Origin of the sequence: Amycolatopsis sp. cmx-11-12 (assembly GCF_046269425.1) — a bacterium.
In the GTDB taxonomy this organism is placed as follows: domain Bacteria; phylum Actinomycetota; class Actinomycetes; order Mycobacteriales; family Pseudonocardiaceae; genus Amycolatopsis.
In genome coordinates this window covers 1-57,671 of sequence record NZ_JADNQM010000039.1, presented here as the reverse complement: position 1 = coordinate 57,671, position 57,671 = coordinate 1, and the positions used below count along the sequence as shown (strand labels likewise).

49 protein-coding genes and 1 tRNA gene (1 of these 50 running past the window's edge) are annotated in these 57,671 nt (G+C 64.0%); 22 read left to right on the top strand and 28 right to left on the bottom strand.

Annotation, left to right across the window (positions count from 1 at the left end):
• The 3 genes in view from ACLARN_RS36400 to ACLARN_RS36390 are tightly spaced (at most 9 nt apart) and all read left to right on the top strand, a layout consistent with a single transcriptional unit that may run on beyond the window.
• A protein-coding gene (locus ACLARN_RS36400; protein ID WP_181770455.1) for a hypothetical protein crosses the window boundary here: on the top strand, positions 1 to 42 show its 3' portion. It extends 105 nt beyond the left edge of the window; the window shows 42 of its 147 coding nt (coding positions 106-147); its start codon lies beyond the left edge, outside the window; its stop codon occupies positions 40 to 42.
• Positions 39 to 1,418, top strand: a complete 1,380-nt coding sequence (locus ACLARN_RS36395; RefSeq protein WP_409496021.1) for an MFS transporter — start codon at positions 39 to 41, stop codon at positions 1,416 to 1,418. Before ACLARN_RS36400 ends, ACLARN_RS36395 begins: the two co-directional genes overlap by 4 nt.
• A 9-nt stretch (positions 1,419 to 1,427) precedes the next feature.
• Positions 1,428 to 2,687 (top strand): nucleotide sugar dehydrogenase, encoded by a 1,260-nt coding sequence (locus ACLARN_RS36390; protein WP_409496020.1) that lies wholly within the window; start codon positions 1,428 to 1,430, stop codon positions 2,685 to 2,687.
• A gap of 17 nt (positions 2,688 to 2,704) precedes the next feature.
• On the opposite strand, the gene asnB is transcribed toward ACLARN_RS36390, so the two are convergent.
• Positions 2,705 to 4,462, bottom strand: a complete 1,758-nt coding sequence (gene asnB, locus ACLARN_RS36385; protein ID WP_409496019.1) for an asparagine synthase (glutamine-hydrolyzing) — start codon at positions 4,460 to 4,462, stop codon at positions 2,705 to 2,707.
• Between the two features lie 120 nt (positions 4,463 to 4,582).
• Between asnB and ACLARN_RS36380 the strand changes: the two genes are divergently transcribed.
• On the top strand, positions 4,583 to 4,990 hold the full coding sequence (locus ACLARN_RS36380) for a VOC family protein (protein WP_409496018.1): 408 nt from the start codon (positions 4,583 to 4,585) through the stop codon (positions 4,988 to 4,990).
• A 1-nt stretch (position 4,991) separates the two neighbouring features.
• Here the strand turns inward: ACLARN_RS36380 and ACLARN_RS36375 are convergent, their stop codons facing one another.
• Positions 4,992 to 5,549, bottom strand: coding sequence for a helix-turn-helix domain-containing protein (locus ACLARN_RS36375; protein WP_409496017.1), 558 nt, complete (start codon positions 5,547 to 5,549; stop codon positions 4,992 to 4,994).
• A gap of 77 nt (positions 5,550 to 5,626) precedes the next feature.
• On the opposite strand from ACLARN_RS36375, the gene ACLARN_RS36370 reads away from it, so the two are divergent.
• From ACLARN_RS36370 to ACLARN_RS36355, 4 genes are read left to right on the top strand one after another with little or no spacing between them, the layout of a single operon-like run.
• Positions 5,627 to 6,787, top strand: a complete 1,161-nt coding sequence (locus ACLARN_RS36370; protein WP_409496016.1) for an MFS transporter — start codon at positions 5,627 to 5,629, stop codon at positions 6,785 to 6,787.
• Between the two features lie 9 nt (positions 6,788 to 6,796).
• Entirely contained in the window at positions 6,797 to 6,958 is a 162-nt protein-coding gene (locus ACLARN_RS36365; protein ID WP_409496015.1) for a CopG family transcriptional regulator, read from the top strand.
• A complete protein-coding gene (locus ACLARN_RS36360) occupies positions 6,955 to 7,302 on the top strand; it encodes a VOC family protein (RefSeq protein ID WP_409496014.1) in 348 nt (115 codons plus the stop codon). Before ACLARN_RS36365 ends, ACLARN_RS36360 begins: the two co-directional genes overlap by 4 nt.
• Positions 7,299 to 8,603 carry an MFS transporter gene (locus ACLARN_RS36355; RefSeq protein WP_409496013.1) on the top strand — a complete coding sequence of 435 codons (1,305 nt, stop codon included), beginning with the start codon at positions 7,299 to 7,301 and terminating at the stop codon, positions 8,601 to 8,603. The genes ACLARN_RS36360 and ACLARN_RS36355 overlap by 4 nt, the downstream gene beginning before the upstream one ends.
• A 159-nt stretch (positions 8,604 to 8,762) precedes the next feature.
• Here ACLARN_RS36355 and ACLARN_RS36350 read toward each other — a convergent pair whose 3' ends face one another.
• Positions 8,763 to 9,062: a hypothetical protein gene (locus tag ACLARN_RS36350; RefSeq protein ID WP_409496012.1), complete on the bottom strand. Its 300-nt coding sequence runs from the start codon at positions 9,060 to 9,062 to the stop codon at positions 8,763 to 8,765.
• 1,264 nt (positions 9,063 to 10,326) lie between these two features.
• Positions 10,327 to 10,554: a hypothetical protein gene (locus tag ACLARN_RS36345; protein WP_409496011.1), complete on the bottom strand. Its 228-nt coding sequence runs from the start codon at positions 10,552 to 10,554 to the stop codon at positions 10,327 to 10,329.
• A gap of 302 nt (positions 10,555 to 10,856) precedes the next feature.
• On the opposite strand from ACLARN_RS36345, the gene ACLARN_RS36340 reads away from it, so the two are divergent.
• From ACLARN_RS36340 to ACLARN_RS36325, 4 genes are all read left to right on the top strand, one after another.
• Positions 10,857 to 11,618 carry a hypothetical protein gene (locus tag ACLARN_RS36340; RefSeq protein WP_409496010.1) on the top strand — a complete coding sequence of 254 codons (762 nt, stop codon included), beginning with the start codon at positions 10,857 to 10,859 and terminating at the stop codon, positions 11,616 to 11,618.
• Positions 11,615 to 12,433 carry a hypothetical protein gene (locus ACLARN_RS36335; RefSeq protein WP_409496009.1) on the top strand — a complete coding sequence of 273 codons (819 nt, stop codon included), beginning with the start codon at positions 11,615 to 11,617 and terminating at the stop codon, positions 12,431 to 12,433. The genes ACLARN_RS36340 and ACLARN_RS36335 overlap by 4 nt, the downstream gene beginning before the upstream one ends.
• Positions 12,434 to 12,551: 118 nt before the next feature.
• Positions 12,552 to 13,616, top strand: a complete 1,065-nt coding sequence (locus tag ACLARN_RS36330) for a hypothetical protein (RefSeq protein ID WP_409496008.1) — start codon at positions 12,552 to 12,554, stop codon at positions 13,614 to 13,616.
• Between the two features lie 94 nt (positions 13,617 to 13,710).
• Positions 13,711 to 15,102 carry a hypothetical protein gene (locus tag ACLARN_RS36325; RefSeq protein ID WP_409496007.1) on the top strand — a complete coding sequence of 464 codons (1,392 nt, stop codon included), beginning with the start codon at positions 13,711 to 13,713 and terminating at the stop codon, positions 15,100 to 15,102.
• 52 nt (positions 15,103 to 15,154) lie between these two features.
• Here the strand turns inward: ACLARN_RS36325 and ACLARN_RS36320 are convergent, their stop codons facing one another.
• Positions 15,155 to 16,543: a hypothetical protein gene (locus tag ACLARN_RS36320; protein WP_409496006.1), complete on the bottom strand. Its 1,389-nt coding sequence runs from the start codon at positions 16,541 to 16,543 to the stop codon at positions 15,155 to 15,157.
• A gap of 26 nt (positions 16,544 to 16,569) precedes the next feature.
• Here ACLARN_RS36320 and ACLARN_RS36315 point away from each other — a divergent pair, with 26 nt between their 5' ends.
• Positions 16,570 to 16,833: a hypothetical protein gene (locus ACLARN_RS36315; RefSeq protein WP_409496005.1), complete on the top strand. Its 264-nt coding sequence runs from the start codon at positions 16,570 to 16,572 to the stop codon at positions 16,831 to 16,833.
• A gap of 55 nt (positions 16,834 to 16,888) precedes the next feature.
• Here ACLARN_RS36315 and ACLARN_RS36310 read toward each other — a convergent pair whose 3' ends face one another.
• The 4 genes from ACLARN_RS36310 to ACLARN_RS36295 form a co-directional block, all read right to left on the bottom strand.
• On the bottom strand, positions 16,889 to 20,404 hold the full coding sequence (locus ACLARN_RS36310) for a DEAD/DEAH box helicase (RefSeq protein WP_409496004.1): 3,516 nt from the start codon (positions 20,402 to 20,404) through the stop codon (positions 16,889 to 16,891).
• Positions 20,389 to 21,312 (bottom strand): hypothetical protein, encoded by a 924-nt coding sequence (locus ACLARN_RS36305; protein WP_409496003.1) that lies wholly within the window; start codon positions 21,310 to 21,312, stop codon positions 20,389 to 20,391. Before ACLARN_RS36305 ends, ACLARN_RS36310 begins: the two co-directional genes overlap by 16 nt.
• Before the next feature lie 401 nt (positions 21,313 to 21,713).
• The gene (locus ACLARN_RS36300) at positions 21,714 to 22,946 is read right to left on the bottom strand and encodes a hypothetical protein (RefSeq protein WP_409496002.1); all 1,233 of its coding nucleotides are present in this window, start codon (positions 22,944 to 22,946) and stop codon (positions 21,714 to 21,716) included.
• 159 nt (positions 22,947 to 23,105) lie between these two features.
• Positions 23,106 to 24,215, bottom strand: a complete 1,110-nt coding sequence (locus ACLARN_RS36295) for a hypothetical protein (RefSeq protein ID WP_409496001.1) — start codon at positions 24,213 to 24,215, stop codon at positions 23,106 to 23,108.
• On the opposite strand from ACLARN_RS36295, the gene ACLARN_RS36290 reads away from it, so the two are divergent.
• Both ACLARN_RS36290 and ACLARN_RS36285 read left to right on the top strand, forming a co-directional pair.
• Positions 24,205 to 24,384 (top strand): hypothetical protein, encoded by a 180-nt coding sequence (locus ACLARN_RS36290; protein ID WP_409496000.1) that lies wholly within the window; start codon positions 24,205 to 24,207, stop codon positions 24,382 to 24,384. The genes ACLARN_RS36295 and ACLARN_RS36290 overlap by 11 nt on opposite strands.
• A gap of 270 nt (positions 24,385 to 24,654) precedes the next feature.
• A complete protein-coding gene (locus ACLARN_RS36285; RefSeq protein ID WP_409495999.1) occupies positions 24,655 to 26,214 on the top strand; it encodes a helix-turn-helix domain-containing protein in 1,560 nt (519 codons plus the stop codon).
• A 50-nt stretch (positions 26,215 to 26,264) separates the two neighbouring features.
• On the opposite strand, the gene ACLARN_RS36280 is transcribed toward ACLARN_RS36285, so the two are convergent.
• On the bottom strand, positions 26,265 to 26,975 hold the full coding sequence (locus ACLARN_RS36280) for a hypothetical protein (RefSeq protein WP_409495998.1): 711 nt from the start codon (positions 26,973 to 26,975) through the stop codon (positions 26,265 to 26,267).
• Between the two features lie 221 nt (positions 26,976 to 27,196).
• Complete coding sequence (locus ACLARN_RS36275; protein ID WP_409495997.1) at positions 27,197 to 27,643, bottom strand: hypothetical protein; 447 nt, start codon at positions 27,641 to 27,643, stop codon at positions 27,197 to 27,199.
• A gap of 487 nt (positions 27,644 to 28,130) precedes the next feature.
• On the opposite strand from ACLARN_RS36275, the gene ACLARN_RS36270 reads away from it, so the two are divergent.
• Complete coding sequence (locus ACLARN_RS36270) at positions 28,131 to 28,844, top strand: NUDIX domain-containing protein (protein ID WP_409495996.1); 714 nt, start codon at positions 28,131 to 28,133, stop codon at positions 28,842 to 28,844.
• Between the two features lie 46 nt (positions 28,845 to 28,890).
• Entirely contained in the window at positions 28,891 to 33,045 is a 4,155-nt protein-coding gene (locus ACLARN_RS36265) for a tetratricopeptide repeat protein (RefSeq protein WP_409495995.1), read from the top strand.
• A 561-nt stretch (positions 33,046 to 33,606) separates the two neighbouring features.
• On the opposite strand, the gene ACLARN_RS36260 is transcribed toward ACLARN_RS36265, so the two are convergent.
• Positions 33,607 to 34,095: a hypothetical protein gene (locus ACLARN_RS36260; RefSeq protein ID WP_409495994.1), complete on the bottom strand. Its 489-nt coding sequence runs from the start codon at positions 34,093 to 34,095 to the stop codon at positions 33,607 to 33,609.
• Between the two features lie 25 nt (positions 34,096 to 34,120).
• On the opposite strand from ACLARN_RS36260, the gene ACLARN_RS36255 reads away from it, so the two are divergent.
• Positions 34,121 to 35,797 carry a helix-turn-helix domain-containing protein gene (locus ACLARN_RS36255; RefSeq protein WP_409495993.1) on the top strand — a complete coding sequence of 559 codons (1,677 nt, stop codon included), beginning with the start codon at positions 34,121 to 34,123 and terminating at the stop codon, positions 35,795 to 35,797.
• 427 nt (positions 35,798 to 36,224) lie between these two features.
• On the opposite strand, the gene ACLARN_RS36250 is transcribed toward ACLARN_RS36255, so the two are convergent.
• The 11 genes from ACLARN_RS36250 to ACLARN_RS36200 all read right to left on the bottom strand — a co-directional run bounded on the left by ACLARN_RS36250 (position 36,225) and on the right by ACLARN_RS36200 (position 49,789).
• Positions 36,225 to 37,172 (bottom strand): hypothetical protein, encoded by a 948-nt coding sequence (locus ACLARN_RS36250; protein WP_409495992.1) that lies wholly within the window; start codon positions 37,170 to 37,172, stop codon positions 36,225 to 36,227.
• 79 nt (positions 37,173 to 37,251) lie between these two features.
• Positions 37,252 to 37,327, bottom strand: a tRNA-Arg gene (locus ACLARN_RS36245).
• A gap of 23 nt (positions 37,328 to 37,350) precedes the next feature.
• Entirely contained in the window at positions 37,351 to 37,899 is a 549-nt protein-coding gene (locus tag ACLARN_RS36240; RefSeq protein ID WP_409495991.1) for a hypothetical protein, read from the bottom strand.
• Between the two features lie 572 nt (positions 37,900 to 38,471).
• Positions 38,472 to 38,672, bottom strand: coding sequence for a hypothetical protein (locus ACLARN_RS36235; protein WP_409495990.1), 201 nt, complete (start codon positions 38,670 to 38,672; stop codon positions 38,472 to 38,474).
• Positions 38,673 to 38,904: 232 nt separating this feature from the next.
• Positions 38,905 to 39,840 carry an aminoglycoside phosphotransferase family protein gene (locus tag ACLARN_RS36230; RefSeq protein ID WP_409495989.1) on the bottom strand — a complete coding sequence of 312 codons (936 nt, stop codon included), beginning with the start codon at positions 39,838 to 39,840 and terminating at the stop codon, positions 38,905 to 38,907.
• Between the two features lie 152 nt (positions 39,841 to 39,992).
• Positions 39,993 to 42,170, bottom strand: a complete 2,178-nt coding sequence (locus ACLARN_RS36225) for a thiopeptide-type bacteriocin biosynthesis protein (protein WP_409495988.1) — start codon at positions 42,168 to 42,170, stop codon at positions 39,993 to 39,995.
• Between the two features lie 32 nt (positions 42,171 to 42,202).
• The gene (locus tag ACLARN_RS36220) at positions 42,203 to 43,444 is read right to left on the bottom strand and encodes a lanthionine synthetase C family protein (RefSeq protein ID WP_409495987.1); all 1,242 of its coding nucleotides are present in this window, start codon (positions 43,442 to 43,444) and stop codon (positions 42,203 to 42,205) included.
• A gap of 1 nt (position 43,445) precedes the next feature.
• Positions 43,446 to 46,457, bottom strand: a complete 3,012-nt coding sequence (locus ACLARN_RS36215) for a lantibiotic dehydratase (RefSeq protein WP_409495986.1) — start codon at positions 46,455 to 46,457, stop codon at positions 43,446 to 43,448.
• Positions 46,458 to 46,607: 150 nt separating this feature from the next.
• Positions 46,608 to 46,808, bottom strand: a complete 201-nt coding sequence (locus ACLARN_RS36210; protein ID WP_409495985.1) for an FxLD family lanthipeptide — start codon at positions 46,806 to 46,808, stop codon at positions 46,608 to 46,610.
• A 14-nt stretch (positions 46,809 to 46,822) separates the two neighbouring features.
• On the bottom strand, positions 46,823 to 48,112 hold the full coding sequence (gene fxlM / locus ACLARN_RS36205; RefSeq protein ID WP_409496049.1) for a methyltransferase, FxLD system: 1,290 nt from the start codon (positions 48,110 to 48,112) through the stop codon (positions 46,823 to 46,825).
• 474 nt (positions 48,113 to 48,586) lie between these two features.
• Positions 48,587 to 49,789: an inositol monophosphatase family protein gene (locus ACLARN_RS36200; protein WP_409495984.1), complete on the bottom strand. Its 1,203-nt coding sequence runs from the start codon at positions 49,787 to 49,789 to the stop codon at positions 48,587 to 48,589.
• Between the two features lie 305 nt (positions 49,790 to 50,094).
• On the opposite strand from ACLARN_RS36200, the gene ACLARN_RS36195 reads away from it, so the two are divergent.
• Positions 50,095 to 50,757 carry an HAD family hydrolase gene (locus ACLARN_RS36195; protein ID WP_409495983.1) on the top strand — a complete coding sequence of 221 codons (663 nt, stop codon included), beginning with the start codon at positions 50,095 to 50,097 and terminating at the stop codon, positions 50,755 to 50,757.
• 1 nt (position 50,758) lies between these two features.
• Here the strand turns inward: ACLARN_RS36195 and ACLARN_RS36190 are convergent, their stop codons facing one another.
• The 3 genes from ACLARN_RS36190 to ACLARN_RS36180 form a co-directional block, all read right to left on the bottom strand.
• Positions 50,759 to 52,114, bottom strand: a complete 1,356-nt coding sequence (locus tag ACLARN_RS36190; RefSeq protein WP_409495982.1) for a hypothetical protein — start codon at positions 52,112 to 52,114, stop codon at positions 50,759 to 50,761.
• Positions 52,115 to 52,408: 294 nt separating this feature from the next.
• Entirely contained in the window at positions 52,409 to 52,648 is a 240-nt protein-coding gene (locus ACLARN_RS36185; RefSeq protein WP_409495981.1) for a DUF397 domain-containing protein, read from the bottom strand.
• Positions 52,649 to 52,688: 40 nt separating this feature from the next.
• Positions 52,689 to 53,552, bottom strand: coding sequence for a helix-turn-helix domain-containing protein (locus ACLARN_RS36180; RefSeq protein ID WP_409495980.1), 864 nt, complete (start codon positions 53,550 to 53,552; stop codon positions 52,689 to 52,691).
• 535 nt (positions 53,553 to 54,087) lie between these two features.
• Between ACLARN_RS36180 and ACLARN_RS36175 the strand changes: the two genes are divergently transcribed.
• Positions 54,088 to 54,570 carry a hypothetical protein gene (locus ACLARN_RS36175; protein WP_409495979.1) on the top strand — a complete coding sequence of 161 codons (483 nt, stop codon included), beginning with the start codon at positions 54,088 to 54,090 and terminating at the stop codon, positions 54,568 to 54,570.
• Between the two features lie 1,042 nt (positions 54,571 to 55,612).
• The gene (locus tag ACLARN_RS36170) at positions 55,613 to 56,479 is read left to right on the top strand and encodes an RNA polymerase sigma factor (RefSeq protein ID WP_409495978.1); all 867 of its coding nucleotides are present in this window, start codon (positions 55,613 to 55,615) and stop codon (positions 56,477 to 56,479) included.
• Between the two features lie 29 nt (positions 56,480 to 56,508).
• On the opposite strand, the gene ACLARN_RS36165 is transcribed toward ACLARN_RS36170, so the two are convergent.
• Positions 56,509 to 56,805 carry a hypothetical protein gene (locus ACLARN_RS36165; protein ID WP_409495977.1) on the bottom strand — a complete coding sequence of 99 codons (297 nt, stop codon included), beginning with the start codon at positions 56,803 to 56,805 and terminating at the stop codon, positions 56,509 to 56,511.
• Positions 56,806 to 56,984: 179 nt separating this feature from the next.
• Between ACLARN_RS36165 and ACLARN_RS36160 the strand changes: the two genes are divergently transcribed.
• Entirely contained in the window at positions 56,985 to 57,164 is a 180-nt protein-coding gene (locus ACLARN_RS36160; protein ID WP_409495976.1) for a hypothetical protein, read from the top strand.
• 61 nt (positions 57,165 to 57,225) lie between these two features.
• Here ACLARN_RS36160 and ACLARN_RS36155 read toward each other — a convergent pair whose 3' ends face one another.
• Entirely contained in the window at positions 57,226 to 57,441 is a 216-nt protein-coding gene (locus ACLARN_RS36155; protein ID WP_409495975.1) for a hypothetical protein, read from the bottom strand.
• Positions 57,442 to 57,671: the final 230 nt, after the last annotated feature.

Below are 57,671 nucleotides of genomic sequence, written 5' to 3'. Positions count from 1 at the left end.
CTGGAGTCCCTGACCATGACGATCATGACCTCGATCGAATGACCGCCGCGCCGCTGACGGAAGAGGGTGTCACCCCGGCGAAGGCGAGCATCTTCGACAAGGAGTACCGGGCGAGCACGATCGGCTTCGCCTGCGTGATGTTCCTCGAAGGGTTCGCCGCGCTGGCGCTGGTCACCACCCTCCCGGTCGCGGTCGGCCAACTCGACGGCCTCACCGTGTACGCGCTGGCGCTGGGCGGGTTCGTCACGATGAGCCTGTTCGGCAGTGTGCTCGCGGGCGAGATCGCCGACAAACGGGGGCCACGGCTGCTGCTGATCCTCGGGCTGGGCCTGTTCCTGGCCGGACTGCTGCTGGCGGGGACCGCGACGACGGTGTGGCAACTGATCGCCGGACGCTGTGTGCAGGGTTTCGCGAGCAGTGTCGTGGTGGTCGGTCTCAACGTAACCATCGCGCAGTCGTACCCGTCGAAGCTGCGGCCGAAGGCGCTCTCGCTGATGAGCACCTGCTGGATCGTGCCGTCGATGATCGGCCCGGCGATCGCCGGAACCGTCACGGAACTGTTTTCGTGGCGGTGGGTGTTCTTCGGACTCGCGATCCTGGTTTCGGTCGCGGCGCTGATCCCGCTCGGGTTCCTGCGACGCCTCAGCCCGGTGGCCGACGGCGAGCGATCGACGCCACCCGGGCTCGTGCGGGCCGCGGCCATCGTCGCGGTGGCGGCGGGGATCCTGCACTTCGGCGCGTCGGGCCTGGACCCGCTGCATCTCGCCTTCGCCGGGGTCGGCGTGATCGCGCTGGTGATCAGCGTCCCGCGGCTGCTGCCCGAGGGGACGCTGCGCGCGGTCCGCGGCATTCCCGCCGCGATCCTGTTGCGGGGCCTGGCTTCGGGTATTTATTTCGCGCTCGAGTCCTACATCCCGTTGATGCTCATCAACCAGCGGCAGATCTCGGTCACCGCCGCCGGTATCTCCTTCACCGGTGCGACGTTGCTGTGGGCGGGCGCGGCGTGGCTCCAGGGTCATCCCTGGGCCGAGGTGCCCCGGCACAAGCTGGTGCTGCTCGGTTCCGTGGTGATCGCCGGATCCAGCGTGATCGCGGTGTTCGGCGTGCTCGGCATCGCGCCGCCGATGACCGCGAGCGCCGCGCTGATCGTCGCCGGCTTCGGCATGGGGCTGGTGCTGCCGAGTCTCACGGTGCTCGCTTTCGACCATTGCCCGCCCGAGGACCAGGGCCGTTACTCGGCCGCCATGCAGGTCTCCCAAGGGCTCGGCAGCGTCGTGATGATCGGCGCGGCGGGCGCGCTCTTCAACATCGGTACCACAGTCGGTTATCCCGGCGCCCTCGTCTACGGGGCGGTCTTCGCCTTCGTGACTCTCGTCGCGCTCCCGGCGTGCCTTTTGGCGCTGAGGACCCGCATATAGGAGGAACTCATGCAGAAGGATCTCGCGGTCATCGGCCTGGGGTATGTGGGGCTGCCGTTGGCCAGGGAAGCCATCCGGGCCGGGCTCACCGTCGCCGGGCTGGACCAGGACGAGCGTGTCGTCGCCGGGCTCAACTCCGGACTGTCGCATGTGGACGACATCCCGGACGCCGATGTGGCGACGATGACCGAAGCGGGGTTCACCGCCACCACCGACGAAGGCGTGCTGGCCTCGGCCGACGTCATCGTGATCTGTGTGCCGACCCCGCTGGGCTCCGATGGCGGCCCGGACCTCGGCGCGGTCAAGGCCGCGGCCGAGGCGGTCAGCCGCCAGCTGAAACCGGGGACGCTGGTGGTGCTCGAATCGACCACCTATCCCGGGACCACCGAAGAGGTCGTCTCGCCGATCCTGGAGTGGTCTGGCCTCCGCGCGGGTGAAGACTTCTGCCTGGCGTTCTCACCGGAACGCGTAGATCCCGGTAACGCGATCTACGGCATCCGCAACACCCCGAAGGTCGTCGGCGGGATGACGCCGTCGTGCGCCGAGGCGGTGGCGAGGTTCTACGGCCGGTTCGTCGACGACGTCGTGCCGGCCAAGGGAACCCGTGAGGCCGAGATGGCCAAGCTGCTGGAGAACACCTATCGGCACGTGAACATCGCGCTGGTCAACGAGATGGCGGTGTTCTGTCACGAACTCGGCATCGACCTGTGGGACGTCATCTCCTGCGCGGCCACGAAACCGTTCGGTTTCGAGTCGTTCAAACCGGGGCCCGGCGTCGGCGGGCACTGCATCCCGATCGACCCGAACTACCTGTCCTACAAGGTGCGCACACTCGGCTACCCGTTCCGGTTCGTCGAACTGGCGCAGGAGATCAACACACGCATGCCGCGCTACGTCGTCGAGCGGGCGCAGGACATGCTGAACGGATCCGGGAAGGCGCTGCGCGGTTCGCGGGTGCTCCTGCTCGGCGTGACCTACAAACCCGACATCGCCGACCAACGCGAGTCACCCGCCTTGCCGGTCGCGGCACGGCTGCTTTCGCTGGGGGCCGACGTCGTCTACCACGACCCGCATGTCGCCGCCTGGCGCGTGCACGGCGATGCGGTCCCGCGGGCGACGGACCTGACGGCGGAACTCGAGTCGGCCGATCTGACGATCCTGCTGCAGCAGCATTCCGCCTACGACATGGACGGACTCGCCGCCCGCGCGCGGCTGCTGCTGGACACCAGGGGAGCCGTGCCGCACGAGGCGCACGTCGTGGCGCTGTAGGGCGCGCCGCGTCCGGCTCAGAGTACGAGCCGGACGCGGTAGGCCTTGAGCCAGTCGTTGAGCTGCAACGTGGTTTCGAGCGCCGGCCGCGTGAGCCGTCCCTCGGGGAACTCGTCGGTCAGCAACGGCGAAAGCGGTTCGTCCTTCGCCAGGATCAGTTTTCGCAGCCGCTCGCGCAGGATCCGGTCGTATGAATCATCCTCAATGGACGGATACGGCGTCTTGGCCCGGCTCAGCACCTCGGCGGGGAGCAGATCCTTGCCCGCCGCACGCAGCAGGCTCTTCTCCCGGCCGTCGAAGTTCTTCATCGACCACGGGACGTTAAAGGTGTACTCGACCAGCCTGTGGTCGGTGAACGGCACGCGCACCTCGAGGCCGGACGCCATGCTCATCCGATCCTTCCGGTCGAAGAGCACCTGTGCGTGCCGGGTCAGCCCGAGGTAGGTCACCTCGCGCATCCGGGTCTCCAGCTGATCCTCACCGGCCACTGTGGACAGCCCGGAGACCGCGGAGTCGTGACTGTCGCGCTCGTAATCCCGCAGCCCGAGCTTCGTCATCAGGTCCGGCGCGAACAGCAGGTCGAGCCCCTCGTGGCGACTTCGTCCCGAATGGACCCACGGGAAGGTGCCCGACCCTACGGCGTCGGGATTCCGGTACCAGCGGTAGCCACCGAAGACCTCGTCGCCGCATTCACCGGACAGCGCCACCGTCGACCGTTCCCGGACCAGCCTGAACAACTCGTGCAGCGACGCGTGTTCGTCACCCTTGGCGATGGGAAGGTCGTACGCCGCCAGCACGGCGGATTTCACCGAAGGCGCGAGGAGATCGACGGTGGTGTGCAGAATCTCCTCGTACCTGACGCCGACGTGGTCGGCGACCAGCCGGGCGTGCACGTGATCGAGGTTGTCGCCCGGCTGATCGGTCACCTTCACCGAATAGGACCGGACGTCGGCCGTCCGCGCCGCGAGCGCGGTCAGCGTGCTGGAATCCAGCCCGCCGGAAAGGAGCGTGCACAACGGCACGTCCGCCACCAGCTGGCGGGCGACGGTGTCTTCGAGCAGCTCCCGGACCGTGCCGATCGTGGTGCCGAGATCGTCGGTGTGCTCCCGGACCTGGAGAGACCAGTACTCGCGGAGCCGGAGACCGTCGCGACCGACCCGCAGGGTGTGTCCCGGCGGCAGCTCACGCATCCCGCGGAAGACGGCGTGCCCCGGGTTCTTCGCCACCGAAAGCAGATCGCGCAGGCCGTCGGCGTCGAGGACGCGTTCGGCGAACGGGTTGGCGAGGATCGCCTTGGGCTCCGAGCCGAACAGGACGCCGTCGGGGGTGGGGTAGTAGAAGAGCGGCTTCACGCCCATCCGGTCACGGACGAGCAGCAGTTCGTCCCGGTCGCGATCCCAGATGGCGAACGCGTACATGCCGTTGAGCCGGTCGACGAACGAGTCACCCCATTCGAGGTAGGCGCGCAGGACGACCTCTGTGTCGCTGCGGGTGCCGAACCGGTGACCTCGCCCGGTCAGCTCCTCGCGCAGTTCCCGGAAGTTGTAGACCTCGCCGCTGTAGGTGAGGACGGCCGTGCCGCCCGCCATCGGCTGGCGTCCGCCGTCGAGGTCGATGATCGACAGCCGCCGGTGCCCGAGCGCCGCATGCGGTGACAGCCAGACGCCTTCCGCGTCGGGCCCCCTGTTCCGCATGGTGTCGGTCATGGCCTGGACCGTGTCCCGTTCGCGTGTCAGATCCCGCGTGAATGCCACCCAACCGGCGATGCCGCACATGCTTCCAGCGTCGCACCGGGGCCGCGATGCCGAGAACTCCCGGCGTGCGGATGAGCCCGGTGACCGGACCGATCAGGAATCGAGAAGCGCCGGACGCCGACCTCACCTAGCGTCACCGGCATGGACATCAGCATTCACGGAAGCTTCCTCCCGCAGACCGACCCCGAAGCCGCCTTGGCGTTCTATCGCGATCTCCTGGGCTTCGAGGTACGCAACGACGTCGGTTACGACGGGATGCGCTGGCTCACCGTCGGCCCGCCGGGGCAGCCCGTGTCGATCGTGCTGCACCCGCCCGCCGTCGACCCCGGCATCACCGACGACGAGCGCCGCGTCATCAGCGAGATGATGGCCAAGGGCACCTACGCGGGCATTCTGTTTTCCTCGGACGATCTCGACGGCCTCTTCAAGCACCTCGCCGAAGGGGGCGCCGAGATCATCCAGGAGCCGACCGACCAGCCGTACGGCCTGCGCGACGGCGCCGTCCGCGACCCGTCCGGGAACCTGATCCGTATCCAGCAGCGCGTCTGAATCATCGGGTGCGGGCGCGGACGTGGATCCGTTCGCCCTGCCTGCCGAAGAGACTGAGCACCTCGACGCGCCCGCGGCCGGTGGCGCCGAACCAGTGCGGCGTCCGGCAGTCGAACTCGGCCGCCTCGCCGGGGCCGAGCACGACGTCCTGGTCTCCGAGTACCAGCCGGAGCCTGCCGCGCAACACATAGAGCCACTCGCGGCCGGTGTGCGTCCGCGTCCGGGGTTCGTCGTCGCCGGGCGGGATCGTCATCTTGTAGGCACGGGGCCCGTCCTCGTGCCGGGTGAGCGGGATGAGGACCCGGCCGTCCGCGGGCGGTTCGAGCACCCTCGGTGAGGGCACGATCTCGTCGACGCGCAGGCCCAGCGCGGCGATGACCGGCAGCAGCAGTTCGAGGCTCGGCTTGCGCTGCCCGGATTCGAGCCGGGACAGGGTGCTGGTGGAGATGCCGGTGGCGCGGCTGAGCTCCACCAGCGTCGTCCCCTTCTTCTCGCGGGCGCGGCGCAGCCGGGGCGCGATCAGCTCGATGGCCGCGGTGACGGCGGGTTGGTTCTCCATCCCGCCAGCACAGCAGTTCGTCCCGATTCCGGCAAAGTTCTTTGCCGAAACAGCCAGACGCTTCGGATGCTGGTGCCATGACCGAGTCCCCGCGGCTTCCCGCCGGCGTCTACCTCCTCGCTTTCAGCCTGTTCGCGATGGGGAGCGCCGAATTCCTGATGGCCGGGGTCCTGCCCTCGGTCGCCACCGACCTCGGCGTCTCCCTGTCGTCCGCGGGCGCGCTCATCACCGCGTTCGCGCTCGGCGTCGTCCTCGGCGGACCGCCGTTCGCCGTGCTCAGCCTGAAGTGGCCACGGCGAACGGCGCTGATGACCACGCAACTGGTGTTCGCCACCGCGATCGCGGCCGGCCTGCTCGCCGACGACTACTGGATCCTGCTGGCCACCCGCTTCGTCGCCGGCCTCGCCTACGCAGGCTTCTTCGCCGTCGCCGCCGTGACCGCGATCAGTCTCGTGACCCCCGACCGCAACGCCCGCGCCTCGGGCGTCGTCGTCGCCGGACTCAGCGTCGCCATGGTGGCCGGGGGACCGGCGGGCACCCTGCTCAGCAATTTCACGGACTGGACCGGCGGCTTCTGGGGCGTCGTGGCGCTCACCGTCCTGGGCGTGGTCGCCTGCGCCGTCGGCCTGCCCGCCACCGCGTCCGCCGCTCCGAGCCTTTCCGGCGAACTGCGCGCGATGCGTTCTTGGCGCCTATGGGGCGTCTACGCCGTCACGATCCTGAGCACCGCCTCGTACATGGTGTCCTTCAACTACCTGTCGGCGATGTTGGCGGACGTCCTTCCCGCCGTCTGGATCCCCGCCGTCCTCGCCCTGTTCGGGATCGGCGCCTTCGCCGGCCTGTCCCTCGGCGGCCGGATCGCCGACCGGCGCCCGCACCACGCACTTCTGGGCGGCGTCCTCGGCATCGCGGTGTTCTCCGCGCTGCTCGCTCTCTTCGCTGCTTCCGCCTGGATTGTCGTGCCTTTGGTGTTCCTGCTGGGTATCGCGGCTTTCGTGGTCAACCCGGCGCTCTACGGGCGGGTATTCGCCATCGCCGGTTCCGCCCCGACCCTCGCCGGTGCCACCACCGTGTCGGCCTTCCAGCTGGGCATCAGCCTCACCCCGGCCTTCGCCGCAGGGGCGCTGAACCTGGGCGCTTCGCTGACCGCCATCCCGTGGATCGGCGCGGCCCTGGCGCTGCTGGCGGTCCCACTCGTGCTCCTCGATCGCTCGCATGACCGCTTGCTCATTTGCTAGCATGCGAGCATGACCCCGGTCGCCAAGCGGCAATTCAACGTCTATTTGCCGAACGACCTCATCAAGCGGGTGAAGCACGCGTCCGTCGACGCCGACGAGTCGCTCTCGTCGTTCGTCGAGCGGGTGCTGGAGGACTACCTGCTGCGCACCAGTGAGGAACGCGAGCGATGAAAGTAATGCCGATCCGCTACAGCTCGGATGTCGCGGCCATGACGCGGTTCTATGAGGCACTCGGCCTGCGGGTCGGGTCGAAGTCACGCCCCGGCGGATGGGTCGAACTGCCGGCCGAGGGCGGCATACTGGCCATCCACCAGTCCTCCGGCGAGGACGTGGGCCGCTGCGAACTGGCCTTCGAGGTCGGCGAACCGCTGGAGGACGTCGCGGCGCGCCTGCGGGTGGCCGGTTTCGAGCCGGAACCGCCGATGGACGAAGGCTTCGGTCATTCGTTGCGCGTTCAGGATCCCGACGGCGTGTGGGTGCAGCTCAACCTGTACGACCGAGACCTCTACACGTGACAGGAGTCCGGCTGGCGGCCGGCATCGTCGCGCTCGAATTCGCGGCGGCGGTGACCGGTTTCGTCGCCTCCACCCTGCTGCCCGTCGTCGCCGACGACCTGGACGCTCGGAGCAACCTCGGACTCCTGATCGCTGGCTCGTCCTTGGGCCTGTTCGTCGCTCTTCCCTTGGCGAGCCGGGTTCTCGCCCGTCTGGGCCCGCGGGGCACCCTCGCCATCGGGATGATCGCGTACCTCGGCGGGCTCCTCCTGGCCGCCATGTCCCGCACGGCGTGGATGTTCGCCCTCGGCCAGTTCTCCGCCGGTCTCGCCAGCGGTCTCCTGGCGGTTTTCGGTATCAGTTCGGCGATCCGGCACCTCGACGAACGACTTCGGCTGAAGGTGGTCGCGGCGTCCTCGGCGATGTGGATCGTTCCCGCCCTGATCGGCCCGGCCGCGACCCTCGGCCTGGAACACCTCGTCGGTTGGCGCTGGACCCTGCTGCTGCCGGTGCCGTTCGTCCTTTTCGGACGGTTGCTCGTGGTCCGCGCCGCCCGCGGCGGGGTGGATTCCACTGAGGTACCGCGCCCACTGCTGCGGACTTTGACAGTGCCGCTGGGCGCTGCGTGCGTCGTGTTCAGCATGGGATTCTGGCCCCTCGCACTCGCCGGAGCGGCGATCACCGTCGTCGGGATGATCGCGATCCTTCCTCCGGGCACCGCACGCCTACGCCCCGGCACCCCCGCCGCACTCGGCGCGATGGTGCTGTTCGCGATCGGCTATTTCGGCGCGGACAGCCTGATCACCGTGCTCCTGACGAGTGAATTCCAGGCGAGCCTCGGCCAAGCCGCGATCGTCCTGAGCGCCGCTCCACTGGGCTGGGCCGTGACCAGCCTGGTCGCGACCCGATTCACCTCGGCGCACTTCCCCGTGGTGGGCTTGAGCCTGACGGCCCTCGGCACCGCCGCCGTCGCTTTCGGTGGTTCGTTCCCCGTGGCCCTCGCCGCCTGGACCGTCGCCGGGATCGGCGTCGGACTCGCTTATCCGGGGCTGTACATCAGAGCCACGACCGCGGGTTCCAGCGGTTTCTCCGCCGCGGAACTGGCTACTGCCGTCATCACCGCGGAATGCGTCGGGCAGCTTCTGGGCCGGGCCGTCGGTGGTGCCTTGAGTACCTCCAGCACTGGCTTGTTCGCTTCGTACGCGCTGTTCGCCGTTGCCCTGGCAGCTGCCGCGATCGCCGCTCGGTCCGGTAGCCCGGAAGGTGTACAGGGGGCCGCCTCAAGTCGACAGCGCGCAGTCACTCCTGAGGCAACCGAGTGAATGCGACGTCATCTTGAACCGGCTGCATCAGAGCCGCGTGTGGAACCTGTCCCACAAGCGGCGACGGCGGCAGCGCGAATTTGCCGCCTGAGCCGGGTATGCCGTGCCGCTGGCATCAACAGCGGCACGGCATATCCCCTTTGGTTCAGTCGATCGAGGCTACGCCTGCCGCGCTGGGGGCGTGTTGCGCCTGCTCAGCCACAGCAACGCGCCGAATCCCAAAGCCGAAAGCGCCGCGGCTCGCAGCAGTACGGAGCCGGCCAGCAACACACCAGAGGTGACGATGCCGACCACGGCGACCAGCACCGCGGCCTGCCAGGTGTGCTTCCACTCGCCGGAGGTGACGCGATCCGCCATACCCAGCCAGCTGCGGGACTGCGCCCGGCAGGGCGGCTGAAGCACCAGCGTGGCATCCAGTAGCTCGTCGAAGGTGATGTACTCCGGCGCGCCGAAGGACACGCTTGCCCCACTTTCGGGCAGGCGTGTGACCGGATCGGGCGATGGTTTCTCTGGCGGTTCCCCAGTAGCAACCGGTACGGTCTTCATGTTCTCGTGTCTCCTGATCTCTATCCGGGATCCTGGTATCGCGACGAACACTCACGCGGCTCCCTGTTCCAGCAGGGGGCCGCGTCCTTACTTGATTTTTGAGTGCGGGAGAGCGACATACGCGCTGGCTGCACGACTCGCCCTCCCAGACCGTCGCTGAGGCCAGCTTGCAGAAGATCGGAGTCGAGGGCGAGCCCCGGGCATGATTAATCGCCGACCGGTCTCTAAACGAGGTTGAACGGTCGGGCGGTCGTGGCCGCTCCGATGTAGAGCGGCTATTCAGATTCTCTGATTTCCTAGCATACACTCGAAAGTGTGTATTGACAGTACTTCGCGTGTGAGCTCTGCGAGGGGATCGAAGTGTTACTTTTCAGTAAGGCACAGCGGTTTGGTATCTAAAGGGTGGTAACGGCAATATTGCCCACGGGCAAGCTGCTTGCGCGCACGCAACTTGCCGTGCAACCGCACGTGCAGTGCTGTTTGCCGCGAAAGATCGACCACTCGTCGTAGAAGTCGTCGATTCCTGTATCTGAGCCATCATTCTGTCGGGCCATCACGCTATTGGCGTAGTCGCCGCGAATTCTGCCAGGTGGGCGAACTTATGCCGTCGGGTAACGGAATCCGCAGTTGGCAGCCTTGCCTGGCCTGGAGAGCGTGGCCCTGTTCGAGTATCCCTGCTGATATATCTCCCGGCAGGGAAAACTTGCCTCGCCGCCAGGTGGCTACACACTTTTCGTACGATTTCAAGCCAGTACCGAACAAAGCTCGGCTATCGAGCCTCATGTGGTGGGGCGGGATAGCCGACACCGGAAGGGGCGAGGCAGGTTCGTGATGGTGACGGTGGCGATAGGATCGGATTCGGTGGCGCTGTACCGCGAAAAAAGCGGAATTCGTGCGCCGATGAACCGTGAGCTAGCGAATTTCGAAAAATGTCATTGCCCGCCGGTTTGGTGGCAGAAGCGATGGCCATCGCATCGCGCCTGCGCGGAATGGACACGGAAGACGAGGGTGCCGTTTACCTCGACGCGCAAAAACTGGACCGCGAGAGAAACGGGTGCTCAAACAAGCGATCGGGTCTCGGCACAAATTTTCCGGACTGGGGAAGTGGTGAACGTGGTGACCGACGCTACGTCGGAGCCGACCGACTCCGGTTCATTCGCAGCCGAATCGGCGCGACCTATGACGCGACAGTGACCGACGAAGGGCGGATCCGGCTTGAGTCGGACGGCGAGGAGTTCCGCTCCCCGTCCCGGGCCGCCATGGTGGCGGCGGGAATGCCTGGCAGGTGGTCGATCAACGGCGGATGCTGGACGCCGTTCGCCAGGAACTGCTCGACCGGGCGATTTCCACGGCGGCGGCCGCGGTCAACCGGCAGAACGAGGACGTGGAGCGTAAGCGTATCCATGCGCGCTTGCGAGAGGCGCGGAGTCATACCGATGAGCGCAACCCCGAGCGCTTCTCCGTCCGTGAACTTCTGGCGTTTGGGGAGTCAAGGACCGCGGCGACCCAGGTCAGTCGGACGAACCCGCGACGGTGGGAGAGCCAAAACAGACAACCTGCCGGTCCCCGAAGACGATGAGGGCGGGGACGATCTGAATGTCCGCCTGACGGTAGGGAACCTGTCACCTCCTGACGGAGTCGAGTCGATCAGTCCCCTCGTAATCTGCGCGGTGCAGTGGCCTGGCGATCGATCCTCAGGTGGAGGTCGTGCCCTATGACCGCGACCTCTTCGAAGTGCTTCCCACACTGCAGCAGCGCGATTTCGTCTCCGTCCTGCCATCGGTGATTACCTGCGTGTGCTGGAACAACGATGCCTGGGTCAAGGTGGGCTGGCCGTTGGATCACTCCGCCTTCGTCGCCCGGCTGGACTTCCATCCCGACCCGGTACCGGAGGACGCGGTCGAAAAGCTACGGCGATTCAACAGGCTGTTGCACCAGTACCGCGATCTGGTCCAGCGGAGGTCAAAACGTAAAAAACCCACACCCTTGGTGGGTATGGGTCTTTCGGTTGTGGAGGTTAGGGGACCTTACTCGAACACAAAAGACCAGGTCAGGGCCCTGGAAGAACTCCGCGAGAAGCTCCCCAGTCTCGATACGCCCGAGCCGACGTCGATCAAGCGCGACCGCCCCCGTCGCGCCCGGCAACTCGGCACCGAGCAGGTCGAGCAGCTGATCGCCGACTACCGGTCCGGCGCGACGGTGTACGAACTCGGTGACCGGTTCGGCATCGAACGGCGAACGGTCAGCAGCATCCTCCACCGGCACGGCGTGCCGATGCGCCGCCGCGGCCTCTCTCCCGAGCAGGTCGACGACGCCATCCACCTCTACAACCTCGGCTGGTCCCTGGCACGAGTCGGCGACCACCTGGGCGTCAACCACACCACCGTGCTGAACAAACTGCGCGAACGCGGCATCCCCACCCGAGACACCCACGGACGTCCCCGCGTCGAAGCCGCTGGTGCCCGATGACCAGGCCCGCAGCTATGTCAACTCGATCAGGTTCGGACGAGGCCACCGTCGTCAAGGCCGTCACCATGATCATGGGCGTGGTCGTCGGCCTGACTTTCCTCTTCGGCTTCGGCAACGTCCTCAACCTCGCGCTCCGGCTCGACGTGCCCGTTTGGGTCGCTCCACTCGTCGCACCTGCCGTCGACCTCTCGATCCTCGGGCTCCTCCTCGGCACTCGGCACCTGGCGCTCAAGGGTGCCTCCGCGGACTTGCTGCGTCCGGCCCGCCGGCTGCTGATCTTCGCGAGCGTGGTCACGTTGGCGTTGAACGTGGCCGACCCAGTTGTTGCAGGCGAGTACGGCAAGGCGGCGTTTGATGCGGTTGGACCGCTCCTCTTGATCGGCTGGGCTGAAGTCGGCCCAGGCTTCCTGCAAGCAATCGGCGAAACCAGTCAATCAGCCGATGCCGAGGTCGACGCCAGGGTCGACCAAGCCAGCATGCTGGCTTCCGAAAGGTCGGACGAAGACAGTTCGGCGCCTCGACAGGTCGAGCAGCGGGAACTCAGCACGCGGGAACTCGGTCGACAAGCGCCTCACAAACGCGCACCGGAGGCACTCTTGGACCAGGCCCGGCGGGAAGACGCTACTCATCGCGTGGCTCATCAGAAGCCGATATCGGCCGATACGCTGCGTATTCGTCTAGGCATCGGTGCTACTCAAGCACGACGCCTTGTCAAGATCATCCGGGCGGAGTTTCAGGCGCAGACCTCCGGAGATCCGGCCAGAGGAGATGCTGGACACGACGCGCTCGGCTCCGCCGTGACCTTGGCGGCTTGAGGTGAGCGCCACTGCCGCGCGTCAGAGCATCGGCCGGGCTTCATCATGGGAGAATCGCTGGTCAGACGCGGGCGTGGTTGGACGCCTGCCCGGTCCAGCGAGTGGGTGGGTGAGCGGGGTGACCGGCGGTGACGAGAAGCCAGATCCGTACCGAGCGTTTCAGCGGGGTCGCCTTGCAGTCGACGACTACATGTCGAAGGCGTTGCAGGCCGAGGGCAAGCTTGCTGAGGTGGCGGCCACGGGCCGTCTGCTCACCGAAGCCTTTCCTGATGTGCGGTACTACCCGTTCACACAGCACCAGGAGAAGTCCGTGGGCGCCGACTGGTTGTGGTGGTGGATCGACACCACCGGCACCAGCTTTGGATTGTTAACTCAGGCCAAGGTTCTCAAGCGCCAAGGGTCTGGGTGGCACATCGACTTCGGCTACCGGGGTAAGAAAACCGAACCCGCGCAGATCGACAAGCTCCTCGCCTCGTCCAGCACGTTCGACGTCCCGGCCGCTCATGTCCTGTACTGCGGTACACCCGCCTACCGCCTCGGTCTCGACTGCGGACTGGCCCACCCCGATGGGGCGAATTGCCGCGATCGCGAACGGGCGGGGGTGTCGATCGTGCTGAGCATCGTCGCGCACGAACTCATGCCGTCGGCTGGCCGGAACGTAGCGGCCGAAGCGTTCCACTGGGCTTCGCCGCTGGAGGACATCGCTGATCCCGACCGGCCGCAGCCGGCGCTGCAACCATTGGCCACGGTCCACCCGGACATCGCCGAGTTCATGCGGAACCCGCAAGTGGGTGCCCGGCGTGTCGCCAAGACCATGCTGGACGTGGTGCACGACATCCGCATCGGGCAGTTCTCCGCCGCGCTCTCGGATGAAGCAGACACCATCGAGGACGCAGTATTCGGCCACCTCCCGACTGACCGGGGCCACTTCAGCGTGCCCTACCTTGCGCACGTCCTCGGCGGACTGCGTCACCGACCCCCTGACTACGTCCGAGACCTACTCGCCGACAGAGCACCACCCCGCTGGGTCACTGAAGCGGTCGCCGGGGTCGTCGTCATCCGCGATCCGGAACCGATCGCTCGGGACATCGTCGTGCCCGTCGAGCTGAACAATGCCACGACCAACCGCCGGCTGGCGCTCCTTCATTCGAAGGATGACGGGCGGTCTGAGGCGGCGTGTTGATAATCGCTACGGAAGCTCCAGAAGAGTCTCCGCGTCGGAGCCGCCAGCATTCGAGTAAATGACGTAGGCAGAGCTTATTTGGAGGGTTCGCAAAGTGGTCGGCTTCCTTCTACTCTCTGCCGAAGAAAGAGAGATCGTCCTTGGTGGCGGCATCGAGGAGCCTGGATACCGTCCGTTTCCCGGCAGTCGTCGAGAGCGCGAAGAGGAAGGCTACTCCGATGAAAGTGATGAGGAGCAACCAGGCGATACACCCGTCGTGCGTCACGCGTTCCTCGAACGAATAGTCGCCGCTAAACACTGGCGACGGAGCTCATCTAGCGTGCTCTTGCTGGCCGCTCGTGGCTTGACTGTTGAGGGTCGCGAACCGGAGTCGGATAGCGATAGCTTTGCCGTCGTGGGCTTAGCGAGCGTGAACGGAGGTCCGCGGGCAAGTGCTCCCGGCACGCGCCGCATGACCATAGGACCCTGGGCAACTGTTGCACCATTTCCTGTCTTGGATCTTTTGAGCGGTATGCAAGGCGCTCAACATCGAATTACGCTAGAGATGGTAGGTGGCCCAGTCCGGGAACTGCCGAAGGCTGCCGGTCAGAAAGTGACTGAGCGACTGAAGGAAGTTCTTCCAGATTACGGTCGACTGTGTTCCAGCTTGCTGATTGATGTCGACGCTCGCAGATTCCGCAGCTCACGCGAATTGCAGCGCAGGGATGCTGTTGCAACCGCTTTGAGGATCTTCCGACAAAGATGGCGTTCTGTGGAGCCTGTTCCGGTCGCCGAACCGACCAGCTTTGCTGAAGAAATCGACCGAGCTGTTCGAGGCGTCGAGAATGATTATATTCAAGACGACGCCGCAGTCTTTCCGGGATGGGAAAGGTCTGCACGCAGTCGATCAGGCTGGTGGGAGTTTCGAAGCAGGGATCGCCGCCTGCTGATCAAGAACATTAATGTTTCTCCTGCTGAAACACGCACTGGGGCCGACTTGATCTATGTGCGACGTGCTCCCGATTCTGTTGTCCTAGTGCAATACAAGGTCTTGCAGAAGCTGAAGAAGACTGGCGAGCTCATTTTCCGGCCAGATGGAAGACTGGACAGCCAAGTCGAACGCATGCTGGCGTTTCGTGCGATGCAGGACGACATCGTCGACGTTGATCCCCATGAGTATCGTATCGGCCGCGGGTTTACGTTTGTAAAATTTCTCCACGACGGCGGATCGACTGGGTTGGCGGACGACGAGCTAACGTCGGGCTACTATATCCCATCGGAGATTGTCAGGTCTATGCTAAGCAGGCCGAGCAAGGGGCCAAGCGGCGGCGATGTGCACTACGTCGAACAATATCGTCACATCGACGGAACAACATTTGTTAAGCTGGTCCAAGATAGTTGGATTGGCTCAACTGGAAGAGCAACAGATCTACTCCGGCAGACTGTCGGATTGCTGCAATCCAGTCTGCGAGATGATGCGACCATTGCTGTTGATGAGCCGATTTAGAGCTTCCGAAGAGAAGGCGAACTCGAACTCGAACTGGTCTTTGGTGCTCAGTTCATGCCCTATGCAGGAGTCGGTCGAAGAACTCCGAGACGGTGCTGGCGGCGCGATCTTCGCTGAGCTCGTAGCCACTGAAGCGGTAGACCTCGTATCCGGTCAGGCGAAGGTCGCGATCGCCGCGAGTGGTATCGCTGTAGATACGGGGGCTCGGCTGGTGAGAGGAGGTCGCGTAATGCTGTTCCCCATCGACCTCAAGCACGACTCGTCTGAGCCCAGGCAACAGCATCAGGAAGTCCATACGTTGATTAAGGAAGGCGTCCTCTCCTCTCTGTCTCCGCGAGACTGGGTCCCAATGCAGCCACACCTCCGGCAACAGCGCGAACAGCGGGTCATGGTCCTTCGCGTAGTCGTAGTACGCAACGAGGAGAGCGTGCTGAGCTGGTGACACATCGGCACAAATTGTCACCAGACGTCGCCAAAGCTCAAGCTTGGCCTGGTCTGCGGGGATGCCCTTGCGGTGCGACCACCACGACTCGACGTCTCGCCAGGTCAGGCCGCGGTCGCTGACCGGGACGTCGTATGCAAGCACGGTGTCATCCCCAGTCAATACCTCAATGCTCTGATCTAGCACGTCGCGTAGCCGCAGCGCGGGCTTGCCGTGCCGGCTGGCAAAGAGGATGAGTTGGGCTGGGCGCGGTCGGGTTCCCGCGGCGACGATCGTGAAGGCGGGGTAGCCGTCGGTCGAGCCAGACTCCGTGATCTTCAGACCTGCACGGGCAAGGATCGGGGAGAGGGCCGCAGCCATCTCCCGCTGTCGCGCCTCCCTTGGGTTCACCGCGCCGGAAAGCAGCCCCTCCAGGAACAGCACGAACCGGCGATCTCCACCGTCGAGAGCGCCGATCTCTCTGAAGAACTCCACCGTCGTCCAGTCACCGGGGAAGCGGAACATGTGCCGCACGACCGGCTCGTACGGGTCCTTGGGCTCGAACGACCACTCGGTCGAGAGCAGCACCCAGTGCCGCTTGACCAGGTTGAGAAGCCCGTCGGCCTCCAACCAGATCGCATCGAACGCGTCCAGCGCCTCGGCGACTTCACGGCGTGTCCGGACGGTGATCTGCGGCCAGTTCTCCCGTGACCAGAGCAGATCCTCGACTCGGTGACTTAGCTCGATCGTCAGATCGCCGTGTTGGAGAAAGCCAGCACACACGGCCTCGTAATCACTCGGTGCGATGGCGTCGAACGCCAGGTCGAGTCGCTGCCGTTTGGACAACGGCTTCACCTCGTCGGCCTGCGACGGGTCCGGATGCTCCGGCGGTATGACCAGCCTCAACGCCGTACCCACCGTGTTCAGGTCGACGTGTCGGAGGTGGTGCAGGCTCGACACGAGCTCTCTGACCAGGTCGCGGGCGTCGATATCTACCTCAGTCGGGTCGGCGGCTGCCATCTCAGGCCCCAGCACCGCACCAGTGAGTGGATACGGCATCGAGCCCGGATGGTCGTATCAATACAGTCAGTTTCGCCTGGCTCGGCAAGTACGCCGTTTTCTCCATGACCTCATCGTGCACCGTGGCAAGCGTCGAGCGTGAGCCGACCTCGGTGGAAGATGCAGACTCCCGCCGACCGGACAGGCACACGGAGGAGCTCGCCGTGCCCAATGCCATGGACTTCGACACCGTATTGACCGTCGACCTGCAGTCGTCGTCGCCACGGCTGGCGGCTTTCGGTGGCCCGTAGGAACCAGTTGGTCTTCGCCGCGTTCTTCAGGGTCAACGAGCGACCTCCTCCCGCACTAGTCGGGTGCGACGATTTCAGGAGCCATGAAGTTTAGGTCGTGGCCTTGCATGCTTATGACGATGTCAAGCCCGCTTGCCAGGACAGCATCGACATCTGCGTGTAGATCGACATCGACAACTGCGACCGCTAGGCCAGAGTCGCTGACGACCTGCAGTTCGGAGGGTGCGTCTGTCGTTGTCGAAATATGGACGATCTCCGGCGTCTGATAGGCAATTATAAGCTCACTGCGAAGCGTCACTTGGGCGTTTCCTGTCTCAAGCAGAGATCGCAGCACATTGTTTCGGCGAGCCCGGATGAACTGCAAGAGATCGAGCACTTCGCGTGCCGCCGCGTCAAATGTGCCCCGCCAGCCTCGGATATGCATACTCGCGAGCCAGGGCCGGACGTCTTCAATCTCGACACCTTGGCGCTGCGCCTCACGCCCGATGACATGTGCCAATCGACGAGAACGTACTGCTTCATTGAGCAACGCCAGGGCGTGCGGCGTGTTGACACCGTGTCGGATGCACCATGCAGTGTCGGGCCGAAGGCGGCTTACAAGGCCGGCCTCCTCAAGGCCGGCGTTGGCTTGCTCGACGAGGACAGCGACAGTCCAAGCCAAGTAGTGTTCGAACGTTGAACTGATGGCGTCAACAGTCTGTTCCAACTGCCACTCGACGGCCAGACCGGGAAGAAGTCGTTCGGCAAGAGCCGGAACATCAAGGCCGTCTATCCATCCGGTCAATCCGTCCACAATGGACACATTGACTAGGTTCTTGTCTCCCTTGGCTCTCGTCGACCAAAACTTCCAGCAGTTGCCAGCTTCCGGTTGTGCCAGTAGTTGTGTGAGTACTTTTTGTTCCGAAAACAGGAGGATGGTGTCGTTGAGTGGCCAATACCAGGTGTCATCGGGGATAGCAAAACCTAGTTGGCGAAGCTCACGTTCCCGCGTGGCAACAGCACCAACTACCTGACCGGCTATCACATCTAGCCGCGCTGCGGTACCGAGCGAGGTTCCGGCAGCTGTCCAACGCCGTCGCTGTGCCGGGCTTGTACGTTCAAAGGTGGCTCGAACCTGTTCGGCCAGCCGCAGCCAACGTTGCCGAAGCGCTGGGTCCATCTGCTGAAATGCCAGGAGTCTATTGAGGACGATGTCCATCTGGACGGGATCGTCGAAGACCGTCCACAGTGGCTGCAGCGTCGTCAGGACAAACCACGTGTACGACACAAAGTCAGACGCGACCGTATCCGGTGCAAGCTGGAAAACCGCGTCAGCCGTGGTGGCGATGAGCTCCTCGGCATCAGCAAGGGCTGACAGTGACTCCTCTGCCAAAAGAGTGGAGCGGGCTTCGAGCGCCTCGTCATTCGGGCGGAGCTCGTCGAAATCCTTGAGCTCGGACTGCTTCTGCAACGCAAGGACGATCCAGCCTTCAGACTCACGGCCGGCTCGTCCAGCTCGCCCGATGGCATTCATGAGCCGTGCGGCGCCAAGTTGAGCCCCAGGGTGCTGACCCTCGAAACGAGTTTCGGCGATCACGACTGTCCGAACTGGTAGGTTCACACCGTCGGTCAGCGTGCTCGTAGAAACGATCGCCAACACAATCTCGGTCCGGACCGCTTCCTCGATCGCGTCGAGCACGTCTACAGGTAGGCCGGCATGGTGGTACGCGACGCCGTGCTCGGCACAGGCAATAAGCGGATGCTGGTCACCTAGCCGCTCACGAAGGAACTCGACAAGCTCACGCGTGGGTTCACGCGGCGGTAGGTAGCCTGCCAAGGCTCTGGCGGCATCACGGGCCATAGTTCGCGACGAAACGATCATCAGCAGACTGCCTGCGTGCGTCAGTATTGATGCTGCTGCGGCGAAAATCTTGTACCCCGGTGTGCCGCCGCTGTCCTTGGCGAGCTTGCCGCCAGGGGCTTCCTTGAGGACCAAATTTCCTAGTGGCTCCTCAGAGCGCGTCGTCAGTTTTGTAACCGGCCCCGCCTCGGCGGGACGTAGTCGAAACTGTGCTACTTGCGGCAGAGTAACGCGTGTGGGCCACTGGGCCGACTTACGAGGACTCCGTACTGCGGCTTCCCACACCGGCTCAGCGTTGAGTAGCGCATGGAGACGGCGGGGCCCTCGCCAATCAGACGTGAACAGTACTTCTGGGCGCTCTGCGTCAAGCCAAGACGCTAGCGAAGCAGCATTTCCGAGTACTCCCGAGAGAAGCACGATCCGCGGGTTCTCGTCCGCCGCCATGAGGTAAGCGAGCAGCCCCTCGACGGTGAACCCCCGCCCGGGTTGCGCCAAAAGGTGCGCTTCGTCGATGACGAACAATGAGAAGCGCTGCATGACGGCGTCGGCGTCATGACGCAGCAAGTGCATTAGTCGCTCAGGTGTCGTGACCTCGACATCAGTGGTGTCTTGCGAGAAGGACAAGATGTCGAACAAGTCGCTGTCCTCACTCAACTCGCGGTTGAGTACCCGTAGTCGCCCGGAAAGCGCCTTTCGCATCTCTCGTCCAAGGCTGCGCAACGGAGTCACGTAACAAACTCCACCAGGCTGCGTCGCGACGTGAGTGCAGATGATCAGCTGCGCGAGCAACGTCTTCCCGGCGCTGGTGGGTACTGACAAGAGCAGCCGCCGTGTGGCCGGATCCAGAGGGTTCATTCCTGGCCGCTCAAGCAGTTCTCTTTGAGGCGGCCATAGAGTCAGGACCGGCGGGTCGGCAAGGCAGAATGCCTGTGCCACGGCGTTCGGCGTTCCGGAAGGAAGGATCGAGTAGAGGCTGCCGGTTTCAAGACCATCGGCGATCGTCAACAGGTGGGCGGCAACCCAGCGAGCGTCGAGGTCGCCAGTTCCCGCAGTACCGTCCAGAACGGACAACAGCGCCGCTCGCGCTACTGGCAACTCACGGCCGGCGCCGAACGCTAAGAAGCGAAGTAGCGACCACACGGCGCGCACTACCTGTTGCGCTGGACCAAACATCGTCGACTGGAGGTCATCGAGTTCGACTGTCGCGGCGAGTTCGGTGAGCTGGCGTCGCCAACTGCGAAGGAGGGGGAACAGGAACCTCGTATCGAGACCAAGGAAGGCGACGCCAGCCTCGACTGCCAGCGTGTCAGAATGATCGACTAGTGGTGTGTCGTCGATCAGAAGATCTGAGACACGGCGATACACGGCAGTCGCGTTCGGGTCGAGGTCAGCCCGTCGGTAGCCAACTTGTGCGCCGAAGGCGAGGTTCAGGCGTTGACGTGCATCATGGCGGAGGTCTGCCAAGGTCAAGTCGAAGACGTGAGCGCTTACGGCGAAAGCCCGACGCTGTCGTGCAGGTGTGTACAACTCGGCGGCTTCCGATGCCGAGGCGACAGCGTGGAGGTACCACGCGGCACGTTCGAGGTTCTCGTCAACGGCGAAGTCTCCGCGGAAGGCTCGTATTTCGACGTCGGCGATCAGACTCGCCAATTCTTGTGGTGACGGCAGGACGCCCGTTTGGTGGACACCAAGCGCCTCAACGAGGTCCGGCAGGTTCAGAGCGCGCTCCATACCATCCTCCTGACTTCGTCGGCGAACTCAGTGAAGTTTTCGATCACGCAGAGCAGTCCTTCAAGTTGCCCTGCATTGGCGAACTGATCCAGGGTGGTCTCTAGCGGGGAGAAGCACGTCGCGGGAGGGGTTACCGTGTTCGTGGCAACCCCGACCCCTGCTCCTGCTCGTGGGTCTGCGTTGATCCACAGATCACCCAGCTCGGCAAAGAGGCCCCCGAGCTCGCCATCTGTCTGGCGATGAGCGCTGGTGAGCTTGGCCAGATACTGCAGGCCCCTGATATTGAGCTGGTCCGAGGCGCGCTGCACGGTCGCAGTGACTACCGATTTTTCCGTATTGTGCTTCTTTATCTCCCACAGCCTGAAGAAGAGTGAGACTTTTGCACCTGGCGGTGCATAGACCACGAATCCGTCTTCGCCTTGTTCTGTTACAGAGTAGCTCGGTTCGCTGAGGTACTTGCGTTCACGATGCGCGGCTTGCTGTTCTTTCATGATGAGATGCCACAGCCACTCGGCGACGAATCCCTCTAAATGGTTGCTCTTGCCCTTTTTCGCCTTGGCGTCGCCGGGCTCAACAGCGCCAGGTCGGCCAAAGACGGAGATGATAAACGATAAGACGAGCTCTCGATCGTCTTCGGCTACCGTGTTCGCGGACAGGGCTGCTGCTCGCCAACAAGGGAAAGCTCGTGATTTTCCGCATCGGAACTTCATGATCGCTTCTGCGATGATCCACGCGACTGCGCTGCGGCGGTCGGCGGAGAAGCCGACCATTGCCACGAGGTCCCATGCACATTTTCCGGCTGCATGCTGACCTCTCGACTCACTCACCAAGAGGCGACTGACCTGGTTGTCGTGCTGAGCTGCCAGTCGGGCAGCCTCGGCCGGGCTCGCTGGCGGCGCGACGGTCACAACGGGGTGGTCACCCTGTGAACCGTCCTCCTCGGACGCGCTCCCGGCTACACTCTGCATCCGGCGGACCTTACGCCGACGTCACCTCCGACCTGGAGAAGCTCGCCGAGTGGGGCCCAAACGGCCTAGTGCGGCACCTACGTCACGTGCTTCAGGTCAGGCGCCGTTTCGCGCCGCGGGTGGCTGGTAGACCCGGATCGTTAACCCCTTCGGGGATGGGCCGCGATTCCACCAGGTCTAGCGCGGAGTCCGGGCCTGTTTAGGGGAGCAACCGCATGTCCTGGCCGAAGACTGCAGAACACGCGAACAGGGTGATGTCGTCGCCAAGTTGGTTGTCGAGTAGTCAGCGGATCAGGGCACCGCTGCTGTGCATCTGCAGGACGAAAATCGTATCTGCGGGGTCAGGCGGAGTAGCGCTCGGCGAGCCGGTCGAAGAACATCGCGAGCCGCCGGCTTGCAGCTGGTGTGTCGACGAGCTCGGCGCCGCCGAATCTGTAGACCTCGTAGCCGCGCAGCCGCAGCTCGCGGTCTTCGGCAACCATATCGGCGTACCGCTGGGAGTCGCCGCGCCCGGTCTCGTCGGTGTAGTGCTGTTTGCCGTCGCACTCGATCACGATGCGGATTCGCTGCGGCAAGAGCAGCAAGAAGTCCATGCGCTGACGGGCCAAGGGAGCTGCGCCGGGAACATGGTGTGCTCGGGTGTACGGGTCGTAGTGGAGGTATACCTGCGGGACCAGGGCCGGGATGTCGTCGCCAAGTCGGACATAGCGGTCGGCGTACGCCCGCAGGATTCGCCGCTCGGCGTTGTTGTCGCCAAGCGAGCGGTCGAGCCGCCGGTACAGGCTACGCGAGACTTCGCGTGCATGTGCCTCCGTGAGCCCTTCACTGTCGGCCCACCAGTTGGTCAGGTCGGCCCACGTGAGACCGTGTGCTGCCAGCGGCCGGTCGTAGACAAGGCAGAACTCCTCGTTCTTGACCACTCGGACGTCGTTGTTGAGAGCATCGCTGAAGACGATCTCCGGCTTGGGACCGTCGGCGGCGAAGAACAGGTTTTTCATCGAACCGGCCACGCCCGCGCCGATCCTGCGGCCGGCGAAGACCGGGGCGCCGCTGATGGCATCGACCTGGACGATCTCGTAACCGTCGTGGATCAGGGTCTGGTTGAGGAAGTTATGAAGCTGCTCGACTTCGGCCAGGTTCGTCCGGACCGCTGGGTGCAGCATCTCGGCCAGGAACCGCACGAGCGCATCATCACTGGTGGCCAGGTCGAACCGTTCGTCTTCGAAGATCCAGTCGTCCGGCCAGTCATAGTTGGCGATGCAATGCACGCCGATGTCCTGGCGTGCATTGGAGTAGCGAGAGTCGATGCTGGGCAGCGCGTTGAGGTCGTAGAGGCGATCGAGGAACTCAACCTCGTTCAGTACCCCACTCCAGGCGGTCGTGGCCAGACCCTCCATGAGTCGGCGCCGGGTGACGTCGGTGATGCGGCTGGCAATGGCGATGGTGCGTCTCCCAGGAGTGGCTGCAAGTCCATGAGAGGCGGCTGCCGGGTGTCGCCTACTCGCGTCTCTGTAGTGCGTGGAAGGGAAGAAGTTGGTCGACCAGTTGTACCTTGTCGCGGCGTCCGTGGGCATATGGGATCTCGTAGTTGACGACTCCGAGCTAGCCACCTTCTGCGCTGGGGAAGCGCCCGTGGAGACGGCCCAGAACTCTCAATCGAACATATTCGAGTCCGGGTTGACTTGAGTGGTGATGCCTGCCGCCCGGCACGAACGTACGGACCGAAGGCGGTGTCAAGCTGGGCGGCTGGGCTGACCTGCGTGTTGAGGTCGTGTCAGCTCGGCGAGCACCAACTGAATCGCGCGGCCCATCAGGCGGGTCAGGTCCTCGACGAAGCGGGCGAGATCGGTCGTCTTGTCGCCGTTGAGGAGCGTCATCGCTTTCATGTCGGCGTGGTCGCCGTGGATCTCCGCGTTGCGCCGGCTGTATGCCTCTTTGAGGAATCGCTCGACCGTCCCGCGCTCGAACCCGAGCACAGGATCATCGGCCAGCAGTTGACCACCTGATACAGCGACCGTGTTCGCCTTCTGCATAGTTTTGATCTTGTTTCGCTGGATGAACAGGGCCTCGGAGCAGATGCTGAGGTCGATGAGCCGATCCTCGGGCAGGGACTTCGAGCCGGCGAAGACGAGCCGCCGCAAAGCGACCTGCAAGGACCGATCCTGAACGACCGCAGGAGCGCCGAGTATCGCGTACACCTTGAGCACAACGTCGACGTGTTCCTCCGTCAGGAGCAGTGTCGGCCGGTTGACGTCGGCGAGACCAACCGTGGCGAGGACAGCGCTTCCCTCGACATCACGAGGGAAGTCATCGTCGTGCTGCATGTGGATGGGGCGCGTGGCCACCACCGACCCGCCGCACACCACACGCAGCGCGGTGACCAGCCGCTGAGCCGGTTCCTCCAGGCTGGGAAAGCTCGGGGCCTGCGGCGGCTGCTCGGGCATCCCCTGCTTGTAGGACCGGACCGGGTAACTCTTCTCCTTGGTCACGGCCCATTGGTGGAAGCGCGAGACCTGCACGCTGTTGGGGCCGCCGCCGAACTCGGCCGGCGCCGCGAGAACCTGAATGGCCCGACTCATCTGCCGGTCGGTCATCGGGCGAAGGACCACGCCGTCAGGCAGAACAATCTCGGCCATGGTTGCTGTCAAGCCGTTGAGCGGGACGAACTCGATGAGCCGGACGGTGTCGGCCAGCAGGCCTGCTTCGAGCCGGTTGTAGTGCAGGTCGAAGACCGCTTCTTCGAACGCGTAGGTACGCGTGGTGACGATCATCGGTTCAAGCAGGCACTCGACCAGTAGCCAGTCGAGCCTGCGCTGTTGAAGGGAGAACTCGGTGCCGACCATGGTGTCGACGCGGGTGCTCAAGATTGGGTCGGCGTCGATCACGTTGCGGACGGCGACCATCTCGGCGAAGGTGTCCAACCAGTTGACCAAGGTGACCCGCGCGGGCATGTGCCAGGCATTGGGCCGCAACGCCACGAAGGACTCCTGGCCGTACCGCCACCAGTTCTGAAGATCGGGCATCTTGTCGATCTTCGGGGCGCCGTCGCTCTCCGCGAGATCACTCAGCGCGGCGACAACCAACGACGCAACGGCCGCTCGAACCGACGGCCTCCCACAAGCTTGCATCTACCTGATCCCAACTCGCGCGTCCTGCTCGCCGAGGACCAGGCAGATGCGAGCCGATCAGGATGCCACGAACCGGTGAGCGGGCCAAGCGATTTGGAGCTGACACGCCGGATGTCTCCGCGAGTGATGGCGTTCGACGCCGTATTCTCCGCGGATGGCGCAGCCGCAATCCCTTGAGCCCGTGGTGATCGAGCCCGTCGTCAACCGCGAGAAGCTGAGGGAACTGCTCGCCCTGGAGACGGAGTACCCGACACTCGACTTCAAGTCTTGCTACGACCTGACGGAGAAGCACGACCAGGTTGACCTCGCCAAGCACGTGGGTGCCATGTCGGTGCGCGGCGGGTTCCTCGTCATCGGTGTCGATGGGCAGGGCAAGCCGACGGGCAACGTGACCGTCGAACAGGCGAAGCTCTTCGACGAAGCACGCCTGCGTCCCAAGCTCCTGAAGTGGTTGCCGGACACCCTGGAGATCTACTCCCAGGCCCACGACGTCGACGGTCACCACGTCGTGCTTGTGCACGTTGCTCCGAACCCGGCAGGCTGCGCGTTCTTCCGGGCAGACGGCCAATACGACCAGCCCGGCAGGGCGTCGAAAGTTGTGTTCCGAGAAGGAGAGGTGTTCCACCGCGACGGAACGCAGAGCGTCCGCCTCAACCACCAAGGTCTCGAACAAGTCATTCGCCAGCGGGTCGAACGCGAGCGAGAGAGGTGGCAGGCTGAGCACGCCGAGAGCTACCGACGACTCGCTGACGAACTCCGGGCCGGCGCCACCGGACAGCACGTTGCTCAAGGCCCATCCGTCGAGTTCAACCTCGCCCTCGAACCCGATGTGCTGGTCGAGGCGGCGATCGAGCTCCTGCGCGCCAACGACGACATCCCTTTCCGGCGAATGCTGAGTCGAGCCGTCCCGGAACTACGCGACCTATTCCGGTCGGGTGACGAGGAGGGCGCCAATGGGCGACTTGACCGCCTCACCTGCCTCGCTGCGACTTTCCTGGAGCTGGTGCGTCACGAGTGGTTTGAACAGGTCGTCGACACGTTGATGTCGATCTACGGCATCGGGTTCGAGAACGAGGCCCCGATCGTCAACGCTCCGCCACGGCGGTCCGCGGTGTTGTGGCTTGCGATCATCGAGCGGGTCCTGGCGCTCGGCTCGTTGGCCGTTCGCCGTAACGACTGGCAGGCCGTGCGGGCCTTGGTGGCTCGACGACACCCTGACATGAACGAGATGTACACGACGTGGCTTCGGCATGCGATGACGATGGCAAGTCGTGCCGAACTGCTGACGACGCGCGACGGGAGCCGGGAGGTTCTCGACTCCTTGCTGAGCCGCGCTCGCAACGTGGCCCGGCGCATTGAATGGCTGCGCCCCGATGCGGGGCCCGAGGACGAAAAGATCCTCACCGGCCTGACCCAGTTCGACTTCCTCGCCGGCTTGGTGACGATGGCCAACAGCGACAACAAGAGCGGCATCGTCCCGAACTTCGCTCGATTTGACACCGAACGAACGCGACCGGCTGCCCAGCGCTTGCTTCGGGAGCCCGATATGCGGCAGATCATCTACCCAGGCGACGACCAGTTCTTCGCCGACGCACTCCACACGATCGACCGAGATGCCCAGCGCGCAGGCTTCCTCTACGACGGTTGGGAGGGCTATACCCGCGACGTCAACATCTTCATCAGTGAGCAAGGTGTCGGAACTGAACAGCAGTAGCGGTGAGCATCCCCGGTTGTCCGGTCACTTTGTCGGTTCGGGCGGGTAGTTCAATCGCGCCATGTGGCGAGCGACCACGGTCCATCAATCCAGATTTGTATCTCGGCAATCGGGGCTCTGGCTGCGATCCACAGGCGCCAACGTCCGTAGCCGAGCCAGCTGTCGCCTGGCTTCACCTGGTTGAAGGTGTCGGCGTTCTTGGATCGAACGACGACTCGTAAGCGCCGTGGTCCATCGGTGTGGTCGAGGTAGCCTTCGTGGTCGTCGCGTAGTTGGTGGGTGCCACCTCCGCCAGCTGGTCCGACGGTGCTGACGGTGCCGTGAAGTGCAAGTGGGTGCTGGTTCGCGACGGGGGCGTCGAGTTGGGAGGCGATGAGTGCGGCGTCGGCCGTACTGCGACAGAACTGAGCCCACGTGATCTTTCTGGCCGCATAGCGAGCGCGAAACCGCCTGGCTGCATCCGGGTCATCATCGAATTCACGTAGGAGACGGACAATACGGGCGGCGCTCCCGAGCGCTGGCGTGAGCGTGCGGTCCGAGTTGGAGACCTGAAGTCGAGCCTGTGGGTGGCCGGCTCTGCTCGGTGGAAGTCGGTCAGGTGGCTCGATCTTGTCCGGATCCGGTAGTCGCAGTTCGTAGATGTCGCCGTCCCGGATAACCGTCCCCCGGCTGTCCTGAATGAGGCGCTCGGCACGGTTCTTGAAGTCATAGCGGCAACCAGGATCATGCTCTCCATGCTTGGTCACCGCGTAGTGCGCCATCACCTGGGTGACACCGCCGCCAGGTATGCGACGTGGATGCGACCGTGTCCCCACGACTCCGATTGCACAGCCGCCACAGCGCAGCGGCTTGAACGCCTCATACGGTGGTGGGACCGTGTCGATTGCAGCGCGTGCGTGGAGCCGTCCACGGGTGTCTCGCGCCGCGGGAATCCCGACTCGGTCAGCCATACCTCTCTCCCCTCGTCCGGTCGTAGGTCGAGCTACTTCCCGCGGGCGTCGTCGATCATCCAGTCGATGTAGGTGTCGATTGCCGGGCCCTCGATTTCGTCGAGGATCTCGTTGGCGAGCTGTCGGCAGTTCTTCTCGATCTCGTCCACCTCGACCAGATCGCAGACCAGCACCTTGCCCGCTCCGAGCGTTACGCCGAGCGGGAGACGACCGTCAGGCAGATCTCGGAGTGATCTGTTTCCGCTCGGACCAGGCAGTGCTTCGGCGTCGTTGAGCTCCGCCTCGTCGAGGTGTTCGAGGCTGTTGCGCAGAAGGCGCATGAGTCGATCTTCTTCGGGCCGGATCTCGCCGCGAGCCCTGGCCAGCCTCTTCGCCCACTTCTCGAACTGCTGGGCGGAGACCATGAGCAGGTGCTGCTCGATCCATACCTCGTCGATCTTCGCCGCGATATCCCATTCCGTGAGCGTCGGGTCATCCATGCGCTCATGCGCCCTGTCGAGGCTGCTTGCTCGCTGGAGGGCTTGACGAAGGCGTGTTGCCTGACGGAGGGTGCCGTCCGCCCACCGCTGCGTGAACATCCGTGCCATTAGGTAGTCGCTTGGTCTGTCCTGCTCGGGTTCCACCTTCTCGATAGTGCCCGCCTGCCACGACCATGTGCAGGTACGACACGTTCATGACGCTCTGGTTGCGCGTCGCGGTCGTCAAGACCTCAGCTGGGTCAGGAGTATGCCGAGTACGACGCCGACTCCACCTGACCAGGCCATGAGCTGAGCGAGTGTTCGTATTGAGCACACGATCTTCATCCGGCTGCCCTCCATGCAGAGGTGGCTCGCGGATCGCCGGGAGGCGCTGGTGCCTGCCAGGAAGCGGGCAACATTAAAGTCATGATGACAAATACTATGTGTAATCAGAAAGTAGCGCAGGGGGTCTATTCTGGTCAAGATGACCAGAATGTATGGTGGCCTCATGAGCAGGCGGGACAGGTTCCGGTACGCGGTGGCGGTCGACATGATCGTCCTAACGGTGCGCGAGCGGGCGCTGCAGGTGCTGGTGGTCGAGCGGGCCAAGGCGCCGTTCGCCGGCCAACTCGCGCTACCCGGCGGGTTCCTGGAAGACGGTGAGGATCTCGATCAGGCCACGCACCGCGAACTGGCAGAAGAAACCGGCCTGGACGCGGAGAAGCTACACATTCGCCAGTTCTGCACGTACGGCGCTCCGGATCGTGATCCGCGCGGACCGATCATGTCCGTCGCCTACGTCGCCTTGATGTCAGACCTGCCGATCCCGACCGCCGGTGGTGATGCTCGCGCCGCCCACTGGACGCCGGTCGACGAGCTCTTGACCGATTCCTCCATGCTTGCGTTCGACCATCACCACATTCTCGGTGACGCGGTCGAGAACGCTCGCGATCTGTTGTGCCACACCACGCTCGCGGCCACGTTCTGCTCACCCGAGTTCACCATTTCCCAGTTGCGCGAGGTCTACGAGACCGTCTGGGGTGTCGAGCTGGAGCCGTCGAACTTCCACCGCAAGGTCACCCGCGCGAATGGATTCCTTATCCCCACTGGTGGCAAAGCTGTCAGCGACCGCGGCCGTCGCGCCAGTCTCTATCGCGCAGGACCGGCAACTCAGCTGCATCCGGCCTTGCTTCGCGAATCCCATCAGAAATCCGAGCACTAGACGCTTTCCGTGCAGTGAATCGCCGGCTTGAGCACAGGGAGGACTCATGACCAAAGACACCAATTTGGGCACCGTGGTGATTTGCACTGCGCTGGACGTGGAGTACCGAGCCGTTCGCGAGCACCTTCAAGGGCCCTTGAAGGAGAATGTAGGACCAGGCGGCACCCTCTACGAGGTTGGTGTGTTCGCCACTGATCGGGGGGTTTGGACCGTCGCGTTGGCTCAGTCCGGGGCGGGAAACACCCAGGCCGGCATCGAGATCGAGCGAGCGATCAACCAGTTCCATCCGCGGTGCGTGCTATTCGTCGGTGTAGCCGGCGGCCGCAAAGACGTCGCCCGCGGCGATGTCGTCATCGCCGACTACATCTACGACTACGACACCGGTAAGGACACCGCCACCGGCCGCCTCCCACGCATCAAAACCCACGCCCCAGCCAGTCGCCTGCTTCGGCGAGCGCAGAAGATCGCGCGCGACGACGAGTGGCAACACCGCATCCTGCCCCGCCGGCCCGAGACTCTGCCTAAAGCCATTGTGAAGCCAGTAGCTGCGGGCAGCACGGTCATCGCCGACCCGGACTCTGCCGCCGCCAAGTACCTCGATCAGCACTGCGGCGACGCCGCCGCCGTCGAGATGGAAGGCTACGGGTTCCTGCACGGCGCCTACACCAACGATGCTGTCGATGCCCTCGTCGTGCGGGGCATCTCCGACCTTCTCTCCGGCAAAACCGAGACTGCTGACCAGAAATGGCAACCCACCGCCTCTCAGCACGCCGCCGCATTCGCGTTCGAGCTCCTCGCCCGCACCACCGTAAAGCCGCTGAACAACACGTCCGCTGCCCCGGAGATTCAGAACACCGTCGCTGGAGACCTGTTCGGACCCGTGCTGCAAGCAGGCCACATCAGCGGATCGGCCGTAGTTGCCGGTTCTGTCACCGTCAACTACCACGGGCAACCCCCCGAGCCCGTACACCTGCTGCATTCTCTGGCTGTTCCTGATCGTCGGCCTGGTCACCGGACGCGGGGTCGGGATGGCGTCATCGAGACTGCGTCTGAGGTGGTGCGCAGCGAGGAAGCCGCCGTCGTGGTGTTGCACGGCGCAGGTGGATACGGCAAGACGACAGTAGCCGCCGAGGTGGCGCGCGCCGTCGCGGACGAGGTGGACGTCTGGTGGGTCGACGCAAGCAGCGAGGAAACCCTGATCACGGGCCTGCGCACCGTCGCAATCCGCGCCAGCGTAGATCGAGAACGCATGCACAACGCCTGGTCGTCCGGCGTGGAGTCGGCGCCTGACCTCCTGTGGGAAGCGTTAAGCACAGCGACGAGAAAGTGGCTGCTGGTGCTCGACAACGCAGATGATCCCCGGCTTCTGGCTCCAGGCGACGGGAGGGTCAGCCGGCAGCGTGGTTGGCTTCGAACACCACCGAGTGGCACGGGAACGGTACTCGTTACCAGCCGGGTGGCCAGTGCGGAGGTTTGGGGCAATGCCCGGCTGCTCCGGGTCGAGGCATTGTCGGCCGACGACGGCGCTCGGGTACTTCTCGACCGGGCACCGGACGCGGGTTCCACGGCAGAGGCGATCACTCTTGCCGACCGCCTGGGTGGGCTGCCCTTGGCGCTCTGGCTGGCCGGCTCGTACCTGGCCTCAGCACGAAACGCCCCACCAGTTCCCGGACTGAATCTGGCAACGACATTCGACACATATCGCGCGGCGTGGGAACAGCGGTTCGCTGACGTAACGGACTTGTCCTGGTCGACCGAGCATCCGGACGACCGTGAACTGTTATCGCGCACCTGGGAACTGTCGCTGGATCTGCTCGATCAGCGAGGTCACCGTCTCGCTCGCCCCCTATTGCGCACGCTCTCCTGCCTGGGACCGGCTCCCGTACCCCACGCCCTGCTTGACGCTGACGTCCTCACGCGCTCACCGCTCTTTCCGGAGCTGACAGCACCACTACTTCGAACTCTGCTGGTCGCTCTCGACGAACTCGGCCTCATACAACCGAGTCAACGTCGTGAAGACGAGGTGGTCAGCGTGCCGACAGTTGGCATGCATCCTGTTATCCGCGATGCCAGCCGGCACCACGTCCAACGTGGCGCCCGTCCCAGTGCCTTTGTCGAGATCGCTCTGTATGCGCTCTTGCAGTCAATCGAGACTCTTGATGCGACACAGCCAGCTACTTGGCCGCTCTGGCACACCCTGATTCCACACTGCGTACTCGCACGAACTGTCGCTGGGGAAGAGAACGAGTTACGCCGAGTGCGCCTCGGCGCTGCGATCGTATGCCATCTGGCCGCGTTCTTTTGCCAACGAGCGGGTCTCGACGACGAGGCCGTCGAACTGAACCGAACCGCAGTGGTATGTCGTGCCGCCCTCCTGGGGCCGGAAGCGCCGGAAACTCTTGCCGTCGAACACAACCTGGCCAACAACCTACAATCACTCGGTCGCCTCGACGAAGCGGAAGCTGGCTACCGCAGGGTGTTGGCGATCGAGCAGGCTGTCCGGGGCGATGAAGATATCGAGACGCTCGTTACGCGCAATGCCTTGGCAGGAATACTTCGAGAGCGCGGCGACCTAGGAGCAGCGGAAAACGAATTTCGGCAAGTGCTCGACATCGTCAACCGTACACAGATTCCGTACGATCCCAGCGTATTGAATGTGCACGATGGTTTAGCGGCAACACTTCGAGACTGTGGCGACCTAGATGCAGCGGAGGACCTTCTACGGCAGCTACTGTCCCATGCGCAACGGCATCTCGGCGCCGACCATCAGTACACGCTTGGCGTGGCATTTAACCTTGCCAACATTCTCCGTGACCGTGCCCGACTAGATGAAGCGGAACATCTATGCCGCCAGATCCTTCCTGTCGCCGAGCGAGTGCTTGAGTCGCGTCACCAGCAAGTTCTTCAAATTCAGAATCTGCTCGCAACATTGTATTTCGAGCGAGGTGAACTGGTTGAAGCGGAGAACCTATTTCAGGAAGTGCTGCAGAATTTTACGGGCACCAAGGGGGTCGAGCATCACATGACAATCGCGGTGCGGCGCAACCTTGCTGACATCTTGGTTTGTCGCGGACTGCTCGCCGAGGCGGAAACGGAGTTCCGCGAAATTCTTGCAGCAAATATCAGGAACCAGGGTCGCGAACATCCTCAAACGCGAGTTTCCTTGCGGGCACTTGCCCACGTATTGACGATGCGTGGCGACGTTTCCTCTGCGGAAAATATATACGACGAAACTCTCGCTCGGCAGGCAGAATCAAGTGCTAGCGGACTTGAAGTGTTAGAGTTGCGAGTAGGGCGCGCGAACGCTCTGCGTGTCCGCGGTGACTATGTGGCGGCCGAGCGCGAATACCGAGAGATTGCCGAAATTTCCACGCGAGTGCATGGCTCTGACCATGTCTTGACGCTAACTATTCTCAATAATCTGTCCGCCGTATTGCTCGCGCGAGGTTCTGTTGACGAGGCGGAGGCTACGCTTCGGCAAGTTCTGGCCAGTCGAGAGCATCTCGGTGACATGAACGCTTCTGTTATTGCGACACGCTCGAACCTTGCGGGGGTACTCCACGTTCGCGGGGATTTGCAGCAATCCGAGCGGGAGTATCGTGCGATCTGGCCCATCGCCGAGCACGTGCAGGGCAAAGAGCATCCCGATACGCTTGCCATACAATGCAGCCTTGGTGTTGTGCTACGGAATCAGGATAAATTTGAGGAAGCCGATGAGCTGTTTCAAAAAACGGCTAAATCCGCCGAGAAGGTGCTCGGAGTCGATCACCCGAATACCCTGAAAACTCGAAGTTGTATCGCTGATATTCTGCGCAAACGCGGAAAGAACACAGAAGCGGAGTACGAGTACAGGAGAATACTGGACACGCTCATCAATACGGGTCATGGGGAGTCTGAAACGGCTAGGATGATTCGGTTCAACCTGGCGCTGGCCGTCCGCGACCTAGGCAAGCTTGTCGACGCTGAGGAAATACTTCGTAAGCTCCTCGCAGTTGAGGAACGATTGCTGGGGCCAAAAACCGAGTCGACACTCCTCACTCAGTTGGAACTGGCGGCCACACTCTTCCAGCAGGCAAGGCTCATCGAGTGCGAAACTGTGCTACGCGACTTAATTCTCAAGGCGCAACAGGGGCTTGGGATGCAGCATCAACTGACACGGCATGCGAACGGCATGCTAACGCTGTTTTTCAGCGGCCATTGAATTCATCGTCGTCGGGCTCTATGCATCAAGGTGCTCCGAGGGCGCGGTAACGCCGTAGGCGATGACATGAGTGAGGGTTTGGTACTCGGAGGTGGTTCGATCAGGCTTGTCGGGCGATACATCTTGAGGTAGATCTCCCCTTCGGGCCTGTCCCCGGCGAAACCCCGACGTCCGGCCGGCGGTTGGAGCCGCAGGCGAGGCTTATACGGCATCCGCACGAAACCGCACCCGTCGTGAGCTGCGGCTTTCCGCCACCGCCGGGATGGTCCGGCGTCGGCGCGGTCAGGGGGTGTTGATGCCCCATGAAGGCTTCCGTGCGGCGCATGCTCCTGCCTTGGGAGAGGCTACAGGCAGGCGGCCCCGCGTCTGACCAGCGGGTTTCCAGCCGGAATGCTGGTGATCGAGGGCAGCTTCCAGGTCGACAACCCCGGAGGTGATGCCTGATGGCCGTCGAGGGGCAAAACTCGCCGGCAGGCACCAACTTCGGGCTGCCTTGATCACCCTGGCCAGCACCGACTTCGACGCCGTCGAGCTAGTCGACGCTGGAGGGCTGTTGACTGATCAACGAGGTGGCGCAGATGGACCCCACAGATCCGTGACCTGCTTGCGGGCAACAGTGATCAACGCCATCGCGGCCGTGGCCTCGCGGTCTTGCACACGGGCAGCGTCGGCAACCTCTTCGCAACTTGCGCCTTCAGGAAGCAGCGGCCTGCCCTCGATCGTGGCGATGTGCGCGAGTAGGCGCTGAAGCGTGATCCTGGCCGGACTGTCTTCTGTCGCCGTTCGCATCAGCAGGCCGAGATCGTCCGCCAGTGGCAGCACACCGAGTTCTGCGAGTGCCAACGCGGTACGGGCACGGCCTTGGATGGCCGCAAAAAATCGGTCGGCGGCGTCCAACGCGACATGCGCCTGGGAGTGACGGTCCCTGTTCAGCTCCCAGCCGTGGTCGTCACTCCGTTTGCGGCGGTACAGCCACACCGCGACGACCGCAGCCACCAGCGCGCCCGCGAGCGCTGCGAGGATGGGTACAGGGATCTCCAACAGAGCCACTGGCTGATAGTATCCGAGAAAACACATGAGAAAAACGGGAGGGTGTCTAGTGTCGCGTCCTCCAGCTCCGGTAGACCCCGAGGCTGGGCCGCTGGCCGCGTTCGCCGCCGAGCTGCGCGACCTACGCGACCGGGCGGGCATACCCTCGATGCGGGCGCTCGCGAAGTCCACTGACATCCCGATGTCCACGCTGTACGCCATTTCGGCGGGCAAACGCGTCCCAAGCGCTGAAGCGCTCACCGCGTATGTCAAGACGTGTGGTGGTGACAGCGCGGCCTGGCTCGCCAAGCGAAGCGTGCTGCAGGAGCAGCTTGCTGCTCCCTCCTCCGAGCGGATGGAGCGTTGGACTACATACGCGCCGACCCGTCTGGTCATGTTGGTCGTACGCACCCCGGAGTCGTTGGAGCGCGTGCTCGCCGCTGCCGCCGCCTTCGAAGCCGATCACCGCATTCAGCTCATTTTCACCATCGACCAGCCCCCTGCGCCCGATCCGCGCCTCCACAAGCATCTGAAAGAACTGGGTGTTCTCGTGACGCCCTGGCGCCAGGCGGTCGCAGCGGACTACGACCTGATCATCGCCGCACACGCCAGTGATCGACTGCGGGAGCTGCGCGGCCCGATCGCCCAACTCGCTGTTGGCGCCAAAGGCGACCCCGTCTACGAGCAGTTGTTGGCAAGCCGGCAATTCCGTTCGCTCTACCGCCGAGCTCTTGGCGTCCGCTCTCATCACCACTTGGTCGTATTGAGCTCGACCTGGGGCTCCGACTCCTTGCTGAACGAGCATCCGGACCTCCCGCTACGCCTCCTCGCCGAACTCCCGGCGGACGCGTACAAGGTCTCGCTGGTGCTGCACCCCAACATTTGGCGCGGGCACGGCAGACACCAGGTGCGGATGTGGCATCAGCACGCCGTCGAGAGCGGACTGCTTCTCATCGACCCGGACGATGGCTGGCAGCCCATCGTCGCCGCCGCAGACGCCTTCATCGGCGACGCCGGATCGGTCAGCCTCTATAGCGCCATGCTCGGCATTCCGGCCATCGATACCAAGCAGAATCTGCCCGGCCAACTGGCGAACGCCGTACACGAGTTGACGCGACCGGCGCGTTCCAGACCACTGCCCGAGGAGGCAGGGCATGCGGCACACGTGCTACGGACGAAGTTCTACGAGATGCTCTCCATCGACGAACCGTCCTACCGCGCTGCAGTCCGGGCCCTTCCGCCCCCGGCACACACGCAGGTGAGAGAGCCTGCATCGTTCCGTGTCGTTGTGCGGGAGGCGTCTGGCGAGGAAATCAGACTGGAGCGCTACCCGTTCGTACCCGGCGACCATGCGGAACGCGACTTCATCGTGGCTACAGACCGGGAGCGGGACACGCGAGTCATGCACGAAGCCGAGGTGGTGGTGGTTACCGACCCGTCGCCACTCGCAGAAGCTGTGGCGCTTGTCGACGAACTGCACATGACGTACCCCGCAGCGCGACTGACGGCAGCCGCGGCCGAGCCTGGCCTTGTGATCACATCACGACCTCTGGCTGGCACCTCCCAGTCAGAGGTCGCACTGATCGAAGCGAGCAAGGGGGTCACGCCCGACCCCGCACTGGTCGCCGCTGCGGCCTACCTACGTCTGCATCGCGGGCTCGACGTTCGGATCCGGACTGGCCCGCACGACTTCATGATCAAGGTCGACACTCCCGCGAGCTGACACATGCGGACGCGAGATGGCCGTGTCACCCACAGTTACAAGATCATCATTCGAGAGCGTTTGCACTGGTCAGCACCATGATCATTGGAGTGAAGCACAGTGCCCCTGACCCGCCACTGACCGTGGGAAATCACCACCTACAGACCGGGTTGCGGCCGGGATGAACCCGCACGACCAAGAACTTGGCGGGTGCTGAGCATGCGGGTGGCGTCGAAGACATCGTGCCGGTCTGGCGCGCGGGAGGACTCGGCTGGCGCAACGCCGATCTCCCGCTGACCTTGGACGCCTTCGTCTATCTGGCCCGCAGCTGCCTGCTCGCCTGGTGGGCGTCGCTGTCCGCCGCGGCGGACAGCCTCCGCCAAGCGCGCAACGGAATAGAACGGCTCCCCGCAGGGCCCGTCCCGGCAGATGGTAGGACTACTTGCCTTCAGCGCCCGAGCCCGTACGCCTCGAAGTACGTGTCGTCCCATCTGCGGCGCAGTTCGCCGAGCTTAGCTCGATCGGTCACAGTGATCCGCGGACTGGCTTCCTCGGCTTCACGGGCGATCACAGCAAGGTTTTCCAGGAACAGCAGAGCCTTTCGTAGACGGTGCGAGGCGTAGTTGCCGACTTGGCGGTCGGTCGTGGCCTTTGCTGCAGCGGTGTCGATCAGGTCTGGAGTTCGTTGTTTCCATAGCTCGATGAGCGTCGGCCGCGAGATCGAGGGCTCGATGTGATCAGTGAGCTCCAGGATCAGGTTGGCGACATCCACGGTCTCGCCGAACACTCGCAGTCCTTCGAACTCGATGAACGCATCGCTGTTGATACGCGCAGGTCCCCGCCGGGCTCGCTCGGCCGCCACTGCGTCGGCGAGAGTGCGGAACTCGGCACCCGCCGAGACTGGCCACGTCAGCGTGCTCAGTCTCGCCCATAACGCGGTGTCGGCCAGGGACTCCTCTCCTGCGTGGGCATCCCGGTGGGCATCGACGGCCAGCGCCAGGGTCAGCAGTGAGCGCCGTAGGCAGTCCACGACCGGATCCCGGCGCACGATCCACACTCGGTCCAGGACCATATCCCGGTACTGTCGCAGAATTCCGTCGAACACAGAAGCACGCTGTCGCCAATTCACGAAGGATCCGTATTCTTCGGCGAATTCTATGTCGCTGATCAGGCCCGCGTCTCGGTCGATCTCGGCCTGCCTGATCGCCTCGCGGTGGCGGATGTGGGCTTGGGCTGCGCGGGCCTCGATTCGACACAGCGCACGGTACGTCTGCATGATGCGATCGTCGGCTATCAAAGCCTTCCAGTTGCTCCGCTGCGATCTGCGCAGCGCACCGCGCACGTACTGCTCGGCAGCCTCGTCGTCATCAACATCGTATGAGAGAAGTTTAGGCATGTATTTCTCGATACTGTGCATCATTCGACGCCGCGATTTGAAATGCCGACATCGAGCATGGTGGGCTCGTGAAACGCTCTGGCGCCCTCGACGGGATTTGAACCCGTGACCCTGAGCTTAGAAGGCTCCTGCTCTATCCGCTGAGCTACGAGGGCATGGATCTGAATGATGGTCCTCGTCACTCGACGTTCTCCAGGGGCGATCGTGTCCAGTTCGCGCGACCCCTCGGGTCTATGGCTATCGCCAGGTTGAGACGTGCTTGTGGTGGCCAATTTGGAGACAGATCGGGCCTGGGCGGCGAGTCCTGTGCACCGGTGCCTTGAATTGTGTAAGCGCAGGTTTGAACGCAGGCGAAATCGCAGGTATCCAGGCAGTCCAGAGGTTTGATGGGAGACCGGACTATCGGACGGCGGCGAAGCGACTTCCTGGTGGTTTTGGCAATCTCGGCTGAGATGACATCCCACAGCAAGTCGGCGGGCACGTTGTATTTGTCGGCGAGATCTTCGGGCTCGGCGCCGTCCATCCAGGCGTACATCAGGTCGGCGGCCGGCATCCTGGAGAGCCTGGCCCGCGAAGCGACTCGCCAACTCGCGATGACAAGGTCTTCATGGGGATGTCGTTCGGCATCGGCCGAGCGTGCGAGCTCCCTTACGTGATCTTGGGAGTAGCCGGTCACTTCTTCTACTTCCCGGTATGACCTGCCTTGGATGTACAGCTCCAGAACCAAGTCTGCGTCGTAACGAGCGGCGTCGGACGGTGACCAGACCATGTCGTCCGGAGGTAGACGGGTCATACGCATCGTGGGCCTCGGTCCGGTGGAACGCAGGGCCTTCGATTCGGCCGAACGGCAGATCCGGTCTATGAGGTCGAGGTCACAGTAAATGACTTTGGATTCTGTCAAATGGTTGCCACACATGGCTTCCTCGGCGAACTATGCAAGGTGGTGGATTTGGTTCTATGTAGCAAAAGGCCCGACCTTAAGCTCATCATTTGGGTCGCTCATCGGCAAGGTGGATCATGATCTGTCTCAAGAGGGACGCCTGTGTTCGCCGCCAAGGCGGAGTCGATCGTGTCAAGGTCGTCATTCCATAGGTTTGGTAGCAGTAAAACCTCGGTGGCCTCTGGGTCCAGAGCGCGGCGTCGCGCATTGAGGTCGTCAATGCGCTCACGTGCAATCCGGGCTTGCGCAGGCGAGCGCGCAGGCCGCGGATAGACTGGCCTGCGGCGTCGAAGGGGCCACATCAGAAACTCGCGCGACGTCAAGCTACGGGCATGTGGGTATGAGAGCCGTGGACAACGTTACGAGGCCCAGTCAGCGGAGATCGGTCCCGTGGACCAGCGGTTGGGCTTGACGATCTTTAGTAGCGCGGCCTGCTCGCCGGTCGGAAGATGCTCGTCCTCGTAGGCTGTCCACGGCACTGAGGCCAGGTCGATTGCCCACACCGGTTCGACAAGCGCTTCCTCGTGGCTTTGAGAGATAGTCATCGTGCGTCCCTTCATAAACGGCACAGTCCTTTGAGGACTTGCTTCATGAGGTTGTAGCTGGGTCGTTTTCCTTTGGTCTCCAGTGCCTTGGCCGCTGCCGCCGGTCAGTCCGTACGTCGACCAGCAGTGGGGCTTCGAGTCGGTCGGGGACCGGAAAAGATCACCGATGCTAGGCAGGAAGGCGGTTGGGGTTCGATCGTCAGCAGGCACTGAGGCAGCCGGCGTGCCCGTAGGACAACGGTTTCTCCTACATGAAGTCGTGCTTCATGAGTTTCCGTACGCGGCTGTGCTGGCTTTCAAATTCGTCGATTCGGGTGTTGCGGCGTTTCCATAGCACGCTGAGCCAGCGGAGTGCGACGGTGCGTTGGGCGGCGAGGAATCGTTGCCGACTGGCTTCATCGTTGATGCCGAGGTTGGGCAGCAGTGAGATCCACAGGGCGTCGTCGATGGCGTGGGCACTGAGATGCTCGATCAGTTCGGCGGCATCGTAGGCGGTGTCGCTGTAGCCGACGAACTCCCAGTCCACCACGCGGATGTCGGGGGCCTCCCAGAGCCAGTTGAGGAGGTTGGAGTCCCCGCGGGAGAAGATCCTCGGCGCAGGTTCGGCAAGGGTCTCGGCGTCGCCGCGCTCGCGCCAGCCATCGAGCAGAGCGTGCATCTCGCTGGTGAGCGGTTCGTCGTCGTGCTCGTCGAGTTGGTTCGACCAAGTGTCGGTGAGCCGCTTGATTAAGTCCGTGGCCGAGTCGACCCGCGGAGTTTCGGCGAACGGGCCGAGCGGGATCTCACGCAGTTGGGCGAGCACGTCGACTACGGCGCCCAGGGCATTGGTCGGTTCGTCGAGCTTAGGTAGAGGACGACCAGGAACCATGGTCATGGCGACCGCGGGAAGCTCAGCGTCGGGATCGAGAAACAGCGGCCGTGGTGCGGCATTGATCCCAGAGCCGGCGAGGTGAGTTAGGGCCTGGAATTCACAAGCAGCGCGGTCGCGCTTGTCTGTGCGGTAGAGCTTGAGGCACACCTCGCCGTCGGGACCATCCCAGGCGAAGACTCGGTTATTGCGGCCACCGGGCAAACGACGGAGACGCAGTCCGGGAAGCTCGCCGTCGAGCAGGCTTGGGTCGTGGTGGCGGAAGTTGCGAAGTTCGTTGAGCAGGCCGTTCGGTAATGCTGTGGTGTTTGGCAAAGCAGTTCCTTGATCTAGTCGGTATAGGAGGCTCGCAACACTCTGTGTTGTGTCAAGGCGCCCCTTCGAGTCGAGCGAGCATTTGGTTCGTCCGCTTTAGCGAGCGGACGGGCCAGTTCGCCACGGTGGACGTATGCCGGGTCAGCTGTGGGTCAACTCTGGCCGCTGGTAGTGCCGCCGAGGGTCTCTGTAAGGACAGTTCCGGCGGCTTGAACGGATGCCATGAGTTCGGCCAGTAGCACTTCAGGGATCTGTCCAGCGTCAAATCCTGCTCGCTCGACGACTAGCTCCAAGGTTTCGGCCTGGTTTGGAGTTGCCAGCGCTCGGCATCCTGGGTGTGCCAGTACTTCGCGCGCAACGAGCGCATCTCCCGATCGTTCGGCATCCTCGATCAGTTCAGTGCATAGATGTCCTGCGTCCACTTGTGCTGCGATGGCGAGGTCGGCACCGACCAGCCCGAGACGGACCCGGAATAGCCTCGTGGGTCGGTCCGAAACCCAGCAGACACGCCGAACTGCGTTGAGCATGTCGATGACATCACCAGCGCCGAGACCACGATCGTTGAGGAGCAAGTAGCTGCGAAGGCAGGCCGCTACGGCCCACTCCGAGTCGTCGCTTGTAACAGTGTTGTCGACAAGTTCGAGTGCGGAGCCAACTTGACCGTTGAGGGCTAGAGCGATGATGCACGTCTGGCGAGCTTCGCGGAGCCGACTTCTTTCATCATCGTACTTCTCGGCATGCGCTGCGGCGTTCATCCACTGGCCAGCTGCGACAAGTGCTCGGGTTCCATCCTCGCGCATGACTTGCCGAAGCCAGGTGTCCACAGTGGAGTCTTTGCTCGCGATAAGGCCATCGAAGTCTATTAGTTCACCATGGATAAGCGCCTTGCCACCATTGTGAACGGCGTGGTTGATCGCTTCGAGTTCGCGATGCGCGGCTTCAGGGGCGCCTGCCCGTCGGGTCAGCCGGGCGAGATTCACCAATGGCTGCAGCGAAGCGATCGCCGCACCGCCGGACAGGGGCGCCGCTGCTGTTCGGAAGACTTGGAACTGTCGTTGGCATAGGTCGATCGCGACGTCGGGCAGACCGCAGTCGGCCGCGAGCAGCGCGGATAGGTTCCACACAGTGCAGGCGCGGTTGATCCGCTCGTCCGCGGTGGTTGGCTCCCGGCACGAGCTTGCGCAGTCACGGACCTTGCGTACCTGGGTTTCCAGGTCAGGACAGGGAAATCGGTGCTGTGATACCAGCGGAAAACGGACCAGCGCTCGTTCAGCGGCACTTTCGTCCGCGTGCACCGTCGGTGTCGGCCCTGGTGACCGAGGGATCGGTTCAGCCGAAGTCGGGTTGGGCGACATATGTTCAGGCAGGCCCAGGATGGCGGTGCGCGCCGCCCACGCGAGAATACTTTGTGTTCGAGCTGGCAGCCCAAGGCGGTTCCAGTGGAAGATCACCAGGTAGCTCAGAACCTCGCGAAGGCCGCGCTGCAGCGTCCCCGCGCGGGCCGCGGACCCCAGCTTCTGGCCAGCCTGCCGGAAGGCGTTGGCCCAGTCTGCGGACGAGGCCAGGGGGCCTTCTGTGCGCAGCAGCGGCCCGTCGGGAGCCACGTTAGCGAGCATCAGCTGTTTGAGGTCGCTGGCCATGGCGGTCAGCTTCGCGGCAGAGACGTCCTTTGGCAGGGGGCGTTCCTGGGCGACCCGGTGCCAGACGTCGCCCTGCTCGTACCACTCCAATCCCGCTGCGCGCACCAGGATGTTGCACAGCAACAGCGACAGTTCGCGTCGCCCCAGCCCGACGTCGCCGTTGTGAGCGAGGTGCATGACGGCGCGACTGTCCTCATAGAACAGATCGTGGGCAGCCTCCATGCCCGCCCAGTCACCAAAAGCTGGTGTCTCCGCTTCGTAGATGCCGGGCCACCACCGGGCGATTCGGTCGTCGGTAGCGAGTTCATCGAGTGCCGCTCGGAGGCGGTCCCGCATCGCGTGTCCGTCCGGGCCTGGGTGGAGCCGAAGTCTCCAGCAGGGGTGTTTCCTCATGAACCACCACTTAGTGACGAGGCCGTCCTCTTCAGCGCGGTGCAGCAGCGGCACGATGGTGTCGGCTGCCGACTGTTCCGCGGTATTCCAATCGATGAACTGGATGTAGATCTGCCACCAGCCCGAGGCTGCTTGCCGTTCGAGGGCCTGCCGCCCGGCTTGCCGGTAGACCTCGACGGCCTCGGCAAGATCCGTGGGCTCGACAGGTGCGGTGGCGGCGGCTTCATTCAGAGAAGTCCCGGCCAGTACCAGCAGAACGGCGTGTTCCGTGCCTTGTGCGACCGCGGACTCGTCCACGCCACCGCTTCGTGGTTCTGCACCTCGTGGTGCTAGTCGATGAGTAGACATGCGTCCCATCCGGAGGTCGGCGCGGTGTTGTGCGCGGCGGTGTGCAAGGCAAGAGCTGTTCCTGCTGCGCCGTCGAGAAAGCCGCGCTTCGCCACTGGCTCGTGGTTGGCGTGTTGACCCAGGTGCGTGGCCAGGCGCGGGAGGTGTTCGGCTAAGGCGGGGGTTCCGGCATCCTGGGCCGATCGCCAGACAGTTTGGTATAGCCCGGCCCAGCCGTGGCACAGGCCGCCGTCGGTGATCCGAGCTATCTGCTCGGGGGCGTCGAGGCAGCGAACCAGCGCCTGTTCGTACATCCGCTGTCGGTGGGCATCACCGGTGGCGATGCCAGCGAGCTGGCCAGCACGGGCGATCCCCGGCGTGCCGTAGCACCAACTGGGGCGTGCCGGACCGGGCTGGTGAGGCCGGCCGGTGCGCAGCTCTGCCAGGGTGATCCACTCTGGCCACCAGGGGCCGGCAGCGCCGTCCTGCTGCCAGGAGTCGAGCCATTCGCAGATGGTGATGATCGCCTCGTGCTGGCCGTCAACGATGATCCCTCGCCGCATGGCCTGGCTGAGTAAGGCCAGAGGGCCGGCGATCCCATGGGCCACACCGAAATTGCCATGGCCGTCCTGGTAAGTCCCGGAGATTCGACGGTGAGGGTCGTGGCCGACCCACCAGCCAGGCAGTACTTCGCCATCGACCCGACGTGGTCTGGCCAGGGCAACGAGGTAGTCCAGGATGCGCTGCATTGCGGTGCTGCCGGAGGCACGACGCAAGAGCAGCGCGCCGATGCCGCTCAAGCCAAAGAACACGTCGTACTCGCGGAACCCAGGAAACTCGCTCGCCTTGATGCGTACGAGCGCGGCTTCGGCGCGGCGGTGGGCGAGCGCGGCCACATGGCCGTCGACATCCGCGAGGGCCTCTCGATAGCGGTTGGTGGCACCGGTCGCCGCAGCGTCCAGCATGAACGCTATCGCGGGAGCCCCGAGGTAGAGGCCGGAGGTGTCCGTGGCGCTGACTTGCCCGGTGACGGCCTTCGTGATCCACAGGTGTCCCTGTCGCCAGGTCCCGCGGCTGGTGAGGGCACGTTCGATGTGCAGCAGGGCGATTCCGGCGGTGCCCTTGGAGAGAGATTGATCAGCCCAGGGCTCGTCCTCCGGACGTGGTTTGGGCAGTGCCAAGTTGGTGGTGTGCCACTCGGCGATCGCAGCGAGATCGGCTGGAGCATTCGTCGTGGTTCCCAAGCTAATCCTTCCCGCGGCAAGCAGCGGCGCGGAGCGCGGAGGCCCGAGCCAACCGGCCGGTCACGCGCTCAAGCGCCGGATCGACTCCGACTGCACGGATGTGGTGCAGGTGTAGGAGCGAGGGCAGAACCGTCAGTGGATCACGTTGCTCGGCCAGGGCTTCTCGGTAAGCACCAAGTGTGACGGCGCGGTGCTGCCAGGCAGTCACGACCTTCTCTCCGCCCGGCAGAGAACGCAACGACGCCCAGGTGCCGTCCGGGTCGACCAGTTTCAGCGTTCGGACGCGGAGCGCCGGATCCAGCCGCCCGTGCACTTGACGAACTTCGCGGAGCAGCCAATCCGACCCGCTCTGCACAGAGCCGGCGAAGTTCACGGCGAGGTCGACGAAGCTGGCAGCTGCCACGGCCTGAGGGTGCGTCCCAATTCGGAAGGCCAAGTCGATCTGCGCGAGAGCAGCTGCGGAGTCGGCCGCGAACACGTCATACGCGCGCTCCATGGCGGAGCCGTGACCGTAGCGCCCGGTTTGGGGTTCGTGGGTGGTCAGCGCGAAGTGCGACAGCAAGCGTTCGCTGCGCAGCGTGCTCGCCCACTCGGCAAGGCGTTCACCAGCCGAGCCATAGGCGGATGGCTGGGGTAGGCGCAGGTACAGGACCAGGTACTGGTCGTCATCGGGACGGCCCATCTGGCGATGGCGGCGGAACCACCAGTTCGGAGCGGTATCGCCGAAGGCGCCGAGCAAGCTGGGAAGTCGCTCGGTGAGAACTTCGTCGAAGCGACCTGGGTGTCCGTAGATCTGAGCGCACAGGATGGGTGAATCTCCCGGCAGGTGGCTGGCGTCGCTGGCAACAACCCGGTGTGGAACGGCGATCGATGACGGTCGGCTTGCAGCGGCAGCGGAATCCAAGACCAGTGGGATGAGAACCTCGTGAGCTCGGCCAATCCACGCGATGTCTTCCCGCCCCGAGGTTTCACGCAGTTCGAGTTGGCCTCCGCGGTCCAGGCGGGTGCGCAGCAGGAGTCGGTGCAACGGATGGTCCAGGTCCACTGGCTGTCTCCGGTCCAGTTCGACCAGGGCAACGCGGTCGGGGACACGCCATTGCCGGCGCCATGCGTCCAGCCTGGCCCCCCACGCAGCGAACGAGGCACGGCGGCCAGGTAGGTCACCGGTCGCCAGTAGCCAGCGCGCCGGAGACAGGACGGTTCGCCGGTATCGAACTCGGGGAAGGTACGGGAGCCTGGCTGCGACCCCGAAGTGAAACGCCTTGTACACCGAAGCTCGGGCGGTCGAGATCTCGGCGAGGAATCGGGCCAGGGGCGGGGTATGGACCCCGGCCTCCAGGGCGTGGGTCACGCGCGGCTCGACGCGCCGGCCGGTGGATATCTGGACGAGGTAGAACCGACGGTCGTCCGCTGTGATGCCGAGGTCTGCCAAGTTGATCAGGTGCTCGTCCCGCTCGTGGTGTTCGGCAATGGGAATCACGTGGGGCAGCAGTTGCTCGGTCCGCGCGACGTTCTCGTTGCGGCGCTTACGTGGTGCAAAGGACAGCTGGGCGGCAACGGCGCCAGGCTCGGCCGCGGTGAAGGAGGCGGTGACCGCGGCACGGCCGTCTTCGGGCAGCAAGTGCGAGTGGCGGCCGGCCATGCTGCTGCCGGGCCTTGGCGTCCCGGTCACCGCCAACGTAAACCTGCCGCGCGACAACGCTTCTATACCGGCGGAGCGAATCTCGACGGCCACCTCGACACGAGCAGGCAGGTGCAGGTCGGCGGGGTCGCTGGCCGAGAGGTCCTCAATCGCCTGATCGGTCAGGACGATTTCGCCTGTGCCATCCAGCGTCGCCCGCTGGATCATCGCGAGCAGCTTTTCGTCGCGTTCGCTCATCTGGCGGGCGGCGCGCCCGCGCGACGAGCCAAGGTAGTCGGCCGGGAGGCCGAGCCCGCTGTCGGCAACCAACTCCAGGACCGGCACGAGCGCACCGATTCCGTAGCGTGCGCGGAACCGCGAGTGGTAGTCGCGCCAGGCCGGGTACCCCAACGGATACGGGGAAAGGCGATACAGGGCAAGGACGGCGTCGCGAGCTTCCTGAGCCACCTGCTCCGGTATTTCGACGTCACAATCCAAGATCGTGTCGGCAAGGAGAGGCATTTCCGCGACCGTGCTCAACGCCTGCATCTGTCTGGTAACCGCGGTGTCGGTCACGGCGGCGAGGGCATCTCCGGCCAGCTGCCCGCGAATCGCCGTGAGCTCGCGCACGGTATCCGTGATCTCAGGGATTGCCTTCGCCTCGACGGCCTCCAGTTCCGCGCAGACGTGGTCGAGTGCGTCCAGGCAGGTCATCGGCGCGCATAAGCTGCTGATCAGGATCCTTTGGTCGAGCAACCCCGCCAGCATGTTGTCGACCTGCTGGAGAGTCGCTGCGGGAAAACGGGCCAGGAGCTGTTGGCGGAGAGCGCCGAACAGCACAGGTTTCTGAGCCGCATCGACCGCAGCTCGGACTGGTCGGCTGAGACCTATGGACACTTCGATCGGCGCCAACTCTTGGCCAGCTCCGTCCGGGGGCGGCCCTGGCGCGACGACCCGATCACCGCGAACGTGGGCCGCGTTGTTGGCGACCACGGATAGCCGCTCCATCAGCGGCATACATCGATGCAGACGTGCGATGACGTCGCCGAGCCAGGCCGCATCCGTACGAACGGCAACTCGATGCTCAAGGCCCCAACGAACCTTGGCCGCAGTACCGATCCGTGCCAAGCCGACCCCAGCAAAGAGGCCAAACGGGGTGGGGCGCTGCTGCCATCGAAGTAGGTAGGACGCCAAGGAGATGACGACCCGACGAACCGCTCGGGGATCACGACTTCCGGCAGCTACCATCTCGTCGATCTGGCGGGACAGGGCCGGACTTGCGTAACCCACGGCGGTACGAACATCCGCCCGCTGCCACTGCGTCGTCAGCCACGCTATGCCGCGCTGCAGCACGTCATCGCCGTACAAGTTCAGGGCTTTGGGCAGATCCAACCCGCCTGGGTCGGTGCTGGCGCGTAGCACGGCCGCACCTCCAGGCACGTATATCGCGGATGATCTGGATGGCACTTTCTCGCCTCCTGCGACGGTGCGGCCGCAGGGTTGCTGCTGGTGCGCCGCAGCGCACCAGCAGCAACCCGTAGGTCAGGACGGGTCGTCTGCGAACGAGTTGCAGGCGCTGTCGTTGCCCGCGCAGGTGTTGCCGCACCCGTCGTCTGTCGGGCAATCCCCCATGACTGGGGCGTAGGCCACAACGACCCGTACGTCCAGTGCGAACTCGTCGTCACCCGCGACGGGCCGTTCGGCCAACGCGGTGGTGCCACCCGAAAACAGGACCTCCGACATGTGGGTCACTCTCCTTATTTGGTGTTTTCTTGCAGGGCACCCCGACCGGCCGCGGCGTTCGCCGCATCTGGCCAGGAGATCGTGATCCGGCTGTGCTTCTTGTCGACGACACGCCCTTCAGGCAGCAGGTCATCGGCGGCGCCTGCCGGGTAAACGCGGAACTGTGGGCCGGGCCCATTGCGGTGATCCCGCTCCCAGATACGGAGCTGCTTAGCCACGTCCTCGGCGAGCCGTTCCGCGTCAGGTCCGAACGCGTGGACGCCGAACTCGACGTCCGACTCATTGGCCGTGCTGCTGCGCGTCGTGACATAGGCGAGATTGCCGCCGTCGACAACAGCCATCGCGGCTGAGTGGCTTCCGGGTGGGGAAATCAGGCCACTGTCCAGCTTCTTGTCCAACACCACGCGACAGAAACCGGGCAGCGCCGTGGCGAGCCACATCTGGGTGCCGGCCCACAGCTCGAACCGGCCGATGTTGGCACCGCTCCAAACCTCCACCCGCGGCGTGTCCAGGACACCTTCCAGTTCGGCTGGGTCAATGGGGAAGTCATCGTCGAAGCGGAGGGTGACCTCGCCCCCGCGCATGACCAGCAGCTTGCCCTGGTGCGCCCCGGCGCCTTGCATTGACACGAATCCGAACAAGCGCGCCGACCGACTGGCCAGGCACTCGTCGGTCTTCCCGAAGGCGATCGTCCGCGACAGTCCCCTGACCTGCAACGGAACAACGAGGAGTCCGGTCGGGGTGAGCTGTTCCACCCAGGCCGGCGGTACGTCCCACGCGCCGACCGTGACCAGGATCCGGTCGTAGGGGGCGTGCTCGGCGACACCAGCTTCGGCATCGGCAAGCACGACGTTCACCCTCGAATATCCAGTCTCCCCGAGGAAGCGGCGCGCTCGATCGGTGATGTCCTGGTCGATGTCGACCGTAGTGACCTGACCAGATGGGCCGACAAGCTCGGCGAGCAGCGCGGCGTTGTACCCTCCGGACCCGATCTCCAGGACCCTCATGCCTTCGGTGATCTCCGCCTGCTCCAGCATGTGTGCTTGCAGCTGCGGTGCAGACACCGAGCTGACCGAGGTCCCAGCCTCGTCGCGCTTGGTAACCACGCCGTTGTACAGCTGGAAGACCTCCTGCAGGTCTACGCCTGGCGCGAACAGTTCGCGAGGAACCTTGCGCATTGCGGCCTCGACCTGGGCCGACACGATTGTGCCCTCGGCGACCAGCTCGTCGACCATCGCCTTGCGTAGTCGGGCGGCGCGCTCAGAACCGGCGGCCTCGTTGTTCCCCTCTGGGGGAGTGACCATGTCGTTCAACTGATCTTCCTTGTCGTATCGCACTGCGGGCTGGTGGAGAAGCTCGTTCCCCTGGTGTAACACAAAGACGACGTACGGTATCGATACCGTTACTCTTGGCAAGAATTCCTCGGCGGCTCGATCGCGGTGTGTTCGTTATCCATCGTGTCGCTCCTGGTCGAACCAGTCGCCAGCCGGACCACGAGCTGGCGGTCTGGACGGCGGTTGGAGGGTCAAGTGCCGGAGACGTTCGTGAAGATCCGGCGGTAGAAGATCGGTAAGTCGTAGCCCGGCGGCCTGCAAGCGGCGGGCCGCATCGTCGAACCGAGCGCAGGGCCAGGACTGGATCGAGCAGAGCGGGCATGCACGCGGCTCGTCTGGCGGCGGTAGATGTCCAGCCAGGTCGTCGATCGCTCGGGCGGCTCGGCCGAGCGGACTGTCGGCCGCGACGATCACGGCCACCGATTCGCGTATCCCGCCCACGTGTCACACCGCCGCGTCCGGACTGCCGCACCACCGCACACGCCCTTCGGCCAGAACGGCGTCCAGGTCCTCGGCGGTGCTGTCCTTCGGCACCCAAGCCACGTCGTCGGGCACTGCAACGTAGGAACCTTGCTGAATCGAACCGAGAATGAAGGCTCCGGCCGGCCCGAATGGTCGCTGCTTCACCCACTCGGGAAACTCCGTTTCGGGGAGCGTCTGCTCGATCCACGATCGTGCTTCGTCGGAGGTGAAGAACTCGACCTCGGTGATCGCGTCTACCGTGTCGTCGTCACCGATGCCGATGCCGATCGTCGCCTTGAACGTTGTTGTCCCCACCTTGTGCTTCGCGCTTTGCCTGCTGCCTCCGACCTGGTGGTCAATGCCGATGGGCGTGGGTGCAGGCCAGTAGGGGGTGCCGCGGACTATCTGCACGAGCGGCAGCAGAGTGTCCTGCCGGGCAGGGGTTGTTGCGATGACAGATCGCGAGTTGGTGCTATGTGGACTGCCGTCTGCGTCCACGACGAGTGCGCCAGCTTCGAGTGCGATGACAGCGCCCGCTGCTGTATCCCAGCTGTGGTTGCCCAGCGTGAGGCTGGCGTCGAGTGTGCCGTCGGCAACCCATACGAGTTCGACAGCGGAAGAGCCGAGCCGTCGAACTCGTTGTGCTCGCTTGGTAAGCGCACGGTCAAGCTCGAAGGAAGTCCGGATACGAACGGCACCTCCGTCGCCTTTTCCGTAGTCGCTAAGGGAGATCATTGCCTCCCCTATAGCTGAGGTGCCGGAGACCGCGATCGGTTTGCCGTTCCTGAATGCTCCGCCCCCGCGTACCGCCCAGTAGCGGTGGCCGATGAAGGGAAGGTCAACGACGCCCAGAACTGGCTGACTACTTTGGACAAGTCCGAGGACCACCGCGCACAGTGGAACTCCGTGGACAAAGTTCGCTGTTCCGTCTACGGGATCTAGAACCCAATACACGTTTGGGTCGCCCGCGGCGCCGGTCTCCTCGCCGAGGAAGCCGATGTCCGGCGAGTGTTCCTGGAGATGGTCCCGTACAAGGTGTTCGATGCCCAGTTCAACGTCGGTCACGAGATCGCGGTCGCCCTTCGTCCGCACCTCAGCGTGCTGACTGTGCATGAGCGTCTCGACTGCTTTGTCCATGGCGGCCTGCGCGGCGCCGAGCAAGGCTGGCATGTCGAGAGTAGACACCGGGTTCTCCTGAACGTGTTGGTCTTCGGGAGGTCGCGAACTCCGGCGATTGCGGAGGCCGACGAGACCGTGTGCACTGGGTGTTCGGTACGTCCGTACCTTCTGTCACGGCACGTGTTTGGAATGAGACAGACAGTTAACAATGCAAGTTCGTGACGAGGTACCGTCCACTGCCCGTCCATCCGCCGTCCGACGAACAAGACGACAGCCGCGTGGAGCCGCAGATTGGGGCCGACCGCACAGCCGGGCGCCGAGGTCCGGCACCATGGCAGCAGAGCGGCACATCGGGCAGGGAGGAACTCCACGTGGCAAGGATCGAAGCGGTCTTCTTCGATGTTGGCGAAATCTTGGTCGACGAGACCCGCGAGTACGGGACCTGGGCTGATTGGCTCAAGGTTCCGCGCCACACGTTCTCAGCTGTGTTCGGCGCAGTGATCGCCCAGGGCAAGGACTACCGGGAGACCTTCCAGGTGTTCAGGCCAGGGTTTGATCTCGCTGTCGAACGCGAGCGTCGGGCCGCCGCCGGACAGCCGGAGAGCTTCTCCGAGGAGGACCTGTACAGCGATGTGCGGCCTTGCCTCCAAGCACTTCAGTCTGCCGGTCTTCGAGTTGGCCTGGCAGGCAACCAGACGGCACGGGCGGAACAGATTCTCAAGGTGCTGGAGTTGCCCGTCGACGTAATTGGCACCTCCGACGGCTGGGGTGTGGAAAAGCCGTCGCGGGGCTTCTTTGATCGAGTGATCGAGGAGGCCGGAGTTGCCGCGAGCTCGGTGCTGTACGTCGGAGACCGCTTGGACAACGACGTCCGACCAGCTCAGGACGCTGGCATTGCGACCGCTCTCATCCGCCGCGGGCCCTGGGGCCACATCCTCCACCATCCCGAGGTCGAAGAGCAGTGCCTGTTTCAACTCGACGGCTTGGCAGAACTGCCTACTCGGGTGCTCGCCCATAACGCCAAGCGCAGCTGAGCTACACGTCGCCACCGGCGCTGGTCAGAGCGCGGACTCGCTCGTCCAACTCCTGAGCTTGGGGGGTAGCTCTCAAGGCGGCACGTATATCTGGCACCCGCTGGAGTGCAGCTGCATACGGGACGCGTCCGACCACGTCGCACGCTTGCTGTGCGGTGGCGAGTGCCTGGTCAGCGTCGACAGGCGCTTGCGCTGTGGCGAGGTCGAAGAGCAGGACGGCCCGCTGCTTGGTGGCAGTCTCGGCGAGACCGTCGACCGCCTGCTCCAGCCGGGCTGCAGCAAGACGGTTCTGGCCCGCTAGCAGCAAAGTATTGCCAGCGAACCCGTCGAGTCGAGATGCGTCAAAGTAGTCGAGCCAGAGCGGGTCAGTTCCGGCGCTCACCAACGCGTCCTCGGCCGAGCGGATGCGGGCGACGCTGGTCTTCGGCTGGCCGGTACGGGCCGATATCTCAGCGTCGACGCAGTGCAGCCACGAGCGGAGCAAAGGACCCGCACCGTAGCGCGCATGTGCGTGAGCGGCCTTCAGGAAGTCGCGTGCTGGCCGTTCCTTCTCGGCGAAGCCCGGCACGAACGCGCGGTGAGCCAATACCGCGGCGGACAGGGCGTGATCTTGCGACGCCTCCGCGGCGTCCTCCGCGAGCTGGAAGTACTGCTCCGCTTCGTCCTCGTGGGCAAAGTCGAAGAAGGCGAGTCGCGAGACGAGGAGGGCAGACTCGGCGACGGCTGCGGCTAGTTGCCGCGCGAGCGGTCCGTCGGCGTCGGATGTTGATTTGAGCATGCCGTTGCCCAGGCGAGCGTGGGCCGCTGCGGACGGCAGAAGTTCGATCGCTGAACTAGTCCAGTATAGGTCGCGGTGAGAAGCCGTGACGGCCGTAAACGCGTCAATCGACCGCGGATCCAGTCGAGTCCGCTGTCCGTTGATGAGCGCCTCGATGCTGTCGGGAACTGCAACCCCGTTGGAGAACAGCGGAGCCAGGCTCGCGCCGAGGACGCCCCGTAAGAACAGGTGCCGACCAAACTCCGCATTGCCGCCCAACACCACCAGCATCACCTTCTTCAGCACAGTGTCGACGAGTTGCTCGTTCGCGAGCGCGTTGGTCGTCATCGGCGCTGGCTCCGCCGGACACAACGCCAGCTCTTCCGCGGACAGCAGACCAAGCTCGCTGGCTGGCTTCTCGAAGACCAGTACGAGGTGCTTCTTGTATCGAGGCTCGGGTTTACGATCGCCGGTTTCCCACCGTCGGACGACGTCCGAATTCAGGCCGGACTCTCCGTCGGTGGCCCGCTTCATGCTCTGCTTAATCTGCTCCACCAGCTCTTCGCGGCTCCAGCCCCGCTGGAGTCGCTGCCAGGTCAACCGCGTATTCGGTGGGTGCTTCGGCGCCGAAGCCCGTCCTGTTCCCACCTCGTCCTCCTTCGGTCGAGCTGGTGATGTCTCGCGTATCTGAGCGTAGGAGCTGCGGCGGCCGTTCGCGACGCTGGCAGGGGTATGGACGGGCAATGGCCGGTCTGTGGACGGTAGCCACCCGCCAGCAGTAGGGGTTCGATCAACAGTGGACAATTACCAGCCAACCCAGGGATGCCAGAGACAGTGACCGAAGATCAGCAGGTGCCGGCCGGAGGGCAGCGATCGGATCGCTGCCCGGCCGACCTACTGAGCCTTCGGCAGCCTGAAGCTTCCAGCTTCGACCCCGCCGATGAACGCCTCCCACTCGCCGTGGTCGAAGACCAGCACGTGGCCGTTCGGGTTCCGGCTGTCCCGCATCCCGACCGCGTCGCTGCTGAACGACACCTCGACACACTGGTTGTCGGGCGGATTACTCAGCGGCGACTTCTGCCATTCGGTGAAGTTGGTGTCGAGGTGGCGCTTGTGGGCGTCTTGGATCTTCATCTGCTCCCTCGTGCCCTTCCGTTCTCAAGCTGTAGGCCAGCTACAACGACGAGGCGATGTCGAGCAAGGTCCGCCGCGTCTGCTCGGGCCCGCTCGCTGCCGCCTTCTGGTGGTCCAAGAGAGTCAGGTACCGCGCCGTCCGTTTGCTGTTGTCGACGTACTCGCCGCCGTCATGCTGCTCAAGGTAGATAATGGCAACTGCGGGCTTCGTGTCATAGCCGAAGATCGTGTAGTCGTGCCCTTGGCCCATGTAGTAGCCAACGCTGAACGGCACGACCTGAAGCTCGACGTTCGGCCGGTCGATGATCTCCACGAGCCGCGTGATCTGGGCCTTCATGACCGGTCCGCCCTCTGTCCTGCGCAGCGCCGCCTCGTCGAGAATGAACCAGAACTGCTGGCCGGCGTTGTCCAGCACACGTTGCCTGGCAAGCCGATTCGCGGCGTACTCGTCGATCTCGTCGGCCGTCAGAGAGGGCCTCCAGGCGCGTGCGTTCTTGCGCATGTAGTCCTCGGTCTGCAGGAGTCCGGGGATGACCAGAGCCTGGTAGGAGGAGTACCGGTTGCAGCTCGGCTCCATGTCGACCAACAGCCGCAGGTACTGCCGAAACCTGGTGCTGAAGGCGCCGCGCTTCGTTCGGCGGTTGCTCTCGGCCTGCAGGTCTCGTGTGTAGGCCCGGTCTGCTTCGTTGGCGGAGTAGTGGTCGAGCAGCGCGTTCAGCTCGATCAGCTTGATCCCGCTACCAGCTTCGATGTGGGCGATTTTCTGCTGGGTGCATCCGAGGACGCCGGCCGCGTTGTCCTGGGTGACCTCTGCCGCATCCCGGAGACGGGCCAGCTGATTGCCGAGGACGACCTTCATCACTGGTGGCGGCAGCTCAAGTGGCTGAGTCACGGAATCCTTCACCTCCACAGGGTGTCCGGTTGCGGAGCGTATCCACAATTCACCCAATCGGTCGCCTAGTTAATCGGAGTACACAAGTTACCGTCTAAGTACACCCGCAGCAAAGTTCCAGGGCCCGAAGGAGCGCAGAGCGATGAGTACACAAGTTAGCATCGCCGCTGTGATGGCCGCGGTCGCCCCCAGTGCCGTTAGTGCCCCCGCTGAGACGTCGTGGGGGTCTGGGTTGGCGATAGCAGCGGCGCTCCTTCTCATGGTCGGCTGCGTGGCCGGAGCCGGTGCCGGATGGTGGTACCTCAGCGAGCAACGCCGAATCCGGCGGTGCCGCGAAGAAGTCCCACCGTGCCCGCGCCCCGAGGCACCGCAGACGACGGTTGCCGCCCTCACCTCCCAGGGTGTCGAGCATCTCGTCGCCCGGCCACGCAGCCCCCGGCATGCGCCAACTGCTCGGGGGCGAGCAGCACATGACCGTTTGGCTCCAACCCGCAGCGCAACCCGTGCTGCCTGATCGCCCTGCCCAATTCAAAGGAGGTGGCTCGTCGTGACCACGTCGACCACTGGTAGTCCAGCTACACGCTCGGATTCAACTCCCGAGGAACGGTGCGCCTTCTACCGCAGCGAATACTGCCTGCCTGCCGCCGTAGATGTTGCTACGCGGCGCATCCTTCTTCCCATCGGAGGGCTGGTCGGCGCAGCCACCATGCCGCTCGACCTCGGCCGCCGCGTGCTCGCCGCCCTTCGAGTTCGGATGCTCGCGGGTCCCGTGGTCGAGCGGCCTCACACGCAGCGTTGGACGTTCATCACCGGCCCCGGCCACACGCTCGACGAGGCAGTCTTCGCCGATCTGCTCCGGCTGGGCGCCTCGATCACGCCTCAGGGAGACCACGTCGTTCTTCCGTCTCCGGAAGACGAACGCCTCAACCTCTGGCGATGGGAGCGCCGCCCGAAGGCGCTGAGCGACTTCCCGCCGCAGTCCGCGGTGATCGCAACGACGAGAGCTATGGCGCCTCCGGCAAGCCGCTGACCGAGCAGTTCAAGCGCGGCGGAGTTAGCGACCCAACTTCGGCGGCCCGATGCGGACCCCGACCTGGATCGGGCCCCCGGTCTCAACCCCCAGTCACATTTCTGCCTGCGTTAACGCCCACCATGGAAGGACAGATCGACGATGAGCATGGCAACCCTGCATGCCCCACCGCCGCTGAATGCGACGACTCGTCCAGGTCCCATAACGGATATAGCAAGTCTTCGCTCGTCATGACCGGCCCGCGCTTTCCCTGCCTTCGTGCAGACCTCGTCGAGCGTGCCGCTCGCCAACGTCCCGTTCGTCACGGCGCCGAGCTGGATACGCCAGCCCCATACCGTGCGGCATGGTTGCCCAAAGCCCGAAGCGCGGCCCAACGTCGGGGCGCCTCGCTCCGCGCCGTCGAAATGTTGGCTGCGCAGGTTGTGGCCGACCGTCGGACAACGTCGGTTCGGTGAGCAATGCAGCAGACGCAGGCAGAGCCGAGTTCGCTGCTTTACTGGGGCACCAACCAGCATGGCGGGACTGCGGAACGATATGCCGGGCGGGTACACGTCGTGTGGCCGGACAACGAGTGCTTCGGCCTTTGCGGACTTCCTATCGAGGAGATCTGGGAACAGCGACCGCCGGTTCCGGACAACTTGTGTCCATTGTGCTGCGTGCGCGCAATGGCCGCTCTGTTTCCAGCTTTCGCAGAGTCCTTGCTGGAAACACTGTCAGGACCGGGGCGACATGAGATTGTCATGGATGATCACCGCCTGCGGTTCGAAGACCCAGTAGAACGAACTGCCGTGATCCCCACTGTCGAATACGCGGAATCGCTTACCTAGTCGTGAATCGCGGTCCGTCGAAGATCAAGAATTGGGGTGCACAAGTGCTTACTCACCTTGTCGATCGTCGCAGTGAGCAGGGTGGATGGTGCCATCGTCTTCGGTGCACGCCTGTCGCGCGTCCAGGCGATCACGGAACCGGCGGGGCAAGCCTGCTGGTCCTAGATCGTCGGTCGTTGCAGCCAGTGACTGAAATCCTTTGGCAACAGGGAAAAATGTTTGACACCAAGACGATCGGCGCTGTTCATGATCGACCAGACTCCGAGTTGATCGAGGCTGTCAGAGACGGAAGTGTCACGGCGTACGGCGAGTTGTACGAGCGCCATGTCGGCGCGGCCTGTAACTTGGCCCGTCAGCTCGTTCGGTCGGCGACTGAGCGCGATGACCTGGTTTCTGAGGCGTTCAGCAAGCTCCTCCGCATCCTTCGCGCTGGCAGAGGGCCAGACTCCGCCTTCCGTGCGTATTTGCTCACGACGTTGCGGCACACTGCATACGACAAGACATACAAGGACCGGAAAACTCAACTGTGCGAGGACGTCGCGGACGCAGCCGATCCCGCACTGGTCAGCGTGCCGTTCAACGACACGGTGAGCAGGCATGCGGAACAAGCGCTTGCGGCAAAGGCATTCGCTCAGCTACCCGAGCGTTGGCAAATAGTTCTCTGGCAGACCGAGGTTGAGGGTCGGCCGTCGGTCGAGGTAGCGCCGGACCTCGGACTGACACCCGACGGTGTGTATGCGTTGGCGTACCGGGCTCGTGAAGGGCTCCGGCAGGCATACCTGCAAGCGCACCTTGAGAAGGTTGCAACCATGCGGTGCGAGCCCACCATCAGAGTGCTCGGAGCATGGATACGGGACGGGTTGCCGAAACGGAAAGGGCAGGACGTTGAGATGCACCTCAACGTTTGCGGTTCGTGTCGTAGCCTGGCCGCGGAGCTCGCTGAGATCAACAACGGCGCCTTTCGTAGGGTCGTCGCTGGGAAGTCTTCATGCGGCAACGGAGCTGACAATCGTCAACCACGTCAACAATCTCTGACGATGGAGGCTGGGTACTCCGTCATCTGCATGAGGCTAGCGAGCTAGCAGAGCAACGAGCTATGACCTAAGGAGTCTCAGCTCGTAATCGAAGGCGAGTCTTCCTCGTGGTCCTCGCGAAAGCGGCCTCGTGCCCGCATCAGCGCCAGTGCCGTAGCTGCGATCGGCTTGACACGCCCAGGCCACCCCGAAGCGATGAACTCGTCATCGGCGCATACCCGAGGTGTCGCGGCGCACGCGTCGAGGAGTGTTCGCAAAACCTTGTCGAGAGCAGCAACCTCAGCTGACGTGAACGTTGACCACTTGCGCCATTGCCACGGCGCGTCGTCATCAATCGTGTCGAAGAACTGGTTGACATACTCCCCGTTCCCCATGACGCAAACCCCCTCGTCTCCGTCGGCGAGGACTTCCAGCGTCTCTGATCTCGGTCGCCCATGCCCAGATGGCAATGAACTGGGTAATGCCAGAGATCATTCAGGTGCTGGTTTCGTCCGTGCGGGATAGCCGAAAGAGCATATAGGGATTGACCGTTTTGCCCGCTACCGTTGTGAGCGTGCGAGTGCTCGTGGTGGAGGACGAGGAAGGCCTGGTCAGCCTGCTGCGCAGCTGGCTGGTCGACCGGGTCCGCTGCCAGGACTTCGGCGCCCACGACTGTGCCGAGAACTGGGTTATGCCGACCTTTGGGTGGTGCTGCTGGTTTGCTGGGGTGAATCCGCGCGGATCGTCGGCATAGTCATGGGTGGTACGCGGCGATCGGCTTGTGGGGAGGCAATGCGATGGATCTGGGTAGGCGTTCATTCTTGGTGGCCGGTGGTGTCGGTGCGGTCAGTGTGGCCGGAGTTGCTCTCGGGACGCGGCCGGCGACGGCACTCCGGTCGATCGATGTCGGTGTAGTACCCGACAATCCCGCGGAGGCGCTGGACAACACGAAGGTCATCAACGCGGCGATCGAAGCGAACCCGGTCGACACGCGGTTCGTCCTCCCGGCCGGGCAGATCTTCCTCGCGCACGACCCCCCTCCCCCTCCCCAGGCAATGCCACTTACTTAGCATTTCCGCAGGTGAGCGAGGGTGCTGGAGGCCGTTCCAGTCCACTTCGGGCACGGATTGTGACGACTGGTGGCGTGTCGTAGCGGGTGCTGGCTGGGCCGGTTTTCTTCTTGTAGCGGCTTTGGGTTTTCTTCACGGCGCGGGGACAGCTGCGGTTCCGTCGTGCCGGGTTAAGCCGCTCAAGGACCTCG

Coding starts and splice junctions, on each gene's coding strand:
- ACLARN_RS36395 (WP_409496021.1), top strand. CDS start 39: ATGACCGCCGCGCCGCTGACGGAAGAGGGTGTCACCCCGGCGAAGGCG.
- ACLARN_RS36390 (WP_409496020.1), top strand. CDS start 1,428: ATGCAGAAGGATCTCGCGGTCATCGGCCTGGGGTATGTGGGGCTGCCG.
- asnB (WP_409496019.1), bottom strand. CDS start 4,462: ATGTGCGGCATCGCCGGTTGGGTGGCATTCACGCGGGATCTGACACGC.
- ACLARN_RS36380 (WP_409496018.1), top strand. CDS start 4,583: ATGGACATCAGCATTCACGGAAGCTTCCTCCCGCAGACCGACCCCGAA.
- ACLARN_RS36375 (WP_409496017.1), bottom strand. CDS start 5,549: ATGGAGAACCAACCCGCCGTCACCGCGGCCATCGAGCTGATCGCGCCC.
- ACLARN_RS36370 (WP_409496016.1), top strand. CDS start 5,627: ATGACCGAGTCCCCGCGGCTTCCCGCCGGCGTCTACCTCCTCGCTTTC.
- ACLARN_RS36365 (WP_409496015.1), top strand. CDS start 6,797: ATGACCCCGGTCGCCAAGCGGCAATTCAACGTCTATTTGCCGAACGAC.
- ACLARN_RS36360 (WP_409496014.1), top strand. CDS start 6,955: ATGAAAGTAATGCCGATCCGCTACAGCTCGGATGTCGCGGCCATGACG.
- ACLARN_RS36345 (WP_409496011.1), bottom strand. CDS start 10,554: ATGGATACGCTTACGCTCCACGTCCTCGTTCTGCCGGTTGACCGCGGC.
- ACLARN_RS36335 (WP_409496009.1), top strand. CDS start 11,615: ATGACCAGGCCCGCAGCTATGTCAACTCGATCAGGTTCGGACGAGGCC.
- ACLARN_RS36320 (WP_409496006.1), bottom strand. CDS start 16,543: ATGGCAGCCGCCGACCCGACTGAGGTAGATATCGACGCCCGCGACCTG.
- ACLARN_RS36310 (WP_409496004.1), bottom strand. CDS start 20,404: ATGGAGCGCGCTCTGAACCTGCCGGACCTCGTTGAGGCGCTTGGTGTC.
- ACLARN_RS36300 (WP_409496002.1), bottom strand. CDS start 22,946: ATGCCCACGGACGCCGCGACAAGGTACAACTGGTCGACCAACTTCTTC.
- ACLARN_RS36295 (WP_409496001.1), bottom strand. CDS start 24,215: ATGGTCGGCACCGAGTTCTCCCTTCAACAGCGCAGGCTCGACTGGCTA.
- ACLARN_RS36285 (WP_409495999.1), top strand. CDS start 24,655: ATGGCGCAGCCGCAATCCCTTGAGCCCGTGGTGATCGAGCCCGTCGTC.
- ACLARN_RS36280 (WP_409495998.1), bottom strand. CDS start 26,975: ATGGCGCACTACGCGGTGACCAAGCATGGAGAGCATGATCCTGGTTGC.
- ACLARN_RS36275 (WP_409495997.1), bottom strand. CDS start 27,643: ATGGATGACCCGACGCTCACGGAATGGGATATCGCGGCGAAGATCGAC.
- ACLARN_RS36270 (WP_409495996.1), top strand. CDS start 28,131: ATGAGCAGGCGGGACAGGTTCCGGTACGCGGTGGCGGTCGACATGATC.
- ACLARN_RS36265 (WP_409495995.1), top strand. CDS start 28,891: ATGACCAAAGACACCAATTTGGGCACCGTGGTGATTTGCACTGCGCTG.
- ACLARN_RS36255 (WP_409495993.1), top strand. CDS start 34,121: ATGAGAAAAACGGGAGGGTGTCTAGTGTCGCGTCCTCCAGCTCCGGTA.
- ACLARN_RS36250 (WP_409495992.1), bottom strand. CDS start 37,172: ATGCCTAAACTTCTCTCATACGATGTTGATGACGACGAGGCTGCCGAG.
- ACLARN_RS36235 (WP_409495990.1), bottom strand. CDS start 38,672: ATGAAGGGACGCACGATGACTATCTCTCAAAGCCACGAGGAAGCGCTT.
- ACLARN_RS36210 (WP_409495985.1), bottom strand. CDS start 46,808: ATGTCGGAGGTCCTGTTTTCGGGTGGCACCACCGCGTTGGCCGAACGG.
- fxlM (WP_409496049.1), bottom strand. CDS start 48,112: ATGGTCACTCCCCCAGAGGGGAACAACGAGGCCGCCGGTTCTGAGCGC.
- ACLARN_RS36185 (WP_409495981.1), bottom strand. CDS start 52,648: ATGAAGATCCAAGACGCCCACAAGCGCCACCTCGACACCAACTTCACC.
- ACLARN_RS36170 (WP_409495978.1), top strand. CDS start 55,613: ATGTTTGACACCAAGACGATCGGCGCTGTTCATGATCGACCAGACTCC.
- ACLARN_RS36165 (WP_409495977.1), bottom strand. CDS start 56,805: ATGGGGAACGGGGAGTATGTCAACCAGTTCTTCGACACGATTGATGAC.